Annotated in this window: 65 protein-coding genes, 1 tRNA gene and 1 riboswitch (1 of these 67 running past the window's edge); of the genes, 52 read left to right on the top strand and 14 right to left on the bottom strand. The window is 45.0% G+C overall.

From position 1 onward, the window contains the following. From CGZ90_RS08110 to CGZ90_RS08075, 8 genes are all read left to right on the top strand, one after another. A protein-coding gene (locus tag CGZ90_RS08110; RefSeq protein ID WP_094251888.1) for a replication-relaxation family protein crosses the window boundary here: on the top strand, positions 1–219 show its 3' end. The gene continues 363 nt to the left of window position 1, outside the view; 219 of the gene's 582 nt are visible here — the last part of the coding sequence; the start codon falls outside the window, past its left edge; it ends in the stop codon at positions 217–219. Between the two features lie 16 nt (positions 220–235). Further along, positions 236–748, top strand: coding sequence for a hypothetical protein (locus tag CGZ90_RS08105; RefSeq protein ID WP_094251887.1), 513 nt, complete (start codon positions 236–238; stop codon positions 746–748). Positions 749–1,395: 647 nt separating this feature from the next. Continuing rightward, on the top strand, positions 1,396–1,641 hold the full coding sequence (locus CGZ90_RS08100) for a hypothetical protein (RefSeq protein ID WP_094251886.1): 246 nt from the start codon (positions 1,396–1,398) through the stop codon (positions 1,639–1,641). 139 nt (positions 1,642–1,780) lie between these two features. Continuing rightward, a complete protein-coding gene (locus CGZ90_RS08095) occupies positions 1,781–2,791 on the top strand; it encodes a LacI family DNA-binding transcriptional regulator (RefSeq protein ID WP_094251885.1) in 1,011 nt (336 codons plus the stop codon). Between the two features lie 94 nt (positions 2,792–2,885). Beyond that, the gene (gene fucP, locus CGZ90_RS08090) at positions 2,886–4,229 is read left to right on the top strand and encodes an L-fucose:H+ symporter permease (RefSeq protein ID WP_338032226.1); all 1,344 of its coding nucleotides are present in this window, start codon (positions 2,886–2,888) and stop codon (positions 4,227–4,229) included. Between the two features lie 61 nt (positions 4,230–4,290). After that, positions 4,291–5,304, top strand: a complete 1,014-nt coding sequence (locus CGZ90_RS08085) for an aldose 1-epimerase family protein (protein WP_094251883.1) — start codon at positions 4,291–4,293, stop codon at positions 5,302–5,304. 12 nt (positions 5,305–5,316) lie between these two features. Beyond that, positions 5,317–6,240 carry a ribokinase gene (rbsK, locus tag CGZ90_RS08080; RefSeq protein ID WP_094251882.1) on the top strand — a complete coding sequence of 308 codons (924 nt, stop codon included), beginning with the start codon at positions 5,317–5,319 and terminating at the stop codon, positions 6,238–6,240. A gap of 123 nt (positions 6,241–6,363) precedes the next feature. Continuing rightward, positions 6,364–7,386, top strand: a complete 1,023-nt coding sequence (locus CGZ90_RS08075) for a potassium channel family protein (RefSeq protein WP_094251881.1) — start codon at positions 6,364–6,366, stop codon at positions 7,384–7,386. A 68-nt stretch (positions 7,387–7,454) separates the two neighbouring features. Here CGZ90_RS08075 and deoD read toward each other — a convergent pair whose 3' ends face one another. The 5 genes from deoD to CGZ90_RS08055 form a co-directional block, all read right to left on the bottom strand. Further along, entirely contained in the window at positions 7,455–8,159 is a 705-nt protein-coding gene (gene deoD, locus CGZ90_RS08070; protein WP_094251880.1) for a purine-nucleoside phosphorylase, read from the bottom strand. A 157-nt stretch (positions 8,160–8,316) separates the two neighbouring features. After that, positions 8,317–8,481: a type II toxin-antitoxin system antitoxin gene (locus tag CGZ90_RS20680; protein ID WP_165766808.1), complete on the bottom strand. Its 165-nt coding sequence runs from the start codon at positions 8,479–8,481 to the stop codon at positions 8,317–8,319. 12 nt (positions 8,482–8,493) lie between these two features. After that, on the bottom strand, positions 8,494–9,354 hold the full coding sequence (locus CGZ90_RS08065; protein ID WP_094251879.1) for an SPFH domain-containing protein: 861 nt from the start codon (positions 9,352–9,354) through the stop codon (positions 8,494–8,496). A gap of 94 nt (positions 9,355–9,448) precedes the next feature. Beyond that, complete coding sequence (locus CGZ90_RS08060) at positions 9,449–10,099, bottom strand: alpha/beta hydrolase (protein ID WP_094251878.1); 651 nt, start codon at positions 10,097–10,099, stop codon at positions 9,449–9,451. Next, the gene (locus CGZ90_RS08055; protein WP_094251877.1) at positions 10,086–10,748 is read right to left on the bottom strand and encodes an NUDIX hydrolase; all 663 of its coding nucleotides are present in this window, start codon (positions 10,746–10,748) and stop codon (positions 10,086–10,088) included. Before CGZ90_RS08055 ends, CGZ90_RS08060 begins: the two co-directional genes overlap by 14 nt. A gap of 488 nt (positions 10,749–11,236) precedes the next feature. Here CGZ90_RS08055 and CGZ90_RS08050 point away from each other — a divergent pair, with 488 nt between their 5' ends. The 11 genes from CGZ90_RS08050 (at position 11,237) to CGZ90_RS08000 (ending at position 21,909) form a co-directional block, all read left to right on the top strand. After that, entirely contained in the window at positions 11,237–12,061 is an 825-nt protein-coding gene (locus CGZ90_RS08050) for an MBL fold metallo-hydrolase (RefSeq protein ID WP_094252443.1), read from the top strand. Between the two features lie 63 nt (positions 12,062–12,124). Beyond that, entirely contained in the window at positions 12,125–12,685 is a 561-nt protein-coding gene (locus tag CGZ90_RS08045; protein WP_240515389.1) for a 5-formyltetrahydrofolate cyclo-ligase, read from the top strand. Next, positions 12,685–13,473, top strand: a complete 789-nt coding sequence (locus tag CGZ90_RS08040; RefSeq protein WP_094251875.1) for a DUF92 domain-containing protein — start codon at positions 12,685–12,687, stop codon at positions 13,471–13,473. The genes CGZ90_RS08045 and CGZ90_RS08040 overlap by 1 nt, the downstream gene beginning before the upstream one ends. Before the next feature lie 52 nt (positions 13,474–13,525). Continuing rightward, on the top strand, positions 13,526–13,705 hold the full coding sequence (locus tag CGZ90_RS08035; protein WP_094251874.1) for a hypothetical protein: 180 nt from the start codon (positions 13,526–13,528) through the stop codon (positions 13,703–13,705). Beyond that, complete coding sequence (locus CGZ90_RS08030; RefSeq protein ID WP_165766807.1) at positions 13,698–14,369, top strand: HAD family hydrolase; 672 nt, start codon at positions 13,698–13,700, stop codon at positions 14,367–14,369. Before CGZ90_RS08035 ends, CGZ90_RS08030 begins: the two co-directional genes overlap by 8 nt. 51 nt (positions 14,370–14,420) lie before the next feature. Further along, the gene (locus tag CGZ90_RS08025; protein WP_094251872.1) at positions 14,421–15,470 is read left to right on the top strand and encodes a M42 family metallopeptidase; all 1,050 of its coding nucleotides are present in this window, start codon (positions 14,421–14,423) and stop codon (positions 15,468–15,470) included. Between the two features lie 179 nt (positions 15,471–15,649). Continuing rightward, the gene (locus CGZ90_RS08020) at positions 15,650–17,134 is read left to right on the top strand and encodes a spore germination protein (RefSeq protein ID WP_094251871.1); all 1,485 of its coding nucleotides are present in this window, start codon (positions 15,650–15,652) and stop codon (positions 17,132–17,134) included. A gap of 117 nt (positions 17,135–17,251) precedes the next feature. Then, positions 17,252–17,443: a YqgQ family protein gene (locus tag CGZ90_RS08015; RefSeq protein WP_094251870.1), complete on the top strand. Its 192-nt coding sequence runs from the start codon at positions 17,252–17,254 to the stop codon at positions 17,441–17,443. 19 nt (positions 17,444–17,462) lie between these two features. Further along, a complete protein-coding gene (locus tag CGZ90_RS08010; RefSeq protein WP_094251869.1) occupies positions 17,463–18,428 on the top strand; it encodes an ROK family glucokinase in 966 nt (321 codons plus the stop codon). A gap of 332 nt (positions 18,429–18,760) precedes the next feature. Further along, positions 18,761–20,638 carry an LTA synthase family protein gene (locus CGZ90_RS08005; RefSeq protein ID WP_094251868.1) on the top strand — a complete coding sequence of 626 codons (1,878 nt, stop codon included), beginning with the start codon at positions 18,761–18,763 and terminating at the stop codon, positions 20,636–20,638. 98 nt (positions 20,639–20,736) lie between these two features. Continuing rightward, positions 20,737–21,909, top strand: coding sequence for a M14 family metallopeptidase (locus tag CGZ90_RS08000; RefSeq protein WP_094251867.1), 1,173 nt, complete (start codon positions 20,737–20,739; stop codon positions 21,907–21,909). 64 nt (positions 21,910–21,973) lie between these two features. Here the strand turns inward: CGZ90_RS08000 and CGZ90_RS07995 are convergent, their stop codons facing one another. Then, entirely contained in the window at positions 21,974–22,159 is a 186-nt protein-coding gene (locus CGZ90_RS07995) for a DUF2759 domain-containing protein (RefSeq protein ID WP_094251866.1), read from the bottom strand. Between the two features lie 101 nt (positions 22,160–22,260). Continuing rightward, complete coding sequence (locus CGZ90_RS07990) at positions 22,261–22,713, bottom strand: hypothetical protein (protein ID WP_094251865.1); 453 nt, start codon at positions 22,711–22,713, stop codon at positions 22,261–22,263. A gap of 66 nt (positions 22,714–22,779) precedes the next feature. Here CGZ90_RS07990 and CGZ90_RS07985 point away from each other — a divergent pair, with 66 nt between their 5' ends. Together CGZ90_RS07985 and CGZ90_RS07980 are read left to right on the top strand one after the other, a co-directional pair. Next, positions 22,780–23,409: an MBL fold metallo-hydrolase gene (locus tag CGZ90_RS07985; protein WP_094251864.1), complete on the top strand. Its 630-nt coding sequence runs from the start codon at positions 22,780–22,782 to the stop codon at positions 23,407–23,409. A gap of 1 nt (position 23,410) precedes the next feature. After that, on the top strand, positions 23,411–24,499 hold the full coding sequence (locus tag CGZ90_RS07980) for a class I SAM-dependent methyltransferase (RefSeq protein WP_094251863.1): 1,089 nt from the start codon (positions 23,411–23,413) through the stop codon (positions 24,497–24,499). Positions 24,500–24,593: 94 nt separating this feature from the next. On the opposite strand, the gene CGZ90_RS07975 is transcribed toward CGZ90_RS07980, so the two are convergent. Beyond that, positions 24,594–24,839 carry a DUF2626 domain-containing protein gene (locus CGZ90_RS07975; protein ID WP_094251862.1) on the bottom strand — a complete coding sequence of 82 codons (246 nt, stop codon included), beginning with the start codon at positions 24,837–24,839 and terminating at the stop codon, positions 24,594–24,596. A gap of 225 nt (positions 24,840–25,064) precedes the next feature. On the opposite strand from CGZ90_RS07975, the gene CGZ90_RS07970 reads away from it, so the two are divergent. Next, positions 25,065–25,457, top strand: a complete 393-nt coding sequence (locus CGZ90_RS07970) for a Spx/MgsR family RNA polymerase-binding regulatory protein (RefSeq protein WP_094251861.1) — start codon at positions 25,065–25,067, stop codon at positions 25,455–25,457. Between the two features lie 36 nt (positions 25,458–25,493). Here CGZ90_RS07970 and CGZ90_RS07965 read toward each other — a convergent pair. Further along, positions 25,494–25,568 (bottom strand) — tRNA-Gln (locus CGZ90_RS07965). Positions 25,569–25,683: 115 nt separating this feature from the next. Between CGZ90_RS07965 and comGA the strand changes: the two genes are divergently transcribed. The 9 genes from comGA to CGZ90_RS07920 are packed head-to-tail and all read left to right on the top strand — an operon-like array spanning position 25,684 to position 30,382. After that, positions 25,684–26,751: a competence type IV pilus ATPase ComGA gene (gene comGA, locus CGZ90_RS07960; RefSeq protein ID WP_240515388.1), complete on the top strand. Its 1,068-nt coding sequence runs from the start codon at positions 25,684–25,686 to the stop codon at positions 26,749–26,751. Then, positions 26,748–27,782 carry a competence type IV pilus assembly protein ComGB gene (gene comGB / locus CGZ90_RS07955; protein WP_094251860.1) on the top strand — a complete coding sequence of 345 codons (1,035 nt, stop codon included), beginning with the start codon at positions 26,748–26,750 and terminating at the stop codon, positions 27,780–27,782. The genes comGA and comGB overlap by 4 nt, the downstream gene beginning before the upstream one ends. 10 nt (positions 27,783–27,792) lie before the next feature. Continuing rightward, positions 27,793–28,086 (top strand): competence type IV pilus major pilin ComGC, encoded by a 294-nt coding sequence (comGC, locus tag CGZ90_RS07950; RefSeq protein WP_094251859.1) that lies wholly within the window; start codon positions 27,793–27,795, stop codon positions 28,084–28,086. Beyond that, a complete protein-coding gene (gene comGD / locus CGZ90_RS07945; protein WP_094251858.1) occupies positions 28,083–28,532 on the top strand; it encodes a competence type IV pilus minor pilin ComGD in 450 nt (149 codons plus the stop codon). The genes comGC and comGD overlap by 4 nt, the downstream gene beginning before the upstream one ends. Beyond that, positions 28,516–28,854: a hypothetical protein gene (locus tag CGZ90_RS07940; RefSeq protein WP_094251857.1), complete on the top strand. Its 339-nt coding sequence runs from the start codon at positions 28,516–28,518 to the stop codon at positions 28,852–28,854. Before comGD ends, CGZ90_RS07940 begins: the two co-directional genes overlap by 17 nt. Next, on the top strand, positions 28,818–29,261 hold the full coding sequence (comGF, locus tag CGZ90_RS07935; RefSeq protein WP_094251856.1) for a competence type IV pilus minor pilin ComGF: 444 nt from the start codon (positions 28,818–28,820) through the stop codon (positions 29,259–29,261). Before CGZ90_RS07940 ends, comGF begins: the two co-directional genes overlap by 37 nt. Beyond that, positions 29,258–29,653, top strand: coding sequence for a competence type IV pilus minor pilin ComGG (gene comGG / locus CGZ90_RS07930; protein WP_165766806.1), 396 nt, complete (start codon positions 29,258–29,260; stop codon positions 29,651–29,653). The genes comGF and comGG overlap by 4 nt, the downstream gene beginning before the upstream one ends. Next, on the top strand, positions 29,650–30,165 hold the full coding sequence (locus CGZ90_RS07925) for a shikimate kinase (protein ID WP_094251854.1): 516 nt from the start codon (positions 29,650–29,652) through the stop codon (positions 30,163–30,165). The genes comGG and CGZ90_RS07925 overlap by 4 nt, the downstream gene beginning before the upstream one ends. Before the next feature lie 37 nt (positions 30,166–30,202). Beyond that, positions 30,203–30,382: a YqzE family protein gene (locus tag CGZ90_RS07920; RefSeq protein ID WP_094251853.1), complete on the top strand. Its 180-nt coding sequence runs from the start codon at positions 30,203–30,205 to the stop codon at positions 30,380–30,382. 35 nt (positions 30,383–30,417) lie between these two features. Here the strand turns inward: CGZ90_RS07920 and CGZ90_RS07915 are convergent, their stop codons facing one another. Both CGZ90_RS07915 and CGZ90_RS07910 read right to left on the bottom strand, forming a co-directional pair. Next, a complete protein-coding gene (locus tag CGZ90_RS07915) occupies positions 30,418–31,197 on the bottom strand; it encodes a YqhG family protein (RefSeq protein WP_094251852.1) in 780 nt (259 codons plus the stop codon). Continuing rightward, on the bottom strand, positions 31,166–32,863 hold the full coding sequence (locus tag CGZ90_RS07910; protein WP_094251851.1) for a DEAD/DEAH box helicase: 1,698 nt from the start codon (positions 32,861–32,863) through the stop codon (positions 31,166–31,168). The genes CGZ90_RS07915 and CGZ90_RS07910 overlap by 32 nt, the downstream gene beginning before the upstream one ends. Positions 32,864–33,031: 168 nt before the next feature. Beyond that, a riboswitch (glycine riboswitch) is annotated at positions 33,032–33,119 on the top strand. Between the two features lie 169 nt (positions 33,120–33,288). Between CGZ90_RS07910 and gcvT the strand changes: the two genes are divergently transcribed. From gcvT to CGZ90_RS07890, 4 genes are all read left to right on the top strand, one after another. After that, positions 33,289–34,386 carry a glycine cleavage system aminomethyltransferase GcvT gene (gcvT, locus tag CGZ90_RS07905; protein WP_094251850.1) on the top strand — a complete coding sequence of 366 codons (1,098 nt, stop codon included), beginning with the start codon at positions 33,289–33,291 and terminating at the stop codon, positions 34,384–34,386. A 16-nt stretch (positions 34,387–34,402) separates the two neighbouring features. Then, entirely contained in the window at positions 34,403–35,767 is a 1,365-nt protein-coding gene (gcvPA, locus tag CGZ90_RS07900; RefSeq protein ID WP_094251849.1) for an aminomethyl-transferring glycine dehydrogenase subunit GcvPA, read from the top strand. Next, on the top strand, positions 35,743–37,203 hold the full coding sequence (gcvPB, locus tag CGZ90_RS07895) for an aminomethyl-transferring glycine dehydrogenase subunit GcvPB (RefSeq protein ID WP_094251848.1): 1,461 nt from the start codon (positions 35,743–35,745) through the stop codon (positions 37,201–37,203). The genes gcvPA and gcvPB overlap by 25 nt, the downstream gene beginning before the upstream one ends. A gap of 95 nt (positions 37,204–37,298) precedes the next feature. Beyond that, the gene (locus CGZ90_RS07890) at positions 37,299–37,541 is read left to right on the top strand and encodes a hypothetical protein (RefSeq protein WP_094251847.1); all 243 of its coding nucleotides are present in this window, start codon (positions 37,299–37,301) and stop codon (positions 37,539–37,541) included. A gap of 33 nt (positions 37,542–37,574) precedes the next feature. Here CGZ90_RS07890 and CGZ90_RS07885 read toward each other — a convergent pair whose 3' ends face one another. Then, positions 37,575–37,952, bottom strand: coding sequence for a rhodanese-like domain-containing protein (locus tag CGZ90_RS07885; protein ID WP_094251846.1), 378 nt, complete (start codon positions 37,950–37,952; stop codon positions 37,575–37,577). Between the two features lie 146 nt (positions 37,953–38,098). On the opposite strand from CGZ90_RS07885, the gene CGZ90_RS07880 reads away from it, so the two are divergent. The 5 genes from CGZ90_RS07880 (at position 38,099) to CGZ90_RS07860 (ending at position 44,789) form a co-directional block, all read left to right on the top strand. Further along, positions 38,099–38,935, top strand: coding sequence for a lipoate--protein ligase family protein (locus CGZ90_RS07880; RefSeq protein WP_094252441.1), 837 nt, complete (start codon positions 38,099–38,101; stop codon positions 38,933–38,935). A 325-nt stretch (positions 38,936–39,260) separates the two neighbouring features. Further along, entirely contained in the window at positions 39,261–41,822 is a 2,562-nt protein-coding gene (locus tag CGZ90_RS07875; protein WP_094251845.1) for a vitamin B12-dependent ribonucleotide reductase, read from the top strand. Between the two features lie 135 nt (positions 41,823–41,957). Beyond that, the gene (gene splB, locus CGZ90_RS07870) at positions 41,958–42,971 is read left to right on the top strand and encodes a spore photoproduct lyase (RefSeq protein ID WP_094252440.1); all 1,014 of its coding nucleotides are present in this window, start codon (positions 41,958–41,960) and stop codon (positions 42,969–42,971) included. 99 nt (positions 42,972–43,070) lie between these two features. Continuing rightward, a complete protein-coding gene (gene mntR / locus CGZ90_RS07865) occupies positions 43,071–43,484 on the top strand; it encodes a transcriptional regulator MntR (RefSeq protein WP_094252439.1) in 414 nt (137 codons plus the stop codon). Positions 43,485–43,850: 366 nt separating this feature from the next. Beyond that, on the top strand, positions 43,851–44,789 hold the full coding sequence (locus CGZ90_RS07860) for a patatin-like phospholipase family protein (protein ID WP_094251844.1): 939 nt from the start codon (positions 43,851–43,853) through the stop codon (positions 44,787–44,789). Here CGZ90_RS07860 and CGZ90_RS07855 read toward each other — a convergent pair. Together CGZ90_RS07855 and CGZ90_RS07850 are read right to left on the bottom strand one after the other, a co-directional pair. After that, positions 44,786–45,160: an SA1362 family protein gene (locus tag CGZ90_RS07855; RefSeq protein WP_094251843.1), complete on the bottom strand. Its 375-nt coding sequence runs from the start codon at positions 45,158–45,160 to the stop codon at positions 44,786–44,788. The two genes, CGZ90_RS07860 and CGZ90_RS07855, sit on opposite strands and share 4 nt — an antisense overlap. Before the next feature lie 18 nt (positions 45,161–45,178). After that, the gene (locus CGZ90_RS07850) at positions 45,179–46,114 is read right to left on the bottom strand and encodes a DUF1385 domain-containing protein (protein WP_094251842.1); all 936 of its coding nucleotides are present in this window, start codon (positions 46,112–46,114) and stop codon (positions 45,179–45,181) included. Between the two features lie 240 nt (positions 46,115–46,354). Here CGZ90_RS07850 and CGZ90_RS07845 point away from each other — a divergent pair, with 240 nt between their 5' ends. The 12 genes from CGZ90_RS07845 to CGZ90_RS07790 all read left to right on the top strand — a co-directional run bounded on the left by CGZ90_RS07845 (position 46,355) and on the right by CGZ90_RS07790 (position 54,357). Further along, the gene (locus tag CGZ90_RS07845; RefSeq protein ID WP_094251841.1) at positions 46,355–46,876 is read left to right on the top strand and encodes a YqhR family membrane protein; all 522 of its coding nucleotides are present in this window, start codon (positions 46,355–46,357) and stop codon (positions 46,874–46,876) included. 74 nt (positions 46,877–46,950) lie between these two features. Further along, positions 46,951–47,412 carry a type II 3-dehydroquinate dehydratase gene (gene aroQ, locus CGZ90_RS07840; RefSeq protein WP_094251840.1) on the top strand — a complete coding sequence of 154 codons (462 nt, stop codon included), beginning with the start codon at positions 46,951–46,953 and terminating at the stop codon, positions 47,410–47,412. Next, positions 47,399–48,472, top strand: coding sequence for a M24 family metallopeptidase (locus tag CGZ90_RS07835; protein WP_094251839.1), 1,074 nt, complete (start codon positions 47,399–47,401; stop codon positions 48,470–48,472). Before aroQ ends, CGZ90_RS07835 begins: the two co-directional genes overlap by 14 nt. 26 nt (positions 48,473–48,498) lie before the next feature. Beyond that, positions 48,499–49,056 (top strand): elongation factor P, encoded by a 558-nt coding sequence (efp, locus tag CGZ90_RS07830; protein WP_094251838.1) that lies wholly within the window; start codon positions 48,499–48,501, stop codon positions 49,054–49,056. Between the two features lie 176 nt (positions 49,057–49,232). After that, positions 49,233–50,159 (top strand): stage III sporulation protein AA, encoded by a 927-nt coding sequence (gene spoIIIAA / locus CGZ90_RS07825; protein WP_094251837.1) that lies wholly within the window; start codon positions 49,233–49,235, stop codon positions 50,157–50,159. Beyond that, on the top strand, positions 50,156–50,668 hold the full coding sequence (gene spoIIIAB / locus CGZ90_RS07820; protein WP_094251836.1) for a stage III sporulation protein SpoIIIAB: 513 nt from the start codon (positions 50,156–50,158) through the stop codon (positions 50,666–50,668). The genes spoIIIAA and spoIIIAB overlap by 4 nt, the downstream gene beginning before the upstream one ends. A gap of 16 nt (positions 50,669–50,684) precedes the next feature. Continuing rightward, positions 50,685–50,891, top strand: a complete 207-nt coding sequence (gene spoIIIAC, locus CGZ90_RS07815; protein ID WP_094251835.1) for a stage III sporulation protein AC — start codon at positions 50,685–50,687, stop codon at positions 50,889–50,891. A gap of 12 nt (positions 50,892–50,903) precedes the next feature. Then, on the top strand, positions 50,904–51,290 hold the full coding sequence (gene spoIIIAD / locus CGZ90_RS07810; protein WP_094251834.1) for a stage III sporulation protein AD: 387 nt from the start codon (positions 50,904–50,906) through the stop codon (positions 51,288–51,290). 22 nt (positions 51,291–51,312) lie between these two features. Beyond that, positions 51,313–52,539 carry a stage III sporulation protein AE gene (gene spoIIIAE / locus CGZ90_RS07805; RefSeq protein WP_094251833.1) on the top strand — a complete coding sequence of 409 codons (1,227 nt, stop codon included), beginning with the start codon at positions 51,313–51,315 and terminating at the stop codon, positions 52,537–52,539. Between the two features lie 13 nt (positions 52,540–52,552). Next, a complete protein-coding gene (spoIIIAF, locus tag CGZ90_RS07800) occupies positions 52,553–53,176 on the top strand; it encodes a stage III sporulation protein AF (RefSeq protein WP_094251832.1) in 624 nt (207 codons plus the stop codon). Next, entirely contained in the window at positions 53,125–53,823 is a 699-nt protein-coding gene (spoIIIAG, locus tag CGZ90_RS07795) for a stage III sporulation protein AG (protein WP_094251831.1), read from the top strand. The genes spoIIIAF and spoIIIAG overlap by 52 nt, the downstream gene beginning before the upstream one ends. A gap of 3 nt (positions 53,824–53,826) precedes the next feature. Then, complete coding sequence (locus tag CGZ90_RS07790; RefSeq protein ID WP_094251830.1) at positions 53,827–54,357, top strand: SpoIIIAH-like family protein; 531 nt, start codon at positions 53,827–53,829, stop codon at positions 54,355–54,357. The last annotated feature ends 935 nt before the right edge of the window (positions 54,358–55,292 follow it).

Below are 55,292 nucleotides of genomic sequence, written 5' to 3'. Positions count from 1 at the left end.
TTTCTTGAGGTGGATAACCAGAACACCATGACAGATAACAAAAAGAAAATTGAAAAGTACAGAAAGCTGTTTGAAAGCAGAATGTTTCAAAAGAATAAAGACTTTGGCTACTTCCCTGCTTTACTTTGGGTAACAGGCAACGACTACAGGCAAAAAAAGCTGACAGAGTATTGTTCAGGAATGCCAGGCAACGTGTTCGTTTACGACGACATTAAATAAGAGGAGAGTGAAGAAGATGGCAGCGTTCGGCTTTAGAAAGACAGAGACAATAAGTTTCAGAGATTTTATGAGTGGTGATTATAAGCAAGAGAATAAAAAAGCGACCACAAAATTCAAAGCTGCAGCTGCGGGATCATTAATTCCACTCGCGTTTGCACCAAAAGCGTTTGCAGCCGAACCTGTCAGCCAATGCAGTGAAATTATCTCAGTAGCCTCTCAGCCCATTCCTGCTGGATTTATCACAGACGGCATGCAGAAAGGAGCACATGAAGTTGGAAAAGCGGTAGGAGGGGAAATGCTTGCAGCCATCGGGACTCTGTTCGACCCGTTGATTTCCATCCTAATCAGTATTTCGTTCCCAGTAGCCAGCGCTATGATTCTATGGAAAATTTTCATGTCCTACTTTAGAGACAGCGGGGACACTTGGGAAGGAGTCGGTAAGATCGCGATGACCCACCTGCTGATTCAGATGTCACCAATCTTCTTTAAGATTTTAAAGCAGTTGTCATCAATAGCCATCGGAGCTTAAATGACCACATGACCACACAAATGACCACGCAATAAAATGAAAAAGAATAAAACACAAGAAAAAGGAGGGGCTGCCAAACTATGAAAACCCTGATTTCATAAGGGTTTTCGTGAATAGCGTTAAAAGCTGATAGACAGAAAAATCTTGTCCAATGGTCCACCGTGAAACGAAGTAATTAAGCTAAACCGTCTGAAAGCCCCTATAGGGATTTCAGACGGTTTTTGTTTTTGTAAATATGTTGTTTTTCAAGAAATCAGAGAAGCAGTTGATCTCCGTTTCAGGCGCACGCTTCTCGCTCGTCCCGCAGGATAAGGAAGGCAGCGCAGCAAGACATCGCACGAAGAAAATGCAACCTTCATTTTCGAGGAGTCGGCACCTTTCACTCCGATCAACTTTGTCAATGATGTATTCAAGTTGACTAAGTAAATGATTTTAAGTGACGACAAAACAATTTAATGAATGATAGAATCATCCTTCATGTAAAGGCATTAAAGCTTAACTTGTACCTTAGATGCAACACCGCTGAACTTCCATATAGAACAAAGCATTCAAAAGCAACCTTCATTTAGAAAGAGACTTTTTTAAGAGCACGTCTATTTTCATTTTCCCTTCATATAGTGAGTAATAAAATGAGAGGGGCTGAATAGATGATTTCTTTTGCGGCGTATGCCGTACTATCCGCTTTGATCGCGGCTATTCGCGAAACAGAAAAGATACCGAACCGCTACATCCCGATCACAGCCATCTTTCTTGGCATATTGTATGCATATATTGATGAAAAAGCGCTGAACAGCCAGACATTGCTTCACGGCGTTCAGTATGCACTGTATGCAACAGGATCTGTTGCAGGATTTAAATATTTTACCCAAAAGGCTATGCCGTCAGGGAAGTAGAAACTTTCAGGAGCCTTCCTAGGAGGCTCTTTTTACTATTTTGTAAGCGTATTCAAAAAACGCTTGCTATCTGTTAAAAGGGATGATAGTGTAAAAGCCAAGAATAAAATCTAAACGTTTACATTTTAGGAGCATGGAAATGGAGACAAAACCAAATATTCAAGCTGTTGCCAGACTTGCCAATGTTTCTATCGCGACGGTGTCGCGGGTCATAAACGGCCAGGGAGGTGTCCGGAAGAAAACAGAAGATAGGATTCTCAAGGCTATAGATGAACTTGGGTATATCCGGAATGCGGCGGCAAGAACAATGAAGAAGAAGGAAACAAAGACGGTCGGTGTCATCGTGCCTGATATCAAGAACCCTTTTTTTCCGATCGTGATGGCAGGAATTGAGCAAAAAGCCCGTGAGAAAGGATATTTTACTATTCTCAGCAGCACGAACGAATCACAGGCTATGGAAGAAAACATCGTCAAGAACTTCATCGAGCGGGGTGTAGATGGTGTCATCATCACAACGGCTAATGAGAACAGTGACCATTTAAAGGTGCTTCAGGTGCAGGGGATTCCGATAGTAGCTGTCGACCGCAGTATCAAGCAATTAGAGGCAGACACCGTATTGGTGGATAATGAAAAAGGAACATATGAAGCTGTCAGCCACTTAATTTCTGAAGGCCATGAAAAAATAGCCATCATCTGCGGACCGCTCGAGACAACACCGGCTTACAGGCGGCTGAAAGGATACAAGAGGGCACTGAATGACCACAATATCATGGCAGATGAAAGGTATATTATTAAAGGGAACTTTCAGGAAAGCAGCGGATACAAAGGTACAAGGGACTTGTTTTTATTAGATGAGCGGCCGACTGCTATCTTTTCATCCAATAACTTGATGAGTTTAGGATGCATAAAAGCGATGCAGGATCTGAACTGGAAGCTTGGGAATGAGGTCTCGTTCATCGGGTTCGATGATATCGATATCGCTACATTGGTAAACCCGAAACTGACTGTTGTGTCACGTCCTATGAATCTGCTTGGAGAGCTCGCTTTTCAGCTGCTGCACGAGCGCATGTCGGTCAAAGATGACTTACCGAAGCGAGAGTATATTTTATCGCCAGAATTGAAAATCAGGGATTCTTGCAGGCTGATATGAGTCTGCACTACTGCGTCTAATTATCTAAACGTTTACATTTCTAAATATTCTGAAACTAATTCCGGAAGCGCTTTAATTAAAGGAGATGAAAATTATGAAAAATATTACCCAGCTGCAGGATGGCTATTTAAACAAAACACCTATTTTTCAGTTTATCTTATTATCTTTTCTTTTTCCGTTATGGGCTGCTGCAGCAAGTTTGAATGATATTTTAATCACGCAGTTCAAGCATGTTTTTGAACTGAGTGACTTTGCAAGCGCGCTCGTTCAAAGCGCGTTTTATGGAGGATATTTTCTTATTGCCATTCCTGCTTCGATCGTGATAAGGAAGACAACTTACAAATTCGGCATTATCATTGGTCTCATCTTTTATATTGCAGGGTGCTCATTATTTTTCCCAGCTTCCCATATTGCGACATACACGATGTTCTTGTTCGCTCTTTTTTCAATTGCGATAGGACTTGGTTTTTTAGAAACGGCGGCGAATACGTACAGCTCGATGATCGGGCCGCGGAAGTATTCTATTTTAAGGCTGAACATCAGCCAGACGTTCCACCCGATCGGTGCAATTTCCGGCATTTTGCTAGGAAAGTACCTTGTTTTTCAAGAAGGAGTCAATATCGAGGCGAAGATGGCAAGCATGTCGCCTGATGAAGCGAAAGCATTCGGTCTTGAGATGCTGCAGCATACTTTACAGCCATATAAATACATGATCTTTGTACTAGTAGCAGTTCTGATTTTATTTATCATCACGAAGTTTCCTTCCTGTAAGCCGCTCGACAGCACAGGGGCAAAGGAAAAGCCGCCCGGTGCTCTGGATACACTGAAGCATCTGGCTTCTAATGCACGGTACCGAAAAGGGATCGCAGCACAGTTCCTTTACGTGGGAATGCAGGTCACAATCTGGTCATTCACTATCCGCCTAGCATTGAACTTGGACAGCTCTTTGGACGAACGCACTGCATCCAATTTCATGGTTTACAGCTTTATCGCTTACTTTATAGGGAAATTCATCGCCAACTTCTTGATGACGCGCTATTCGCCGTCTAAAGTTTTGTTCGTCTACTCGATAATCGGAACAATTACACTTCTGTACGTTTCATTTGTACCAAATATCACTGCAGTATATGGAGCGATCGCTATCAGTGTCCTTCTTGGACCATGCTGGCCGACGATTTATGCAGAAACACTTGAAACCGTCAAAGATAAAAAATATACCGAGATGGCCGGAGCGATTCTCGTGATGTCCATCATTGGAGGGGCAGTTATTCCAGCAGTGCATGGAGTTGTGTCGGATATGCTCGGGTCTCTTCAGACAGCGTTTATCGTTCCGGCAGCATGCTTCGTCTATATCGCTTATTACTTTTTCAAAGAGATGAAAACACAGGACAGACAAGTGCATGACGTGCATGGAGCAGTGAATAAAGAAGCATTGTAAAAAAATTGGGCAGGCGGGAAGATTCAGCCTCCTGTCTGCCATTATAAGAAAGGATGTTTACATGACAAGCAGAATACATCTTCAGAGAGAATATTTTCATGAAAATAAAAGAGTGTTTTTTCAAAATGAAGAGTTCACAGTCACCCTGTTTAAATATTCGAGCGGTATTGAAGGGGCGGAGATCAAAAATTCTCGCGGAAGAATGGTCGTTCTCCCATATTATGGTCAGATGGTATGGGATCTTGAGTTTGACGGTGTCGATTTAAAAATGAAAAATATGTTTAAAGAGCCAAAAAAGGCTGATGATATTATCGGCACATACGGGTGTTTTGCTTTCCATTCAGGGCTCGTCAGAAATGGCTGCCCATCTCCGGAAGATGACCACCCGCTTCACGGTGAAATGCCATGCGCACAAATGGATCGTACGTGGCTCGAAGTAACAGATAGAAGCGTTAAAGTATGCGGTTCTTTCGAATATGTAAAAGGGTTCGGCCACCATTACAATGCAAAGCCAACTGCCGCGATGTTCGATTCTGAAACGTACATTGAACTGAATATGGAAGTAGTGAACATGGCTTCCACACAAATGCCGCTGCAATACATGTGCCATACCAATTATGCGTATTTAGAAAATGCTGCATTCAAGCAGAGTATTCCAGAGGGCGCTTTTGTACTTAGGGAATCGATTCCAGAGCATGTAAAACCGACAGATAAATGGCTCGTATTCAACGAGGCATTGAAAACGGGTGGAACAATGCTTGAAAAGCTTGATCAGCCTGAAATGTATGACCCTGAAATCGTCTTTTTCGCAGATAAACTGGATAAGTATGGAGACGAAGCTGAATTTGAGATGATCACGCCTGATGGAACTGTGTTCTTTACTAAATTCGCGACTGCAGAATTTAATTATGCGACAAGATGGATCCTGCACAATCCTGATCAGCAAGTGGGAGCATTTGTCCTGCCGGCTACATGCAGGCCAGAAGGCTTTGTTGCCGCTGAAAAATCTGGGACGCTGATCATGCTTGGAGCAGGAGAGAAAAAATCATTTACTGTCATCACAGGAAAAAAATAAGGAGGAAACAACATGGATATCGCAGTGATCGGATCCAACATGGTGGATCTTATATCCTATATTGATAGAATGCCGAAAGAAGGTGAGACACTTGAAGCACCTGATTTTGAGATCGGCTGCGGCGGGAAAGGAGCTAACCAGGCTGTAGCTGCTGCAAAAATGGGCTCTGATGTCATGATGGTCACGAAGGTAGGCGATGATTTATTTGCAGACAATACGATTCTTAACCTTGAAAAATATGGTATTGATACAGAATTTGCAGTGAATGTCCCTGGAACTTCGAGCGGCGTTGCTCCCATATTCGTTGATCCTGAATCGAAGAACCGCATTTTAATCATTAAAGGCGCAAACAAGCATCTTAAGCCAGAGGATGTAGATCAGGCTTCAGAAAAATTAAAACAATGTTCGAGTATTGTTCTGCAGCTTGAAGTGCCGCTTGAAACCGTGTACCGTTCGATTGAATTTGGAAACGAACACAAGATTCCTGTCATCTTAAACCCGGCACCTGCAACTAAAGATTTAGACTTTGATTATGTCTGCAAGAGCGACTATTTTATCCCAAATGAATCTGAGCTTGAAATCTTGACTGATATGCCTGTTGAAACAGAAGATCAGATCGCCGAAGCGGCCAGGTCCCTTGTTCATAAAGGTGTGAAGAATGTGATTGTGACGATGGGGAGCCGCGGTGTGATGTGGGTGACAAAGGAAAGCATTCAAACCGTTCCTTCACATACAGTAAACGCGGTGGATACGACGGGAGCCGGAGATGCCTTTATCGGCTGCTTCGCGCATTTCCTCGTAAAGGATGGGAACGTGCTGGAGGCTATGAAGATGGCATCAGCTTTTGCGGCATTAAGCGTTACGATGCGCGGAACTCAAACATCTTATCCGCAAGCTTCAGAACTTGAAAATTTTTTGTCATCGAAAATAAAATAAGAACAGCTGGTTAAAAGGAGGTTTCTATTGAAATCTCCTTTTCATTTTTTCTTCAAATATTTCCCTTCTTTCCTTTTTACTCTGTTAAGATGAAGAAAAGTAAAAAGGAGGGGAAAAAGCGACATGTGGTTTGTATTCAGGTTTTGGGCAAGAATTTCGCGTTTGAACTTCGGCGCGATTGTATTGTCAGCACTATCTGTCATCATTTTAAGTTCTATTATCATTTATGCGATTGAACCCGAAACATTTGAGAAGCCGTCAGATGCGGCATGGCTTGTCATGACAACGGTTTACACTGTCGGTTACGGCGACCTTTCGCCAAAAACGTTTGAAGGGCGCATGTTTTTTATGCTGTTCGTCTATCCAATCGGATACGGAACGGTAGCATTATTTGTAGCAAAGCTGTTTGATGTGATCACTTCGTTTAGAAGGCTAAGGGAGGAAGGTAAGTTGAATTTCAAAGGATCAGGGCATTATGTACTGATAGGCTGGTCAAAAAAGACAGAAACAGCGATTGAGGAAATATTAGAAGCAGAGTCTGGTGCGCAAATCGTGCTGATAGATGAAAGAGAGACGGCTCCTCTTCATCACCACAATGTTCATTACATAAAAGGAGATGCATCTGAGGAAGACACACTTCACAGGGCCAATGTACTTCAGTCGCGTTCAGTGTCGATTTTCTCTGATGAAAAGATGGATGCTCTGGCTGCAGACGGAAAGTCATTGCTGATCGCTTCAGCCGTTGAGAGCATGTCCAGCCTCCATAATCAATCTATTTATACGATTGTGGAAATAATGAAAGAGACACATTTAGCCAAATTTAAACACGCCAAAGTGAACGAACCAGTATTGTCCACAGACAGTGTGTCGCGTCTGATGGCACAGGCATTGCTTCATAACGGTTCGAGTGAATTCTTTTATGAGCTGATGAGCAAAAAAGAAGGCGAGAACTTATATGAGGTTACGAGCCGGCCAGAATGGAAGACCTACCGTGAAGCCTTTTTAGCGTTAATGGAAGAAGGGGCGATTCTTGTGTGGGATACACAAAAAAAGGCTGTGAACAACAAGTTGAACGAGACAATCCCTGCCGGATCCCGCCTGTTTGTTATATGTGACAGCACGGTTTATGAGCGGATCAGAAACTGATTTTTATTCGTATAGATGAAAAACCCGCTGTCAGTTGACAGCGGGTTTTTCAGTACAGTAATAGGAGGCTATTGAATAGCAGCTTCCAATGCCATCACAATCATGTCGTTGAAAGTAGTCTGGCGTTCTTCAGCCGTTGTTTCTTCACCGGTGAAAATATGATCGCTCACCGTAAGGATAGAAAGTGCGTTTCGGCCATATTTTGCAGCAAGAGTGTATAATGCTGTTGTTTCCATCTCAACGGCAAGTACGCCGTATTCCCCAAGTTTCTTGACCGGTTCCATGCTTTCACGGTAAAACACATCTGCCGTCAGCACGTTGCCGACACGGACGCTTAATCCTTTTTCAAGACCAGCTTCATAAGCCTTTTTCAAGAGGTCAAAATCAGCACAAGGTGCAAAATCGAATCCAGGGAATGTCAGGTGGTTCATTCGCGAGTCAGTACAAGCGGTCATAGCGATGATCACATCACGGACCTTTACATCTTTCTGAATCGCTCCGCATGTCCCGACACGGATTAAATTTTTAACGCCATACTCGTTCATCAGCTCGTTAACATAGATCGAGATCGATGGCACGCCCATGCCTGTTCCTTGAACTGAAACACGCTTACCTTTATATGTTCCTGTAAAGCCGAGCATTCCACGTACTTCATTGTAGCAAGTTACATCTTCTAAAAATGTTTCTGCAATGTATTTTGCACGCAGCGGGTCACCCGGGAGCAGGATGGTTTCTGCGATGTCTCCTTGTTTTGCATTAATATGTATACTCATTTTCTTGCCGCTGTCTATTCTTCAGACAGACGGCGTTCACCTCCAGCGATTTATTTGAAAAAAGGTTCTCCTATACAATACAACTTCTTACTCAGTATGTAAAAGACCGAACAATAAAATTCATGAAAGAAAGCATCCGAAAAGCCGGATGCTTTCTTTATTCAGGTTTATCTTCCTTCAGCCGGCCTGCTTTTTTTGCCGCTTCTTTTAAGAGTATTTCGATCTGGGCGTTCACACTCCGCAGTTCGTCATCCGCCCATTTTTCAAGAGCTTCATAAAGCTTCGGGTTGATCCGGAGCGGAAAAGCCTTGCGCTTTGACATATCTGCACATCCTTAATGTATGGTCCCGGCATTGATGATCGGCTGGCTTCCTTTTTCAGAAACAAGAGCAACGAGGAGATTATTGACCATCTGCGCCTTTTTCTCTTCATCCAGATCTACAACGCCTTCTTCTGAAAGCTGTTCGATGGCCGACTTTACTAAGCCGACCGCGCCATCAACGATCACTTTACGTGCAGAGAGTACAGCCTGAGCCTGCTGGCGCTGCAGCATGGCTGAAGCGATCTCAGAAGAGTACGCTAAGTGCATGATACGTGCTTCAAGCACCTGCACTCCAGCTACATTAAGGCGTTTCTGCAGGTCATTTGCCAGCTGTTCAGCGATCTCGTCACTGTGCTGCCTCAAGCTCATCGTTTCTTCATCGCCATGAACGTCATATGGGTATTGGCTGGCAATATGGCGGATTCCTGTTTCACTCTGGATGTGAACGAACCTTCCATAGTCTTCTACATCAAATATCGCTTTCGCAGAATCCGAGACTTTATATACGACGACAGCGGCAATCTGTATCGGGTTTCCCTGCAGATCATTTACCTTTAATTTTTCACTCGTAAAGTTAGACACACGCAGAGAAACGTTTTTCTTGAGTGTCAAAGGAACTGTCACCCAGAAGCCTTGATCCCTGATGACTCCGACGTAAGTTCCGAAAAATGTTAGGACCTTTGCGGAATTGGGCGGAACAATCGTTAAGCTAGACAGTATTAAAAGGGCTAATAAACCACATAGAGCAGCAGCTAAGAGGTATACAGGTCCATTCTCAGGTATGTTTAAAACGAAATAAAGACCTGCAGCACCGAGCAACAATGCAGCCAAAGTTCCAAGAAATCCATTCATTTTCCAAACGTTCTTTTCCATTTACATCCCCCTCATATCAAAGTGATATCACATTGATATTATATCATGAAATAAATGGAAAAATGCATCTTTTCAATAAAAAAAGAGCGGAAGTTTACCGCTCTATAGTTTCCCCAATATGCTTAAACAGCTGATTTAAAAGAGTGAGTGATTCTAAGGTTTTTCCAGGATATTCTAGACTGTGGTCGGCTCCTTCAATCAAACGGAATGTAATATGTTCATTGCTTGCCGTCTCATAATACTTCTCAGCGGAATAGTGGCGGTCTTGGCTGCCGATGAGGCACAAACCTTTTTGTGGGCTCTCCTTGATAGCTTGATACACACTTGCGACATTCAGTAGAGGAGTCAGCCATACGGCTTTGGCATCATGAAAGACATCCTTTTTTAATAATGAACTCATAGCGATCGTGCCGATTGATTTGCCGATGAGATAGAAGTTTTCATAGGAACGCTCTTCAAGGACAGAGGCGACAACGATTTCGGAATCGAACTCGATCGCCTTGTCCAGTTCTTCAACACTGAACTCGTCGTATGCTTCATCAAAGTATTGATAATTCACTTGCAGTACATCGTGTCCGTCATTTAAAAACATGCCAGTTGAATAATGAAACAATGGACCTTCTGTTGTATAACCAAGACCAGGAAGCATGATCGCCAGCGTGCTGGCATTTTCGTTCTTAGACAAAAGGGTGTAAGGCACATTCATCTCGTTATAGCCTTTAATTTTGCCTCTAAACGCTTTCATTAAAATTCCTTCTTTCGTTTGTTTTTTTCAGTAGATGCTCTTCCATTTTCTGAAGGACTGAGATGTAGAAGCTAGCATCGTGAGGAGCGAATTCGTTTCTAAGAGCCATTTTGTCAATGCAGATTCTTTTTCCGGCTGCATCAAACATAAATCCTTCAACATGTATCGCAGCAACTCTGTCCAGCCATAAATCATAAAAATCTTGATATTTCGTCTTGACGATTCCAGAGACTTCTTCGTTAGGAAGCAAGAATTCATCCCAAGAAATTGGAAGATCGTACAAGTGAACATGTGCAAATTCGCGGTCGGTAAACCCTGGCCGAACGCAGTTATACGTAAATATCCCTAAATTCACGAGATCATCATAAATCACTGATAGGCCGAGTTCTTCTTTTAATTCCCTGACCCCGTCAGCTGCCGATTCATCAGCGGTCAGATGGCCAGCTGCAGAGATATCCAGAAGCCCGGGAAAATCTTTCTTATTCTCACTGCGAATTTGCAGATAAATGTATGCTGTACCGGCCACTTCTTCCACTAGCCAGCAATGGAAAGCTTCATGCCAGAGACCGAGCTTATGAACATCTTCTCTAGTAGCAGTTCCAATCTGCTTGTGCTGCTCGTCAAATGTCTTTACTACTTCGATTTTCATGCCGCCTCCCAAATTTCACGTATACTCATTCATTCTGTTTTCGTTAACAATTATCCTCCTAAAGTCGTACAACATTTCAGGAGTATGACCGAGGTCAAAAAACAGTTAAAACAGATAGAATAAAAGAAAAGGGCTCTTTTCTAAAAGATTGTTGCTTTTGAACGGTTCGTTTTTTTTTAGGAATTTCAGCGAAGTTGTTACTGAAGTGGAAGCATCAACGCAAAATCCATGTTGAATATTTCGATTTTAGATTCAATTGTTTGGCTGGCACTTTTATCACATGCGCTTACGCGTCTTGAATCCATCATTGAGAAAGTTAATCGGAGTGTAAGGCGCCGACTCCTGCGGGACGAGCGGGAAGGTGAGACCTCTCAATGGCGCGTTGCGACGAGAGGGCTCACCGCCCGCCCCGCGGAAAGCGTGCGCCTGAAACGGAGATTAACCACTTCTCTGAGTCCATAAATTTCAAAAAAGGGGAGATCATCAGCATGAAAAATTTCATTTGTGCGACTTGCGGTGTGCAGTATGAACGAACGGTTACAGCTCCAGACAGATGTATCATTTGTGAAGACGAGAGACAGTACGTTGGACGCGATGGACAGGAATGGACAGATCTCTTGACCATGACAATGAGCGGGAAGTATCAGAATAAAATAATGTCTCATGAAGATGGTTTGTTCAGCATCACGACCACGCCTGAATTCGCTATCGGGCAGTCGGCTTATTTAGTGCAGGTGAATGGGTTCAGCTTGCTTTGGGACTGTATTACATATATCGATGAAGAAACGGTATCAGCACTGAAGGATCTTGGTGGAATTAACGGTATTGCACTGTCGCATCCTCATTATTATTCCTCACAGGCAGAATGGGCAGAAAGGTTTGAGGTACCTCTTTATATCCATGAAGACGACAAAGAGTGGGTGACGAGGGGAAGCAGCCGGATCGTGTTCTGGGGCGGAGAGAAACTGGAGATTGCAGACGGGCTGACTCTCATCCGGCTTGGCGGTCATTTTAAAGGCGGTTCTGTGCTGCACTGGCGCGGCGGTGACAGCGGAGCGGGAATATTGCTCAGCGGAGACATCATTACTGTTGCCGCTGACCGTAAACATGTGAGTTTTATGTACAGCTACCCGAACATGATTCCGCTGCCGGCTGCGACCGTAAAACGCATGGCAGAGAAAATAAAGCCTTATCCGTTTGGCAGGCTATACAATGCATTTTTAAGAATCATTGAAGAAAATGCAGATGAAAGAGTGCAGTGCTCTGCAGAACGGTATATCCAGGCGCTGAACGGAAGCTATTTCAGCACGTGATTTTTTTAGAGTTACTTTTCCTATATACTGTCTTGTATAGAGACAAATAGGGAGGACTGCATCTTGGATAAAAAGGAATGGCGCAGACTAATGAAGCAGAAACTGCAGGCGATGGATCAAGACGAACGGAACCGTGCATCATCAGCTGTTCATCGTGAGCTTTTTGAGTCGCAGATATGGAACCGAGCAAAAAGCATCGCTATTACGGTTTCGCGTGAATTCGAACTGCCGACCAGGCCGGTCATAGAAAGAGCTTGGATCGAAGGGAAAAATGTATCGGTTCCAAAATGTGATCCGATTTCTAGAAGCATGCAATTCCGTTCGATCACATCATTTGATGAACTCGAAATTGTTTATATGGACCTTTGCGAACCAATTGAGTCGCTGACGTATGAAGTGGACAGATCAGAAGTAGACTTGATGTTCGTTCCTGGTCTCGTTTTCAGCCGCGATGGGTACAGGATCGGCTATGGCGGAGGTTATTATGACCGCTATCTAGAACATTTTAAAAATAAAACCGCAGCGATGGCCTTTTCATTTCAAGTCGAGGAATCACTTCCTACAGAACCTTTTGATATACCGGTCGCTGCGATTCTGACAGAGAATGGCTGGATCGAAAGATAATGGCTGTATTCGCAGCTGGGGCAGCGATCGCCTTATTTTGTTTTATTGTTTATCGGTTAAAACTTCTTACAGCTGGAGGATCATCAGCGGCCTTTGTGCTCGGCATCACAGCTTATGCTGCCTTTGACTGGCATGCGCTTGTACTGATCGGAGCTTTCTTCGCCTCATCTGTCATTTGGACAAAGTTCGGAAAACGAAGAAAAATTGCGTCTGAGGTGCTGCGCCACGAATCAGGAGGAAGAACAGCAGGACAGGTTTTGGCAAATGGAGGAGCAGGCCTCGCCGCGGCAGCCGTCCATCTTTTTATGCCTTCGCCTGTATGGCTTGCTGCGTTTGCTGCTTCTTTCGCAGAAGCAGCAGCAGATACGTGGGCTTCTGAACTCGGTTTTTTGTCAAAAGAGAAGCCTTATCATCTTAAGCTGCGCAAAAAAGTAGAGCCTGGCCTTTCAGGGGCGGTATCATGGCTTGGGTCGACTGCATCAGCAGCAGGAGCGATTTGTATTGCAGTGGCAGCTTTTCTGCTTTACAACGAGATCTCTTTGGCAGTTGCTGCGATTATAGCAGCCAGTGCAGTTGCTGGCTGTTTTGCAGACACTATCTTCGGCGCATGGGTTGAACCGGCATGCCAATGCCGCAGATGCGGAATACAAACAGAATCAGAGTTGCATTGCGGTGAGAAGACTGTAACGACTCGAGGTGCTGTGTGGATGACGAATAATATGGTCAATTTTCTTTCTTCTTTTTTCTCAGCATGTCTTGCAGCCGCACTGACAGCTCTGCTGTTATGAATAAATAAACGCAGGATAGCGAAAAGTATGAAAAAGAAAGGGGCATGTACGTATGATTCGTTTTATGATTAAAGTCTTATTTCTTCTTGCAGCTGGCATGAGTTTATATAAGTACCGATACCGGCTGATGAACATGATGCTAGGTGTTCCTGCATTGAGGCGTTTTGCAGTCGGAAGTGCGATGTCATTTCCGGGAGTCCGTTCCAAGGTGATGGATGATATCTTTGAATAATAACACATGCTTTTTCTTCGACCTCGACGACACATTGATTGATTACGAAGCCGCTTTCGAGCAGGCTTCTTTCTTTATTTTTACTCAGATGCATCCTGAATGTGACGTTCGGAAATGGTTCAGGAAGTTTAAATTTTACTGTGATGAATACTGGAAGCTCTTAGAGAACGGAAAAGTCTGCCGCACGTTGTATCAGAAAATGAGATATGAGCAGGCGCTGACCGATCTTGGCTTGGCAGCCGGAAAGGGGGAATCAGAAGTTTTTCACGAAAACCTCGCAAAGGTTATTCCTCGGTTTTGTGTGCCTTTTTCTTGGGTCAGCAAGCTTTTGTCTTATTTTTTTGAAAGAGACATTGCCTGGGGAATCATCAGCAATGGGTTTTCCAGAGTTCAGCGGTCAAAACTGAAAGTCCTCCCTGTAAAAGTGGATGAATCTCTGCTATTTATTTCAGAAGAAACTGGATTCGAGAAGCCTGATATACGTTATTTTCACTTTGTCCAAGAAAAAACGGGTTTCAGCAACTTGGTGTATGTTGGAAATTCTTACGAACAGGATGTTGCTCCCGCAGCAGCAGCCGGCTGGAAAACAATCTGGCTGAACTCTTCTCAGGGCGGTGTTACGGCTGTAACTGCAGAGATGGCAGAAGCCTGCTTTATTATGTGAAATCCTGTATAATGAACGTGGATATATGATGAAATAAAGGGGGAGAAATTGATGTCAGCTATCACAGACGGACAGAAGATAGTGGATCATTTAAAAGAGCTAGTACATATTCCGAGCCCATCAGGTTTTGCCGAAAAAGCGATTACTTTCATGAAGGAATTTTTTGAGAAGAACGGGGTGGCGTATACTGTCACAAACAAAGGTGCGATCATTGCGACCATTAAGGGAAAAAACGACAGCCGCCACCGTATGCTGACTGCTCATGTGGACACTCTCGGCGCGATGGTGAAGGAAGTAAAATCCAGCGGGAGACTGAGCCTTTCAATGATCGGCGGCTATTACTGGAACACTGTGGAAGGAGAATATTGCACGATTCACACCGCTTCGGGCAAAACGATTTCGGGTACCGTTTTGATGCACGAAACAGCAGGTCATGTTTATAAAGGGATGAACGAGCTGAAGCGCGATGAAAAACATATGGAAGTACGGGTTGATGGGGTATTCCGATCAAAAGAGGATGCTCTCAGTGCAGGAATTTCAGTCGGCGATTTCGTCTCATTTTCCCCTCGCTTTGAAGAAACGGAAAATGGTTTCATTAAATCGCGCCATCTTGACGATAAGGCGAGTGTAGCGATTCTTATGCATATTATTGAAAAAGTAAAAGATGAAAACGTCCAGCTGCCTTACACGACCCATTTCCTGATCAGCAATAATGAAGAAATCGGCTATGGCGGGAATTCAAACATTCCAGAGCAGACGGTGGAATACTTAGCAGTTGACATGGGAGCGATCGGAGACGGTCAGGAGACAGACGAATTTACCGTTTCCATCTGTGCGAAAGACTCAAGCGGGCCGTATCATCTTGGACTCCGAAACAAGCTTGTTCAGCTGGCTGAAGAAAACAGCATAAAATACAAAATCGATATTTATCCGTATTATTCTTCAGATGCTTCGGCAGCAATAAAGGCAGGATATGATATCGTTCATGGGCTGATCGGACCGGGCATCGATGCCTCTCACGCATTTGAACGGACTCACCGCACTTCATTGCTGCACACAGCAAACCTGCTGTATGTGTATTTACAGTCAGATATGTCCTAAACCCGCGATACGCGGGTTTTTTTTTTATGGCTTCTTTACAACTGGCAAACAGACATAGGTGTGCTGTATGTGAGCTGTCAAATGAATGCAATATACTAAGTGTCAATATACATAATAAGATTATAGTAAACTTAACGATTGAATCTCATCATGTATGTTTTAATGGTTCTTCGACAAGGATGATAACAGGAGGGATTTGTTTGAGTTATTATCCTAAGAAGAAGCATATGTCACGGTCGTTTGATGAAAACGTCGCATATTTAAAAAAACAGCTTGGAATTGATATTAGTTTTGACTGCCTTTATCTGGATCTGGAATACGCCGGGCGCCGCATGGCGTTTTTTATGATTGACGGATTCGTAAAAGACGATATCCTGCACTATCTTATGAAACTACTTTCGCAGCTTGAGCCGTCTGATCTAGATCCTGATCCGCTCATGAAACTGCTGAAAACACATATACCGTATATAGAGGTCGGAAAGTCAGAAGATTTAAACCAAGGAGTGGACTGGGTGCTGAGCGGCCCGGCGATCCTTCTCGCGGAAGGGGTGGATGCAATCATTTCCATCGACGCGAGAACGTATCCTGTCAGGGGGCCGGAAGAGCCAGACGTGGAGAGGGTAGTGCGCGGAGCTAGAGACGGATTTGTTGAAACGATTATTTTCAACACAGCATTGACGAGAAGAAGAGTGCGTGACAGATCGCTGCGTATGGAATACATGAGCATCGGCCGGCGATCAAAAACGGATGTCTGTGTTTCATACATCGAGGATATTGCCGATCCGCATATCGTGAAAGAAATCAAAGAAGCACTGAAAAGAATTGATACAGACGGGCTGCCGATGGGAGAGAAAACGGTGGAAGAGTTTGTATGCGGACAGCATTGGAACCCCTATCCGCTCGTACGTTACACAGAGAGGCCAGATACGGCTGCAGTCCATCTGTTAGAAGGGCATGTACTCGTTTATGTTGATGGATCCCCAGCCGTCCTGATCACACCGACGACGTTCTGGCATCACCTTCAGCATGCAGAAGAATACAGGCAGAAGCCGGTCGTAGGCGCTTATTTACGGCTTGTACGTTTTCTTGCCGTATGGGTTTCGATTTTCTTGCTCCCACTGTGGTACTTGCTTGCTGTTAATCAAGGGCTTTTGCCTGCTGAGCTTGGGTTCATCGGACCTGAAAAAGACGCGGCGATTCCGCTGCTGATACAATTCATCCTTATTGAACTTGGAATGGATATGCTCCGTATGGCGACCATCCATACGCCGTCAGCCGTTTCAACTGCTCTCGGACTTGTGGCTGCCATTTTAATCGGCTCAGTAGCGGTTGAAGTAGGGATGTTCATAAACGAGGTCATATTGTATATCGCCATTGCTGCGATCGGTACTTTTGCGACGCCAACTTATGAATTGAGTCTAGCGAACCGTATAGTCAGGCTTGTCCTTTTGCTTATAACTGCTCTGCTGGGGGTGCCGGGGTATGTGGCCGGCTCTGCACTGCTCATTATTTTTTTTACAACATTCAAGTCTTTTCATATCCCTTATTTGTGGCCGTTCATCCCGTTCAACTACAGAGCATTGCGCGATGTAATCGTACGTTCGCCGATCCCGCTGAAAAACAGGCGCCCCGTTGTGCTGCACCCTAAAGATCCGGATAGATAATGATGAAAAACAGGATATTTTCCTGTTTTTTTTATTTTGTAAATGCAGATTCAATACTTTTCATAACTTTTGTGCAAAGGCTTGCATTCATTTGTTATAATATGAACGGTGATGACTATGAAAACGTTTTATGATGTACAGCAGCTTCTCAAACGGTTCGGATCATTTATTTATACAGGGCACCGATTAGGGGATCTTGAACTGATGATGGAAGAAGTTAGACAGCTATATAAAGACAGGCTTATTATGGCGGAGGAATTTCAGAAAGCTATGCTTATTCTCCGTGCCGAACAGAACAAATATCAATAATAAGAAGGGGAATACAACAATGGCAGAACAATGGCTAACAGGAATAGATGTCGGCGGTACGACGATAAAAATGGCGTTCGTTTCTATGGACGGCGAGCTTATTCATAAATGGGAGATTCCCACTGATGTATCAGAGGGCGGTCTTCATATCACGAAGCATATCAGCAGTTCATTGCGCCATACGCTGTCAGTGCTTGGACAAGAGGAAAGTGTTCTGAAAGGAATCGGTCTTGGTGCTCCAGGATTTATTGAGATGAAAACAGGGTTCATCCACCATGCCGTAAACATCGGCTGGAAGAACTACCCGCTGAAAGACGAACTCGAAAAAGAAACGGGTCTTCCTGTTACAGTAGAAAATGATGCGAATATGGCTGCGATAGGAGAAATGTGGAAAGGTGCCGGAAACGGTGAAAGCGATCTTTTATGCGTAACCCTAGGAACGGGAGTAGGCGGAGGAATCATCTTAAACGGCCAGATCGTACATGGTGTGAACGGGATGGCTGGAGAAATCGGGCATATCACCTCTATTCCTGAAGGCGGAGCTGCATGCAACTGCGGAAAAACCGGCTGTATCGAGACGATTGCCTCTGCAACGGGGATTTCCCGGATTGCTGCCCTTCATATAGAGAGTAACAAGGATTCCTCTTTATATAAAGTTTGGAACGATACAAAAACGATCACCGCTAAAGATGTAGCAATATCAGCGGCAGACGGGGATGAATTTGCATCAGAAGTGCTCGAGAAAGTTACGTTTCACCTCGGCCTCGTGATCGCTAACCTGTCTAACTCTATCAATCCTGGGATGATCGTGATCGGGGGCGGTGTTTCTAGTGCAGGAGAAACACTGTTAATGCCGCTGCGCCGTCATTTTGAAAAGTTTGCTCTTCCTCGTGTTGCAGAAGGGGCACAGTTTGCCATCGCCACTCTCGGAAATGATGCCGGAGTGATTGGCGGGGCATGGCTTGCTAAACAGAATATGAGATAATGCATGACAGTTAAAAGCCTTCCTGATATTTTTTCAGGAGGCTTTTTTTTTGCTATATAGGAAGAACTTACTAATATGTACAAAACTGAAACTTTTCTATAGCTGAACCGTCTAAAGATTTGGCAGAAACAAGAGAGAATGATAGACAAACACCAAGTGCGGAATTGTCAGAATCTTGAAATAGGCCTTTGGGGTATTGTAATACAGTATGAAACGCTATATTATAACCTTTATGTGAAGCATTGTTAAGATTTTGTTAAGAAGATTTAACAGTGTACGGACGGAATAAAAATAGTTTTGAAATTAAGAAAGCTAGGAGGTAACAGGACGTCATGAAGTTAAAGATTAAACAGTCTTTTTTCGAGTATAGATTCTTTTTTATCGCGAGCGCGTTTTTGTGGTTCAAGACATACTTCATTTATAAAACGGCATTTGAAATACCAATGGACAATGTGATGCAGCAAGTCATTCTTTTCATCAATCCTCTTAGTTCTACGCTGCTGTTTTTAATGTTCAGTCTGTATTTTTCTGGTAAAAACCATAGGCGTATGATCGTACTGATCAGTGCCGTTTCAACGTTTGTCATGTATGCCAATATGGTGTTCTACCGGTTTTTTAATGACTTTATCACGATTCCGGTTCTTTTTCAGACGAGCAATATGGGTGATCTTGGCGACAGCATTTTTTCTTTGATCGAGCCTCTTGACTTGCTTGTCTTCGCAGACATCATCGTTCTTGCTGTATGGATGAACCGCAGGAATTATGCTCCGAAACGGGCATCAAGAAAACAGATCGGCATCACCTTTGCCGCGGCTATCGCGATCTTTATCATCAATGTAGGCATCGCAGAAACAGAAAGGCCGCAGCTGTTGACCCGTTCATTTGACAGGGAGATGCTGATCAAAAATATTGGAACGTACAATTACCATATTTATGATGCGGTTATCCAGTCAAAAGCAAAAGCTCAAAGAGCCTTTGCTGATGGAAGCGAAATAACGGATGTGGAAAACTATGTAAGAGCAAATTACAAAAACCCTGATCCAAAAATGTTCGGAAAAGCAAAAGGCAAAAATGTTTTCTTGATTTCCGTTGAATCGACTCAAAACTTTGTGATAAATGAGACGGTAAACGGAAAAGAAATCACGCCTTTTTTGAACGATCTTATTAGCGACAGCTATTATTTCCCGAACTTTTACCATCAGACAGGGCAGGGGAAAACGTCTGATTCCGAATTCCTGCTCGATAATTCCCTTTATCCGCTTCCAAGCGGGGCGGTGTTCTTCACACACGCTCAGAACCAGTTCAATGCTACACCTGAACTGATCAAGAAGCATGGCTATGAATCTGCGGTGCTTCATGCGAATAACAAAAGCTTCTGGAACCGTGACATCATGTATGATTCTCTTGGTTATGATAAATTCTTTTCATTGAAAGACTATGAAGTCACTCCCGAGAATTCTATCGGGTGGGGGCTGAAAGACAAAGAATTTTTGCAGCAGTCTATCCCGCACATCCAATCAATGAAAAAACCTTTTTACGCCAAGTTCATTACTCTTACGAACCACTTCCCGTTCACTCTGGATGAAGAAGACGAGTACATCCCGGAATGGACATCTGATGATGGCACTGTCAACCGTTATTTCACGACTGTGCGCTACACAGATGAGGCACTAAAGGAATTTTTCGAATCTGTAAAACAAGCGGGTCTTTATAAAGATTCTATCTTTATCCTTTACGGTGACCATTACGGTATCTCTGAAAACCATAATCCTGCCATGTCACAGTTTCTCGGTAAAGAGATCACACCGTTCGAATCCGTCCAGCTCCAAAAAGTGCCGCTGATCATTCATATGCCGGGACAAAAAGGAAAAGTGATGGAAACTGTCGGCGGACAGATAGATCTTAAGCCTACCATTATGCACCTGCTCGGTATTGAAACAAAGAACGATATTCAATTCGGTACCGACTTATTTGCGAAAGGACGCCAGGATTTCGCGGTGCTTCGTGACAGCTCGTTTATCACGAAAGATCACGTGTTTACCGGAAGTGTTTGCTATGATAAAACTACTGGCGAAAAAACAGACAGCAAAGCATGTGAAGCTCTCGGGGAACGCGCGAAAGCAGAGCTTGGTTTTTCCGATAAAATTATCTATGGTGATCTTTTGAGATTTTTTGATAAAAATGTTCATACAGAAAAAATGAAACAATAATCCTTTCAGCCGGAGCTTTTAAAAAAGCTCCGGCTGTTTTTGTCATATACGCTACTCGGACTCATACACTTTTACGAGCAGAGAGGAGGGGGATTTCTGTGAGAGTTCAATCTCGAAAAGGAGATACGATTGGTTATTTCAGCAAGCTGTTTTCAATCCCACCATATATGCTGTCCTTCAAAAAGGTGGAGGAAGAGCTGAAACCTGGCACGATGGTTACAATACCAGGATATGAATCGAAACGGTATCATGCACAAAAAGGGGAAACCCTATTAACGATCAGCGAAAAACTTTCCATTCCCGTAGATATGCTTTATTTGATGAATAACGGTAACAAGAAGCAGGAAGGGAGTATATGGAGCATACCATCCAAAAATCGTAGTCCTCTTTTCAGCGGGAAAAAAGAATACACCTCATTTGAACTAGAAAGAGACTTAAGGCTTCTGTTGGATGCTTATCCGTTTATACGATGTCAAACAATAGGCAGATCTGTACTCAAAAAACCGATTTACATGCTGACTGTCGGTTCGGGACCAAAAAAAGTCCACATCAATGCTTCTTTTCATGCTAATGAATGGATAACTTCGGGAATCTTGATGGATTTTATTCATCAATATGTAACAGCTGCAGTTTTTGATGATGATATAAAAGGGTTCAGTGCTCGTCAGCTGATGAAAGAGGTCACTCTTTATGCGGTGCCGATGGTCGATCCAGACGGCGTGGATCTTGTACTGGAAGGACCACCTGATCATCCTGTATACGGTGCATACGCATTGAAACTGAACCGCGGGAGTCTGGATTTTTCCAACTGGAAAGCAAACATACGCGGTGTCGATCTTAACAATCAGTTTCCGGCATTATGGGAAATTGAGAAGGCGAGAAAGCCACAGCAGCCGTCGCCGCGGGATTATCCAGGCAGCTATCCTTTATCTGAGCCGGAAGCAGCGGCGCTGGCGGCAGCAGCAGATCAATTGGAGTTCGACCGTGTGATCGCTCTTCATACGCAAGGTCAGGAAATCTATTGGGGGTTCGAGGGCAGGGAACCACGGGAGTCAGAAGCCATCGTCAGACGAATGGAGGCAGACAGCGGGTATAAGGCGATACAATATTTGGACAGCTACGCTGGCTATAAAGACTGGTTTATTTATAAACATCGTAAAGCGGGGTTTACAGTTGAACTTGGGTATGGGGTGAATCCTTTGCCTCTCAGTCAGTATGATGATATTTACCGGCAGTCGCTTGGAATATTTCTTGCCTGTATGACGATGTAAAATAAAAACCACCAGTTTCTTTTCGCAAGAAACTGGTGGTTTTTTGTTGGTTTGTTCGTGGGAATCAGTGGCCTGATGAGCCTCCGCCGCCAAGAAAAACGTCTAGAACCGTCATGACTGTAAACCAGCCAAATACGGCAAACGTCAGAAAAGCAAAGCCTGCGGCAAACAGATTCTTAATTTTCAGTGTGCGCAATAACCCAAAAGCAGCCAGGATGGCTACTAAGCCTGTAATAATTGCTAATCCCATTTTTAATGCCCCCTTGCTGTGGAGTGATCCGTTACTATGTAAAAAATATGACTGACACTGTATTATTTTACTTGTTTTAAAAGTATTTGTACAGTAGTCAATTATGAAGAAATGAAGGCGATTACAACCTTGTAGGCATCGGCGGTACGGCAGATAAGTTCTTTATCCGTTATCGTCCCGACATACAGCGTGTCTGTTCCAGGAACTTCTGCTACCTTATGTTCATCAAACTGATACAGGAACATTACAATGCTTTCGGGATCTCCTGACACTACTTTAAACATGACAATGTTTTCTTTCAGGACAGCAAATTTTCCGGAATCAAGCCGAAAGCCGTTATCATAAAAATGTTCTCCAAGGGAGAGGGAATCAAAGACATGAACCTGAAAAAAGAGGTCTTCTTCTAGCGAAAGGCTGTTTTTATGGAGAAAACTGTTAAGACGGACTTCATCGCGGAAGAGAAGAGCATGCTCCGACTGGTCGCAAGCAGCAGCGGTATCGAGCAGATCGAAATTCTCTGCAAAAAAAAGGTCTACACAAAGACAAGTATCCATTCGGTGCCTCCATTTTTTATTTAGTGTAAAATAAAAGCAGAAAGAAAACAATGAAGGAGGCAAACAATGAAATACAGCATGATGACCGTGGGGCCGGTCCAAGAAAATACATATATCTTGTATAACGAAAAAAAGGAAGCATTGATTATAGATCCTGGTGCAGAAGGGAAGAGGATCAATAAAAAGATAGAAGCGCTAGAGCTGAAACCTCTTGCCATCCTGCTTACCCATGCTCATTTTGATCACATTGGAGCAGTTGATGATGTAAGAGAAAAATGGGGTATACCTGTCTACATTCATGAAAACGAAGAAAGCTGGCTGCAGGATATCAAAAGAAATGGATCTTCCTTTTTTCACCAGCACATTCAGGCAAAGCCTGCTGAAAAGATCATCCGCAAAGAAGAAAAACTCGTAATCGGAGGATTCAGCATCGATGTTTTTGAAACACCCGGCCATTCTCCGGGCAGCGTATCTTACTATTTCCGTGGAGAAAATATTGTCTTCAGCGGGGATGCTCTGTTCTCGGGAAGCATCGGCAGAACTGACTTGTACGGCGGCAGCCAGCGCATACTGCTCGAGAGCATCCATAGCCGCCTGATGACACTGCCAGAAGAAACGGTCGTTGCATCTGGACATGGGCCAGTCACAACGATAGGGGACGAAATGGACAGCAACCCGTTTTTAACAGGATTTTAACATGGAGATGCACCCTGTTATTTCTGAGATAATGAGTTCTCCTGACGGCTGCATCTCCTTCGAAAAATATATGGAGCTTTGTCTTTATCATCCAGAGAAAGGCTACTATTCCAGAGCAAAACAAAAAATTGGCAGACAAGGGGACTTTTATACGAGCAGTTCCATCTCTCCTGTATACGGCTATGTATGGTGTGATGTATTCAGGGAGACATTGAACAGCAGCAGACTCCCGGCAAACATTATAGAGGCCGGGGCAGGAAACGGTGACTTTGCGTGCCATGTATTGTCACGATGGATGCAAGAGGATCCTGCCGGGTACAGAGACCTCAATTATTATATCGTGGAGGGCAGTGCCTATCACCGGGAAGAACTGAAGCGGAAGTTAAATGAGCATAAAAACGTGAGTGTGCATGATTCGTTTGATTCGCTCATGAAATGTACAGATAACTTTAAAGGGATCGTCTTTGCAAATGAGCTGCTCGATGCTCTGCCTGTAAAGGTGATCAGAAATAAAAACGGGCTGCTGGAAGAAATGTTTATAAAATTAACAGATGGAGCGCCTGCAGCATGCTGGAAAAACGGTGAAAGCCTTGCTGCTACAACAGCAGGCATGCGGCTTATGCAAAGTGGTGATGGCTGGAAAGGCGAAGTGCCCGTACAGATGGAAAAGTGGCTAAGAAGCTTATATGCTTGGCTTAGAAAAGATTCTGTCGTCTATTTTGCTGATTATGGCTATCACGCAGAAGAATGGCATGCACCGCAGCTGCGCGATGGAAGTATCCGGGGCTACCGCAGCCATCGGCTAGAGACGGATGTTCTTGCTTATCCAGGAGACATGGACTTAACTTCGCATGTAGATTGGGAAACAGTTGTGCATACCGGCAAGCAGGCTGGTATGGAAAATGACGTCCTCATTGGCCAAGGACGGTTTTTGATGGAAAATGGCATACTGCGTTATTTAGCGGAGCATGATGGGAAAAATCCTTTTTCTAAAGAATCAAGAACAAACCGGGCGATCCGTTCTTTCCTTCTTAACAGCGGCCTGGACGAAGGATTTCAAGTTGCAAAGTTTGTTAAGCAGCGATCTTAATATCCATTTCTTATATCGCAAGAGAAAAAGAGCCCTGCTGAATTACAGCAGGGCTCTTTCATCTTATGTATAAGTAAAGCTGATGCAATGAAACTTAGTGTCCGCCTGCACCTGGAGTCATCATGAACGTTGTCCAATAAGTAAAGCCTACGAAAAACACCGTTAAATATGCTCCGAAAATATAAATATACATACGTTCTGATAAATTTAAATAACTGAGTGAAACGAACATGATCGTCTGTCCGAGGAAAAGCAGCGCCATCTCTTCCATGTGGCCGAGATAAGCCATAACGGCGATGATTCCTGTCCAGAATCCAAGCACTTTGTACATTCTTGGCATATGTATCCCTCCTTTGCGTCCGTAAAGCTGTTCCTTTTGTATTATATATGAGTATTCACAAATTTGTAAATGCCATTGTTACGAGTGCAGTTGGCAAAAATGTGTCAAATGAAAGGGTTTTCCCGAAAATATGGGAACTTTTTTCTTCTTATAGGTAAAAATGTTTAGTTTTCCTGATTTTCGGAAATTAAACTATTAGCAGTAGCAAGAAAGGAGAGGCCGGAAGTGGAAGACCAAAAACTGATTTTTTTCACATATCCAAGCTGTACCTCGTGCCGCAAAGCCAAATCATGGCTGAAGAAAAATGATGTGCCTTTTGAGGAGAGGCACCTGTTTAGAGAGACGCCAACTATAGATGAACTCCGTGACATCATGAAGATGACTAAAAACGGTACAGAAGAAATTTTGGCCAAAAGAAGCCGAAGCTACCAGGCACTTAATATGGATATAAATGATTTGACAGTCAACGAACTTCTAGAGCTGCTTCATGAAAATCCTCGTCTTCTGAAACGACCGCTCCTTACTGACGGACGACGCCTTGTTGCAGGGTACAGCCCAGGTGAGTTGTCAAAACTGGCAAAAGGAATAGAAAAAGAACACATTTTCCATGTGTCCTGAAACTCAAGCACTCTTATTCTAGAGTGTTATTTTTTTTGGCTGGGCTAGCTGGATTCGAACCAACGCATGACGGAGTCAAAGTCCGTTGCCTTACCGCTTGGCTATAGCCCACCAATAATAGATAGTATGGTTAGATGAAAAAAAAATATACCTTTTGTTAGACAATTTTTTGCAGGAACAAACAATATCTGCGTCAAATTATCCCCACAGAGAGGAGGAATATATATTGTCCATTGAAACAGTTTGCAATGCTCTGATTGACTCAGCAATGGAACTAAAAGCGTCCGATATTCACTTTGTCCCGAAAAAACAAGAAGGACTTATCCAATTTAGGGTAGATGACCGGTTGATTGAGGTAAAAAGGTATCCTTATCCTTTTTTTCGGCGGATGCTGTCACATTTTAAGTTTAAAGCTCGGATGGATGTAGGCGAAGTGCGGCGGCCACAGAGCGGTGCAATGGATTTGAATTCCTTTTTTGGCACGGTTCATCTGCGGCTCTCGGCTATACCCTCTGCTTATCATGAATCACTTGTTATCCGGATTCTACCGCAAAACGATTTTTTCTCCATGAATGAACTCTCCTTATTTTCCAGCCAAATAAACATCCTCTCTCGCCTGATCAAACGTGCAAGCGGTCTGATATTGTTCACAGGACCCACCGGATCAGGAAAAACCACTATGCTTTACTCGCTTCTTCACCACTTGCAGCACCAGATGAACCGCCAGATCGTGACGCTGGAAGACCCAGTAGAAAGGAAAGTGGAAACATTTCTTCAAATGGAAATCAACGAAAAGGCTGGTGTAACGTATGGCGAAGGCTTTAAATCTATTTTAAGGCACGATCCGGATGTGATCATGATAGGAGAGATCAGGGACAGCAGTACTGCGGAACTGGTTGTAAATGCGAGCCTGTCTGGCCATCTTGTGCTCTCTACGCTTCATGCGTCTGACTGCTGCGGAGCCCTCATGAGACTGAAGGAATTTGGGATCGGGGATGCAGAATTGAAGCAGACGTTGCTTGCGGTTGCCTCACAAAGGCTTGTTTCCCTCGTATGCCCATATTGTGAAGAACAATGTTCCGGTTTTTGCTTTAAACGAAGAAAGAATAGGCGGGCAGGTGTTTACGAAATTTTATCAGGCTTTGAACTTGAAAAATGCTGGAGGGCGATCTCCAATAATGAACAGCTTCTATCGGGAGCTTTTCGACGGCTTCCGTTTTATTTGCGCCATGGGAATGCGATGGGGTTTATTCAAGATGAAAGCTACGTAAGGTGGACGGGGGCTGCGAGATGACTGGCAAGCGAAGCTGGAGCCGCCAAGAACAAGGTGAGTTTTTGCTAAAGCTAGGTCAGCTTACATCTACAGGCTACCCTCTCATAAGGGCGATCGAATTAATACAGCATCGATATAAAGATAAACAGAAACGATCGATTTTAAGAATGATGGAACAGCTGAAAGATGGATATGCAGTTCATATTGTCTTATCCAACAGCAAATTTCCGCAAGACGTTTTAGCCATCATAGAATTCTCGAATTCAAACGGGAACCTTTCAGCAGCCTTGCTGAACAGCGGGAATCTAATGCTTAAAAAATCTCACTTTCAAAAACGGTTCGCTTCCGTTATGCGCTACCCTCTGCTTCTTCTGTTCCTTACATTTTGGATTGCTTTCATTTTTGTGAAATTCATCTTTCCGCAGTTTCAGACACTTTACGCCTCCTTACAGCTTCAAATGCCCTTTATGACCAGAATGGCATTGTCGTTCCTTCTGTATTTGCCATATGTTTTTATTTTTACTGCTGCAGCAGCTGTCATCGTGACGGCGGCCTCTCTGTATTTTAAGAAAAAAATGACAGCGACAGAAAAAATTATGATCCTGCTGAAGATTCCTATACTCAAAAAATTGCTCCCATTGTATACCACACATTACTTTTGCCTGCAGATCGGCGAACTGCTGAAAAACGGGTTCTCACTTGCCGATGCCCTTTTTAGGATGGAGGGGAGCGGGTATATGCATTTTTATTCTGAAGAAGCCGGCCGGCTCCGCTGGGCGCTCACGGAAGGTATTCCGTTATATCAAGCTGTTGAAGGACTTGGTTATTTTACAGAGGAGATGCCGCTTCTAATCAAACATTCCCAAGACTGCGGCACTTTAGGCGACGACCTGGCCGCGTATGGTGAATGGCTTTTTGAAGCTTTGGAAGAAAGGTGTACATGTATCATACAAAAGATCCAGCCTTTATTGTTCGCTGCAATTGGTGCGGCGGTATTATTTTTGTTTGCTGCTATGTTTTACCCTGTGCTTAAAATTATGGAAGCCATTTAGGAGGCTGTATATGAAAAATGAAAAAGGATTTACGCTGATTGAGATGATGATCGTGCTGCTTATCATTTCAGTGCTTATGCTGATCGCGATTCCGAGCATAACAAAAAACAATGAAGTATCAAGAAAGCTTGGCTGCGAAGCAACGATTGACCTTCTGCAAGGGCAGGTAGGTGCGTACGAAGCTGAGAACAATGCGACTCCTACTTTGCAGGATCTATTGGATGATGATTACGTTGATACGATCACGTGTCCGGATGGAACAGGATTGGTTCTCACCAGCGGAGTAGTAGAGAAAGCTCCATGAAACGGATAAGAATGCAAGCGGGAGAGGACGGATTTACGTTAGCAGAGGTGATGATCGTTCTCCTTGCTCTGTCTTTATTAACAGGTGCTGGCTGGTATTCATTTCAATCGTTTCATAAGAGCGTTCAGACAAAAGCTTTTCTGAAGTCATTAAAAAAAGATCTTTATTTCACCCAGCAGACTGCAGCAGTAAATGAATCTTTTGTTACCTTTGTCTTTCATCAAGATCATACTTATAGTGTTCGCATGGGTGCAGCAAAAGTTTACAAAAAAGTAGTCTATCCAGAGTTTATCACTGTAGAGCCGATCACGATGCCGCTCAGCATCGTTTATAATCCGAGGGGAAACATCAGTCAGGGAGGGATGCTGATGATCCGCGCAGGGAAAAAAAGGTTTCACCTTGTGTTCCAGATCGGGAAGGGCAGGTTTTATGTTGAAGAACGATAGAGGCTACCTGATGATGGAAGCCATATCATCGCTTCTTCTGCTTTCTTGCATCGCTGCAGCTGGACTTCCTGCTCTGAATCTATTGTACGAGGAGGCCGAGACAACGCGGGAGCTAAGGCAAAGCATTGAAGTGCTGGAAAATGTACTTTTAATGGAGATAACCGAAGAATCTGAGCCTGTCAAACTAAATGGAACAGAATTCATAGTGGAGCGGGATACACTCAGTAACGGCTTTACCGAAGTGTGTGTCCGTTTTTCAGGTTCAAATGGCAGGGAGTATAAAAAATGCGGATTAAAGCACGATGGAATGAAAAAGGGATAACTTTGATTGAGCTGATCATCTCGCTTGCCATAATTTTAGCTATTGCGGCCCTAGTGCCGCTGCTAATCAAAGCAATAACTTTTGCAGGGAAAGAAAGTAAGGGAACGACTATTGAAGAGACGGAGATGTTTTTTACCGATATCGGAAAGGAAATACGAGCTGCAAAGGAAGTAGTGGTATCACAGCAACAGCTCGTATTAAAAGCGAAGAATGGCGATATTCTCGTGTTTTCTTTTTATCAAGGGCGGATAAGGAAACAGGTTAACGGGACCGGTCACGAAATATGGCTCCAAAACACCGCTTCATTTACAGCAGAAAATAACGGAAGATGGATTATCCTGAAAATTGTAGATTTTGCGGGAAAAAAGGCGGAACGTTCTTACTTGCCGCTGCAATGGGGAATATGAAAAAGACGGATGAGAGAGGCTTTGTCTATCCGGTTATCTTAATCATCTGTTTCGGACTTTTTTACACCATAATGTCAGCATCTGAAATGATGGTATCAGAAAGAAAGTTTCTTCAGCAGGAGGGAAGTGTTAAAGAAGACGGCACTCTTCTAATGGCTGGCGCCCGTTACGCGGTCTTCCATATTAATAGTGACAAAGAATACGTTTATCCAGCCGAACTTCAGTTTCATCATGATAATCGTTCTGTGGTGTGCTATATTGATACCACCGACAGCTTGACGTTTCATGTGATCCTCGAAACATCAAGCAGCAGCGGGAGAAAGAAAAAAGCAGCCTTCTTTTATTTGAAGGAATCAAATAACATTACAGATTGGACAGAAGAAAAAGGATGAAAACGATATATTTAACAGGATTTATGGGAAGCGGAAAATCGTCAGCAGGCACGATTCTCTCAAGACTGCTCGGTGTCCCGTATTATGATATGGATTCAGAGATTGAAGTGCAGACCGGAAAGAACATCTCTTCGATTTTTGCTGAAGAGGGTGAGCGTGCGTTTCGAGAACTTGAAACAGAAATGCTGAAGAAAATGCCGGAATATGACTGTGTAGTCATTACAGGAGGAGGGCTTCCTGTTTCTGAAGCGAACAGAAACTATATGAAGAACACAGGGTATGTGGTTTATTTAAAAACAAGCTTTGGACACATTCTTTCCAGACTTGACAGTAAAGAAGAGAGAGAGAAGCGGCCTGTGCTCAGCCAAAAAAGCGAAGAAGATATCCGGCAGCTGCTTGAACAAAGAGTCCAATACTATGAGGACTGCGATGTTTTTGTACTAACGGACAAGAAAAGCCCTCATGACGTAGCGGAAGAGATTTTGAGCACTCTCCGTTTAAACATGACTTAATCCGGTCATCATAGTTGTAAAACGAGGTGATCTGCAGATGGCTTCAGGAGACGAGCTTGTTAAAGTCGTAACGAAAAAAATCGTACAGTATATGGATGAGCCGGCAACGACAAGAAGAGAGCGGAGGATGCAGCGCAAACAGGAAAAACAGCCTGTGTCTGTCGAACTTTTTGGCATTTTACCGATGGCGCTGAAGTATTTCTTCAAACGAAAATAAATCCCCGGCAGTTATGCCGGGGGTTTATTTATGTTCTACTGAAGATAAAACAAGCCGCCATTGATGATTTCGACCGATACAGCAGGATCATACTGAGTTTTCAGTGCTTCTTTTTCAACATGATAGGATTCCGGTTTATCGCTTTCGCCTTCATAAAAGCTCTCCAATAAATCTTCATCCTCTTTCCAGCGCAGCCGGGCGTCGGCCGCCCAGCTGTGGTCGTCCTGTTCAATGTATTCTGTGATCACATTCTCGATCCTTTTTATGCCGGATACAGGCTTGATAAGAGGAGAAAGTGTATAGCAAAAATCAGGGATGCGCTTTGTGAGCAGCAGTGTCTTGAGCCTGTCGTGAAACTGGCTTTGTATTTCTCCGTTAATCAAATGCAGCCCGTATGATAGAATCATGTCCTTCTTGCGATCGCACCGGTAAGAAACTTTAACGTTCAGACAGAGCCAAGGGCTGAGCGGGATATGATGTGCGCCTTGACGGGGAACACTCTCGTACATTCTGATAAAAGATGCCAGCTTTTTTGCTGACGAGAAAATCTGGTGCAGTCGGGGAGAGCCGAAATGAATAAACTCTCCTTTCCCGTCTGGAGGATGCTGCTGTCCTGTAACGAGCGTGAGTGCCATCGGGTTCGGCGGAGCGCCGGTTTTTTCTTGATAGTGCCAATAGAACGGTCTGTTCATGAGCACTTTATCAAGTTCAATCGTTAGCTGAACCTTCATGTAACTGAAGTTTTTCTCTACCATCTCGCATTCGTTCGCGATAAAATACCGTTCAAGAAAGCGATGAATCTCGTGCTGCTGCATGCTCTTCCCACCCTTTCCGCTGAATGCCGCCTTCAAGGTTGATGAGAGAAGCGAGATTGTCCATCTTCAGCCTGATCTCGCCTTCGCTCTCTGAACTTGCCAAAATATCTGAAATATAGTTTTCTATATTTTTCATTTCAAACTTTGTCAGAATTTCATCAAGTTCCCCGATCACACTTTCGAACAAATTAATCTTGTTATAAAGAAGGTTCAGGATATGCTCTTCAATGGTATTCTCCGTTGCAAAGTTATAGATATAAACATCCCCTTGCTGGCCGATACGGTGTACACGGCCGATTCTCTGTTCGATCCTCATCGGATTCCATGGGAGGTCATAGTTGATGATGTTTTGGCAGAACTGCAGGTTGATCCCTTCACCGCCGGCTTCTGTCGCGATAAGAACCTGTGCGTGGTTCTTAAATAAATGGGTCATCCAGTCTTTTTTGCTCCTTTTAAAGCCTCCCCGGAACGGAACAGAAGAGATGCCGTTCTGCTGAAGAAACCATTGCAGATAAAGCTGTGTTGCCCGGTATTCTGTAAAAATGATCACCTTAGAATCAATGGACTGGATCAGCTCCAGTGCTTTCATCGCCTTCGAATTCTGAGTGACGAGTTCCACCTTTTTCATCTGTGATGCGATCAGCTGCTGTGCATACGGACTATTCTCAAGTTTCTGCAGCATGTTGCGGAGAGTGATGAAAGCCGCTTCTCTTGAACTGCAAACTTCACGCAGCAGCGTAAGAACAGCGAACTTGCTGCGCTGGAAATAAGGTTCGCTCTTTAGCTCGCTGATGCTGTCGTATAAATTGCGTTCACTTTCAGAGAGCTGAATGGGTATAGTTTTGACGATTCGTTTCGGCCACTTCAGACCTGTTTCTTCTCGGCGGTTGCGAACCATCACTTTGTTGACGAGCTGCTTCAGTTTTTCTTCGTTTTTAAGCGAATGGCGGTCATTTCGGAAGTCTTTATCAAAGTTTTCCTGGTTCCCAAGGTGTCCCGGTTTTAACAGAGTGACAAGGTTGAAGATTTCTTCCACTCGGTTTTGAACAGGAGTGGCTGTCAGGAGCAGGCAGAACTTTTTTTTCAGAAGCTGCACAAATTCATAGTTTTTTGTTCTCTTATTCTTTAGTTTATGCGCCTCATCAATGACGACGATGTCATAATCCTGGTTCAGAACTATATCACGGTGCGGGCTGCGCTTCGCCGTATCTATGCTTGAGACGACCACTTCGCACTGCTCCCAAACATAAGATTTTCTTTGGGCGACGGCAGGAATAAAAAATTTCTGGTTCAGTTCCTGTTCCCACTGTATGACAAGGGAAGCAGGCACTAAGATCAGCACCTTTTTTGCCAGGCCCCGAATCATATATTCTTTTAGAATCAAGCCAGCCTCAATTGTTTTTCCGAGCCCTACTTCATCTGCTAAGATCGCTTTTCCGTTCATTTCTTCTATTACGGTTTTAGCGACATTAAGCTGATGAGGCAGGAATGTCATATGAGGAAGGTGGTTTGGAGACTGGAGACCTAAAAAGTCTGGAGAACAAGTATGGCTCTCTGCTTCGAGTGCCAGATTATATAGCTCCCAGTTCGCCCATGGGCCGTCGTCTTCTATTCTTTTTAAAAATTCGTCATGCCAGTCTCTTTGAAACTGAATGGGAGTATTCATAGGCGGCAGGAATTCCTTTCCTTATATGATAAGAGGTAATCTGCGTCAGCAATGCACAAACAAAGCCACAAAAGGCATTGCCTTATAAAAGATAAAAATGATAGGATAATAATGTACCAACCAAATTAATTCTAGTATGGACGTTCTGGAATAATTACATACCCGCGAATGAAAGCAGGAGGAGAGATCGCCGGACGGCGACGCCGAAGGAGCAAGCGGAAGTGAAACTCTCAGGCAAAAAGACTCTTGTTTGACGCATCTCTGGAGAGCGCTCTATTTTATGAGCCACCAACGAAGAAACTCGTATTTTGAGAAACTTACCGGTTGCAGGACAGAGGATACCCCGATTAACGGGATTCCTCTGTCCTTTTTTACGTCCGAAATGGTTAGAAAATTTGCGCTAGCTTGAAAGGGAGGAATATTCAATGACGGTATTACAGCGGACTTCGCTCTTTGACCTATACAAGTCGTATGGCGGAAAAGTGATCGATTTCGGAGGATGGGAGCTGCCTGTGCAGTTTTCAAGCATTAAAGAAGAACACGAAGCAGTAAGAACACGTGCTGGTTTATTTGACGTTTCCCACATGGGAGAGTTTGAAGTGAAAGGGCCGGAAGCTTTGTCTTTCTTGCAGCTCACGATGACAAACGATGTTTCTAAACTATCAGATGGACAAGCTCAATACACGGCAATGTGCTATGAAGACGGCGGGACAGTCGATGATCTACTGATTTATCGCCGTGCCGAGAACGATTACTTGCTCGTTGTAAACGCTTCTAACATTGAAAAGGATTTTGACTGGCTGAAATCTCATGTAACAGAAGGCGTGGAATTGATTAACATCTCCGATCATATCGGCCAGCTGGCGCTTCAGGGACCGCTGTCAGAAAAGGTGCTGCAAAAGCTGACAGATACAGACCTTTCAAAGATCGGATTCTTCCGTTTTGAAGAAAATGTAGACTTGAACGGGCTGAGTGCTCTTGTATCCCGTACAGGCTACACAGGCGAAGACGGCTTTGAGATCTATCTTGACGAAAAGGATGCGCCTGAACTGTGGGCAAAAATTCTCGAAGCAGGAGAGCCTGAAGGAATCCTTCCATGCGGCCTCGGGGCACGTGATACACTCCGTTTTGAAGCCCGTCTTGCTCTTTACGGACAGGAGCTTACAAAAGATATAACGCCGATTGAAGCCGGAATCGGTTTTGTTGTCAAAACAGATAAAGAAACTCCGTTTATCGGACAGGAAGTTCTTGCCCGCCAGAAAGCAGAAGGCGCGCCGCGTAAGCTTGTCGGCATCGAGATGATCGATAAGGGCATTCCGCGCAGTCATTACGAAGTGCTGAAAAACGGTGAGAAAATCGGGGAAGTTACGACAGGAACACAGTCTCCTACATTGAAAAAGAATCTGGGCCTTGCGCTCATAGAGACTGAATATGCCGAGCTTGGCACTGAGGTAGAAGTTCAGATCCGCCAGAAAACATTAAAAGCGGTCGTCGTAAAGGCGCCGTTTTATAAAAAAGGCTAACGGAGGGGAAAACATCATGACATTTCGTTATCTTCCAATGACAGATCAAGATAAGAAAGCGATGCTTGAAGCCATCGGTATTGAAACGACGGAGGAGCTTTTTCAGGATATTCCTGAGAAAGTAAGGTTCAGAGGAAGACTTCAGATTGAAGAGGCACTGTCTGAGCCGGAACTTTTGAAAGAAATGGGAAGGCTTGCTGCAAAAAACGTTAACACGAAGGAATATTCGTCATTTCTAGGCGCAGGAGTATATGACCACTATACGTCGTCAGTCGTTAACCATATGCTGCTCCGTTCAGAATTCTATACGGCCTATACGCCTTATCAGCCGGAAATCTCGCAAGGAGAACTTCAGGCAATCTTTGAATTTCAAAGCATGATCTGCGAGCTTACCGGAATGGATGTAGCGAACTCTTCCATGTATGATGGAGGAACTTCATTGGCTGAAGCGGCATTGCTGTCAGCAGCCCAGACGAAACGCAAAAAAATAATCGTTTCGAAATCCGTTCATCCGGAATCTCGTGATGTACTGAAAACGTACGCGTACGGTCAGAACTTTGAGGTGGTAGAAGTGGATACCGAAAACGGTCTTACCTCTCTATCTGCATTGAAAGAAGCTGTAGACGGAGAAACAGCATGTGTGCTCGTTCAATATCCTAACTTTTTTGGACAGATCGAGCCGCTGAAAGAGATCGAGAGTATCACACATGATGCTAAGGCGATGTTTGTCGTTTCCTCGAATCCTCTAGCACTTGGGGCGCTTACTCCGCCGGGCAAATTTGGTGCGGATATCGTTGTCGGCGATGCGCAGCCGTTCGGCATCGCGCAAGGATTCGGCGGACCGCACTGCGGATATTTTGCTGTATCATCAAAGCTTATGAGAAAAGTACCTGGCAGATTAGTCGGACAGACAGTCGATGAGAACGGCAAACGCGGATTCGTTCTCACACTGCAGGCTCGCGAGCAGCACATCCGCCGTGACAAGGCAACGAGCAACATCTGCTCTAACCAGGCATTAAACGCACTTGCTGCTTCGATCGCGATGACTACTCTTGGCAAACAAGGTGTAAAAGAAGTAGCGATGCAAAACATTCAAAAGGCGCACTATGCGAAAAAAGTATTGCAGGAAAAAGGTTTGAAAACAGCATTTGACGGCCCATTCTTCAATGAGTTTGTGGTGGAGCTTGCCGTGCCGGTAAAAGATGCAAAGCAAAAGCTGCTTGAAGAAGGCATCATCGGAGGTTATGACCTCGGTCTTTCTTATCCTGAACTTTCCGGTCATATGCTGATTGCCGTAACCGAAATGAGAACAAAAGCAGAGATCGACAGGCTAGCAAATGTATTGGAGGGACTTTCATGCGCACAGAACATCAGCCGTTAATTTTTGAACTATCCACAGAAGGCCGAGTCGGATACAGCATCCCGTCACTTGATGTGCCGGAAATTCCGGTCGAGACGCTATTGCCGTCAGAATACCTCCGTCAAGAAGCGGCGGAACTGCCTGAAGTGTCAGAGCTGCAGATCGTCCGTCACTATACAGCCCTGTCAAACCGAAACCACGGTGTAGATTCAGGCTTCTACCCTTTAGGTTCTTGCACGATGAAATACAATCCGAAGATCAATGAAGATGTAGCACGTTTTCCTGGTTTCTCTTCCATCCACCCGCTGCAGGATGAAGAAACTGTGCAAGGCGCGATGGAGATGATGTACCGCTTGCAGACGTCTCTTGCTGAGATCACAGGGATGGACGAAGTGACGCTTCAGCCGGCAGCAGGGGCACACGGTGAATGGACAGGTCTTATGATGATCCGCGCATACCATGAAGCAAACGGTGATTTTAACCGGACGAAAGTGATCGTTCCCGATTCTGCACATGGAACGAACCCAGCATCCGCTACAGTCGCAGGTTTTGATTCGATCACGGTAAAATCAGATGAGCGCGGCCTCGTAGACCTTGAGGACTTAAAGCGCGTCGTCGGACCAGACACGGCAGCTCTTATGCTCACGAATCCTAACACGCTTGGGCTTTTTGAAGAAAACATTCTCGAGATGGCCGCGATCATTCACGAAGCCGGCGGAAAGCTCTATTATGACGGAGCGAACGCCAACGCGATCCTTGGATTCGCACGACCTGGCGACATGGGCTTCGATGTGGTCCATCTTAACCTGCATAAAACTTTCACAGGACCGCACGGCGGCGGCGGGCCAGGTTCCGGCCCTGTCGGGGTCAAGAAGGATCTGATCCCATTTTTGCCGAAACCTGTCCTGATTAAAGAAGACGATGTATACCGCTTTGAATATAACCGTCCTCAATCCATCGGACGAGTCAAGCCTTATTATGGAAACTTCGGGATCAATGTCCGCGCGTTCACTTACATCATGACGATGGGACCGGATGGACTTCACCAGGTTTCTGAAAACGCGGTACTGAACGCGAACTATATCATGCGCAAGCTCGAGCCTTATTTTGAGCTGCCGTACAAACAGCATTGCAAGCACGAGTTCGTTCTTTCTGGCAGCCGTCAGAAAAAACTCGGCGTGCGCACGCTCGATATGGCGAAGCGTCTGCTTGATTTTGGCTATCATCCGCCAACGATTTACTTCCCGCTCAGCGTAGAAGAGGCGATCATGATCGAGCCAACAGAAACAGAATCAAAAGAAACATTGGATGAGTTTATCGAAAAGATGATCCAGATCGCGAAAGAAGCTGAAGAAACACCTGAAATCGTGCAGGAAGCACCTCATACGACAGTCGTTAAACGGTTGGATGAAGCGACCGCTGCACGAAAGCCGATCCTCCGTTACCAAAAAGCATAAGTTTTCAGCTCCCTATATAAAGGGAGCTGTTTTATTAGTGATAGATTCATAATTTGGCAAAGATAGAATACTCCTTTTATAAAGGAGGGAAATTAATGCTGTTTGAATATATGGATGCAACGGAAAAAGACCATTACTGCAGGCTGGAAAGATTGCTTTATGCTGGAAAAGCGAAAGACGATCACGTATTGACGGATGTGAGGGACAAGCTGCTGATGACCGTAAAAGAGAGAGTCATTCATAATTTGTCATGGATGAAAGTGAAGGAAGAGATAGACGAAGCAGCGAAGAGGGAGAGTTTGCTGACAGAGTGGGAAAATAAAGAGAATAGAGAATAAAACAAAAAAGAAGGCTTTATCAGCCTTCTTTTTTTAAGCTTTCTTGACTTTACCTGTCCACTTTTTAAATCCGCCTTGCAGATGATGCAGACCGCTGTACTTTTTCTTGCGCAGGAACTGGGCCGCGCGTACACTGCGGAATCCGCTTTCGCAGTAGAGATAGACAGGCTGGTCGCTGCGAACCTCGCCGATGCGCTGGCGCAGCTGAGAAAGCGGGATATTTCTTGCTCCAAGGATATGACCGTTCTTAAACTCATCGGGTTCGCGCACATCGATCAGCTGAGCTTTTCTGTATCCAGCTTTAAACTCTTCTTCGTTCAGCGTCTTTAAATACTTTTTCTGTGACAAGGCCTTAAAAGTGACAAACGCTACTAAAGCGGCGGCGATTGCCGCCAAAATAATCCATTCCATGCATTCTGCTCCTTTAAACAAATCTATCTTTCATTATAGCGGGACAGCCGGCACTTTTCAAAAGAAAAGTTCAGCTGCAGTTTCCTTTGACACTTGCTCTCTCTTTGTTAAACTAGGGAGGATTGCAAAGCATGGGGGAGAACAGAATGGAAAAAGAAAAATGGCTGTTTGTCGACTCTGGGAATTGTGACCCGGCATTTAACATGGCGATGGATGAAGCGCTCTTAAACTGGCACAGCGAGGGAAAGATTCCGCCCGTTATCAGATTTTACGGCTGGAACCCGGCAACACTCTCCATCGGTTATTTTCAAAAAGTAGAAAAGGAAATTGATATGGATGCTGTGAAAAAGCATCAGCTCGGATTTGTCCGCCGGCCGACCGGAGGCAGAGGTGTGCTTCATGATCAGGAGCTGACCTACAGTGTTATTGTTTCAGAAGAACACCCAGATATGCCTGCTTCTGTTACAGAAGCGTACCGTGTCATCTCAGAGGGCATCAAAGATGGATTCAATTTTCTTGGGCTGGAAACATACTTTGCCATTCCTCGGACAGAAGAAGAAAAAGAAGGGCTTAAAAATCCTCGTTCAGCGGTTTGTTTCGATGCGCCTTCATGGTACGAGCTTGTCGTAGAAGGGCGTAAAGTAGCAGGAAGCGCCCAGACAAGGCAGAAGGGCGTGATCCTGCAGCATGGATCGATTCTGCTTGAGATCGATGAGGACAAGCTGTTTGATGTGTTCAAGTATCCGAGTGACCGTGTACGCGAAAGGATGCAGCAGAACTTCCGCAAAAAAGCGGTAGCCGTGAATGCCCTCCGAAAAGAGCCGGTAACGATAGATGAAGCGAAGACAGCGTTCAAGGCAGGGTTTGAGAAAGGGCTCAACATCGAACTCGTGCCGTACGAGCTATCACCTGAACAGTTAGGTGAAGTTAATAAACTTGCCGAAAATCGGTACCGTAATGACGAATGGACATTTAAACGATAAGACCTGGACCTATTAGGTTCTGGTTTTTTCTTTTTCTGAATCACCAGAAAAAGAGTCAAGTACAAAATATTTTTTTGGTAAAAAGAAGGAGAATTTGTGAAATAGCGAGATTATTGACCTGAGGACACATCCAATTTTTACAAACTCTAAATTCAGCCGAATGGCAGAATAAACGTGTCTTTTATTCTCATTTCCTTTGTTTTTCAATCGTTTTGTGCGGTTTTCATTTTTGACAATTTTTTTTCTTTGACAAGGCGTTTACCTATATATAGTATAAGGGTAGATAATTTGCATACTAGATATAGGAATATAGAGGAGGAAACGTATGGATTTACTAGTAAAGGAAAAGAAGGGGATTTGCGTGGAATCTCTGAACAAGGATATCGAACTGTTTCCGCAGGTGCATCCTGTCACTTCAGATATGAAGACAACGCATAAAGGTGTATCCAAGCTCGTCATGCTCGATCGCTACAGCTTTAAGGATACAGAAAAAAAGACATTGAAGGATGGAGATTTTGTTGTCCTGACGGTCAAAGAAGATCCGAAGTTTCCAGCACGAGGCCTTGGCTATATCCAAAGCATCAACTGGGATGATAAAACAGCGGTCGTTTTAGTAGAGGATGAGTTCAAGGGAGTGCTGGACAAGCCGGAAGAAGCGGAGTCAGGATTGATCACCCGGTCGCTGGATGTGATGGACAAGCCGCTCGAAGTGTATTACGAGCAGATCGCCAAACGTAATGCGACTGGCCTCGCATCAGTAGAAACGACACCGGAAAAGCAGCAAGAGTCGTTCGAGAAGTTTTATAAAGAGCTTTCCGAGATGAACTTTGTTCCAGCCGGGCGTGTACTGTACGGTGCAGGCGCACAGACAGATGTAACGTACTTTAACTGTTATGTGATGCCGTATGTGAAGGATTCGCGCGAAGGCATATCTGACCACCGCAAGCAAGTGATGGAAATCATGAGCCGCGGCGGCGGGGTGGGGACGAACGGTTCGACGCTAAGGCCGAAAAATGCACTTGCACGAGGCGTGAACGGAAAATCATCCGGGTCGGTTTCCTGGCTCGATGATATCGCGAAGCTGACGCACCTGGTTGAGCAGGGCGGAAGCCGCAGAGGCGCGCAAATGATCATGCTGGCGGATTGGCACCCTGACATCATTGATTTCATTATTTCTAAAATGCAGAATCCAAGAATCCTCCGGTATCTGATCGAGAATACCGAAGATGAAAAGATCAAACAGGTGGCAAAGGACAAGCTGAAGTTCACTCCGCTTACACCGACAGAGCGCGCTCTCTACGAGGGCATCCTGCGCTATAAGGATTTCCCGGGAATGGGCGGCTTCGACAATGATGTCGTGAAAGAAGCGGAAAGAATGCTGAGAGACGGTGGAACGTACACCGTGCACAACTCGGAGTTTCTGACTGGAGCTAATATTTCTGTCACGATTACAAAAGAGTTCATGGAAGCTGTCGAACAAGACGGCGACTACCATTTACGTTTTCCGAGCGTGGAAACATACACACCGGAAGAGATGGAAGCTTATAACAGTGAGTGGCATGAAGTCGGCGATGTTCGCGAGTGGGAAGAAAAAGGGTACGGCATCCGTGTCTATAAACGCATCAAGGCACGCGAGCTGTGGAACTTGATCAACATCTGCGCCACTTATTCCGCTGAACCGGGAATCTTCTTTATCGACAACGCAAACGACATGACAAACGCTAAAGCTTATGGACAGAAAGTTGTTGCGACAAATCCATGCGGTGAACAGCCTCTTGCACCATATAGTGTGTGCAACCTTGCTGCTGTAAACCTTGGAAACATGGCAGACAAAGAGAACAAGACCGTTGATTTTGAAAAGCTGAAACAGACCGTTGAGACTGGCGTACGCATGCAGGATAACGTAATCGATGCGACACCGTATTTCCTTGAACCAAACCGTGTGCAGGCACTAGGTGAACGCCGCGTCGGACTTGGCGTGATGGGGCTTCACGATCTGCTTATCTATTGTGAGACCGTGTACGGATCAGAGGAAGGCAATCAGCTTGTTGACGAAATCTTCGAGACAATTGCCGTGACGGCATACCGGACGTCAATCGAGCTAGCTAAAGAAAAAGGAAGCTTTCCTTTCCTTGTAGGTGCAGATGAGAATGAAACGATGAAGCTTCGCAGCCGGTTCACAGAGACAGGGTACATGAAAAAGATGCCGGATGATGTGCTTGAAGGCATTAAGGAATACGGTATCCGCAACTCTCACTTACTGACTGTCGCACCTACTGGATCTACAGGGACGATGGTCGGAGTCTCCACTGGACTAGAACCTTATTTCTCTTTCTCTTACTTCCGCAGCGGCCGACTCGGAAAATTTATCGAGGTGAAAGCCGATATCGTCAAAGAATATTTGGACCGCACACCAGAAGCAAAAGAAGACGAACTGCCGGACTGGTTCGTTTCTGCGATGGAGCTTTCGCCTGAGGCGCATGCAGACACACAATGCGTCATCCAGCGCTGGGTGGACAGTTCGATTTCGAAAACCGTAAACGCGCCTAAAGGCTATAACGTCGATCAAGTGCAAAAGGTGTACGAGCGATTGTATAGAGGAGGCGCAAAAGGCGGAACAGTCTATGTTGATGGAAGCCGCGACGCACAGGTGCTCACGCTTAAAGCTGAAGAAACATTCGAGCAGACGGAGATCGATCTTGGCATTGAGGAAGCGAAGCAAAAGATCGTGCTCGTTGATACGATCACTGACCTTCGATCCACAGATGTGACAGTCGGCAACGAAGTCGGCAACACATGCCCGGTCTGCCGCAAAGGCAAGATCAAAGAGATCGGCGGATGCAACACCTGTACGAACTGCAACACGCAGTTGAAATGCGGACTTTAAATTTCATATTAATACCTTAGCAGGAAAGGAGCGGACCGCCGCACCTTTCCTGTTTCTTTTTATAAAGTTGAGCATACTAACCACATTAAAGAATGTTAGGGAGTGTATGTGTTGGCGAAAGAAAACAAACCATTCATGCCGCAGCTCGTGTACTTTGAACCAAGGGCTTTGGAGTATCCGCTCGGCAAAGAACTTTTTGAAAAGTTCAGCCAAATGGAAGTCGAGATCAGAGAGACTACCTCTCACAATCAAATCAGAGACCTTCCTGGGGACAACGATTTTCAGAAATACCGCACGGCAAAATCAACGCTCGTTGTCGGTATCCGCAAAACCCTGAAGTTTGATTCCTCAAAGCCTTCAGCTGAGTATGCGATCCCGCTCGCAACCGGGTGTATGGGACATTGCCACTACTGCTACTTGCAGACAACGCTCGGCAGCAAACCTTATTTGCGTACATATGTAAATCTTGAAGATATTTTCGGACAGGCTGAAAAATACATGTACGAGCGCGCTCCGGAAATCACTCGCTTTGAAGCATCGTGTACGTCTGATATCGTCGGAATCGACCACCTGACACATTCTCTGAAAAAAGCGGTCGAGTTTTTCGGACAAAGCGAACACGGTCTGCTCCGCTTCACGACGAAATATCACCATGTAGATCATCTTCTGGATGCGGCGCATAACGGACATACCCGTTTCCGGTTCAGCGTGAACTCTCATTATGTGATCAAAAACTTTGAACTTGGCACGAGTCCTCTTGAAAAAAGGATCGAAGCCGCCATCAAGGTTGCGGAGGCTGGGTATCCGCTCGGATTTATCGTGGCTCCGCTATATCTGCATAAAGACTGGGAAGCGGGCTATCGTGAGCTATTTGAGATCCTTGAATCAAGCATACCTAAGCATCTGACAGAGAACATGACGTTTGAGCTCATACAGCACCGTTTTACGAAACCTGCTAAAAAAGTCATCGAAAAAAATTATCCGAAATCGAAGCTTGAGATGAACGAAGAAGAACGCAAATACAAATGGGGACGCTATGGTATCGGAAAATATGTATATCAGGACGACCAGGCGACGAGACTGCGTGAGACGGTTGAAGAGTACATCGAGACCATGTTCCCTAAAGCAAAGGTAGAGTATTTTACGTAAGCAGACAGACAGGCTTTCTTGTCACCCGCGGGTTTCTATAGTAAAATTCAAAATAGACTAAGAAGGCCGGGAGTGAACATTTTGCCGCCAACGCCGAGCATGGAAGATTATATTGAACGCATCTACGCGCTGATTGAAGAAAAGGGATATGCAAGAGTTTCAGACCTTGCGGAAAACCTCGAAGTTCATCCCTCCTCTGTGACGAAAATGATTCAGAAGCTGGATAAAGGGAAATACGTCGTTTATGAAAAATACCGCGGATTTGTACTGACACCTAACGGAAAAAAACTAGGTAAACGCCTCGTTTACCGTCACGAACTGCTTGAAGGATTCTTGAAAGTAATCGGAGTAGATGAAGAAAACATCTATCAAGATGTAGAAGGCATCGAGCATCATCTGAGCTGGAACGCGATCGACCGCGTCGGCGACCTTGTACAGTTCTTTGAGGAAAACCCGGAAGCTGTAAAGGAACTCCGGAACATACAGCAAAAAAACGAACAGGAGCAATCATAGCTATAAGCTATGGTTGTTTTTTTTATGGTGAGCGGCTATAGCCTGCAAATTACTTCATTGGTTTTGTTCTTCCGGTGCTGCTGCAGCTGTGCACCTGCGATTACTCGGTGCAACTCGCAGATAAAATGAAAGTATTGCTCGTCACTCCGCTCCTCAGAACTTCACCGCCTCGAACTTCTTAACTCTAGCCGCTCACCGAAATATGCTGCTATAGCCTGCGAATTCCTTCGTTGGTCTTGTTCTTCCGGTGCTCATACGTTCACCGCCGCGAAATCCCTTGGCTGATAGCTGAGAATAGCTGATGGATTTCCTTTGTCATAAGGACATCCATCCCTGGATTAGGATAGTAGGGGAGGAGATCGGAACATGATAATAGATGGTGTTTTTTCAGGCGGAGGAATAAAAGCACTTGCGCTGATCGGTGCCCTTGAAGCTGCCGAGAAGAGGGGACTTATCTTTGAACGGGTGGCGGGAACGAGCGCAGGTGCGCTTCTTGCGGCTCTAGCAAAAGCCGGGTACCGGGCGGATGAAATGAAGCAGATCGTTGATAGTGCGGATTTCAGACTTTTTCTGGACAGCAAAAAAACGTGGCTGCCAGTTCCGTTCATGAACTGGATCAAACTGTATTGGAAGCTTGGACTTTATAAGGGTGATTATCTGGAGAGGTGGATTGGCGGGCTGCTTGCAGCGAAGGGCATCGTGACGTTCAGTGATTTACCTCCGGGTACACTGAAAATCATCGCTTCAGACATTTCGCGCGGCAGGCTCGTTGTGCTTCCTGATGATCTCGAAGAATACGGCATCCTGCCTGAACGTTTTTCTGTTGCTAGAGCGGTCAGGATGAGCTGCAGTCTTCCCTATTTTTTTTATCCGATTTCGCTTTATAACCGGCTTGGCCAAAAAAGCTATATTGTAGACGGAGGAGTCCTGAGCAACTTTCCAATCTGGCTGTTTCAGCGCAAAGACCGGACCTCGGTCAGGCCAGTCCTTGGATTCCAGCTTAGCTCTAACTTTGACCACATGCCTCAGCATAACATTAAAAACGCGGCAGTTCTTTTTAAAGCGCTGTTCGAGACGATGATGCAGGCGCATGATAACCGTCATATTGATAAGCAGGATGCTCAGAACATCATCTTCATGCCTGTCAAGCAAGTGTCGGTCGTCGATTTTCAGCTGCCGCAGGAGGCTAAGCAGGAACTGTATGATTATGGAGCGGAAAGGGCAGAAGAGTTTTTGAGCCGGTGGGTTGCTGGAGGAAGACCGCCTTATCCGAATTGGGCACAAAGAAACCGGGCAAAAGCTTAAAAGCTTGCCCGGTTTTTCTTTTTATTCTTTTTTCCTTCGATAACTGTCAGGTTATGTTCTTTTTTACGCTTCTTGCTGCTTGATGTTTTAGGTTTGGAACTGAGCAGGGAAGGCTTTTTGGCGGGAGCCGGCTGGCTGCCGTAACGCTTTTTAGACTGCCGCACCGCTTTTTGGTACTTTCCGCTGTCGGGTGAATTCATACCCGGTGAAAAACGTTTAAACAGAAAATATAGGACCGCAATGATTCCAGCGGTTATGAGCAGCGTGGTGAACAGTTCTTGAGGTGAAGATATGAGCTTATACAAGAACCCTACAACGGCCAGTAAAATGATTCCCCAAAGCACAGGATGGATTTTTCGTCGATTCTGCAACAGGTTCACCTCCTATTATTAGACGATCTGACTTTCCTCTTCCTTGTCATAAGCTGCATCCCGTTTTAGCAGTTCTTGAAAAGAAGCAATGGCTACCTCGATTTGCCTGTCCTCGGGTTCTTTAGTGGTAAGAAGCTGAAGCCACAGTCCGGGATAGCCTAGATATTTTAAGAGCGGCAGTTCTCTTGCTTTGTTCGTCAGCTGCAGTACTTCAAATGAAACGCCCAGTACGACCGGGATCAATGCAATTCGGTAAAGCACTCGCTGCCAAAGGGGATCGGACGGAACGAGCAGGTAGATGAACACTCCTACAAGTACAGTGAAAAGAATAAAACTGCTGCCGCATCTGTAGTGGAGGCGTGTCTGTTTTCTGACGTTCTCAACTGTCAGTGCTTCATTTGCTTCAAAAGTGCTTATCACCTTGTGCTCCGCACCGTGGTACTGAAACACCTGCCTGATCGCGGGTGTGAAAGAAACAATATAAATGTACGATAAGAGCAAGATGAATTTGAAAAAACCTTCCAGCAGATTGGTGCCTAGATGGCTGTCAACGGCAAAACGGAACAGCTCAGCCAGGAAAACCGGTACCAATGTGAAGATGAATTTTCCAAAAAGGAACGATAAGACACCGACTACGGCGAGGCTGAGATAAAAGGTGCCCTTAGATGGCTTTTCTTCCACTTTCAGTTCTTCGCCTGGATCCACGCCGTAACGTTCAGCAGAAAAATTCAGATGTTTAGTGCCGTTTGCGCTAGCTTCAATGATGGCAGCAAAGCCCCTGATAAATGGGATCTTTTTTAATCTGCCAAGCAGGCGGTTTGACTGTTTCTTAACTTCGAAGAATTCGAGGCTGCCGTCATTTCGCCTGACGGCTGTCACGGCTGTATGCTTGCCTGCGAACATTACCCCTTCAAGGACCGCTTGACCTCCATATACTTGCTGTTTATTACTCATAGTTACCCCCAGGTGATTGATATAAGAGCATTTTCTGATCGGCCTGATCTCAGCAAGCTCGAAAGGCTCTTTTGCAGTTGTTATATATATTGTACAGCAAACATCCACAATCCTCTAGGAAGCACTATTTAATTGTATTTTTCCCATTTTATACAGATATTACACAGAATATTAGTAGATGAAGTAACAATATGAAAGAAACAGAGTGAATGTGGATATGCTTTTAATGGAGGTGTCGTAATGGACCAAAATAAACTAGAACAAAACAAAAGAGAAGAGCCGGTGTCTTTTGCCGGACGTGTGGCGGGAGTAGGATTTTTCGGAGGGCTTCTCTGGCCTCTGTTGGGTTATATGGCATACTATTTAAATTTTACAAAGGTAGGGCCAGCACTCATACTTGCACCATGGGCGTTTGGAGATTGGAAAAACGGATGGCTCGGACAAGTGATTGGGATCATCGCGATCGCTTTGCTGTCTATAGCTGTAGCTTTTGCTTATCGATACACCCTTGCGAGAATGAAAGGCATGATTCCGGCCATTCTGTTTGGAGCAGCACTATGGGGTCTAGTCTTTTTTATCCTGCGGCCGATGTTTCCGGACCTCGAGCCTGTCAGTAAGCTTGGGATCAATACAATCTCAACAACACTTTGTCTGTATATCCTTTATGGATTGTTCATCGGCTATTCGATTTCCTTTGAATACCAGGAGCGGACAAGCCAGCAGAACGAGAACGCGGCTGAATCTGGCGGGCAAAGTACCTAACTATTCAAACAATATCCGCTGTGATAGAATGTTTCTTGAAACATTCTATTTTTTTTTTGAAAAAGGGGATACATATGCAGACGACGATCGCTGTAATAAACGGTCCCAACCTGAACAGGCTTGGGCTTAGGGAACCGCACATATATGGCAAAGGGACACTTTCTGGCCTGGAAGGCAATCTGAAAAAGATGGAAAGTGAGATGGATGTGAGGCTTTATTTTGGCCAGTCCAATCATGAGGGGGATTTGATCGACTGGATCCATGAAGCCGCTTCCAAAGCCGATGGTATCGTGCTGAACGCAGGAGCCTTCACACATTATAGTTATGCAATACGCGATGCGATTGCAAGTGTGGATATCCCGGTAATCGAAGTACATATTTCAAATGTTTTTGCTAGAGAGTCTTTCAGAGAGAAATCCGTTATCGCTCCTGTTGTGAAGGGCCATATCTCAGGACTCGGTCTAGAAGGCTATGAACTGGCTGTACGTGCTCTTTACGCAATAAAAAACAGGGGGAATGAAGATGAACAGAGTTGAACGGGCAAGGGAACTCTTTCGTGATTACGGGGTTGACGGCCTGCTTGTCACCTCTAAAACAAACCGTTATTATTTAAGCGGGTTTTCAGGAAGTTCTGGCAATCTTGTCATCTCAGAAAAAGAAGCACTGCTTGTCACTGATTTCCGCTATGTCGACCAAGCCAGCGAACAGGCGAAGGACTTTCAAATCGTTGAGCATACTTCGCCGATTACGGAAGAAGCTGCCAAAGCTGCTCACTCTGCGGGGATTAAAAAGCTTGGATTTGAACAAGATGCACTTACGTATGCCTTGCATAAAACGTATGAAAAGGCTTTGGAAGGTACTGAGGTTGAACTTGTGCCAGTAAGCGGGCTGGTCGAAAAATTACGCTTGATAAAGGATACTTCAGAGATTAAGATGATAAAGGACGCCGCGGGAATAGCCGATGCGGCATTTGCCCATATTACACGATTCATCAAGCCAGGAATGAAAGAAATTGAGGTTTCTAATGAGCTTGAATTCTTTATGAGAAAAAGCGGTGCCTCTTCTTCATCATTTGATATTATCGTCGCTTCTGGATGGCGTTCAGCGCTGCCTCATGGTGTCGCCTCAGAGAAGGTGATCGAGACAGGTGAATTCGTGACACTTGATTTTGGGGCATATTATAAAGGGTATGTGTCAGATCTGACGAGAACGGTCGCAATAGGTGATGTATCTGATGAACTGAAGAACATTTATCAGACCGTATTAGATGCTCAGATGAAAGGAATGGCGGGAATTAAACCGGGTATAACGGGCAAGGAAGCAGATGCCCTGACGCGCGATCATATCGCAGCTAAAGGGTACGGCAAGTATTTCGGCCATTCTACCGGACATGGAATCGGTCTTGAAGTGCATGAAGGTCCTGCGCTCTCGGTTAAAAGTGATACTGTCCTTGAGCCGGGCATGATCGTTACTGTCGAGCCTGGAATTTATGTATCAGGACTTGGCGGTGTCCGGATTGAAGACGACGCACTCATCACACAAAACGGCAATGAATCCCTGACACACTCTGATAAGTCATTGATAGTAATAGGGTAATAGAACAGAAACAGGAGGAAATGAACATGATTTCAGTAAACGATTTTAAGACAGGTTTGACAATTGAAGTAGATAACGGTATTTGGCAGGTTCTTGAGTTTCAGCACGTTAAACCAGGAAAAGGCGCTGCGTTCGTACGCTCTAAGCTTCGCAACCTTCGTACAGGCGGCATTCAGGAAAAGACGTTCCGAGGCGGAGAGAAAGTAGCGAAAGCGCACATCGAGAACCGCCGTATGCAGTATTTGTATAATTCCGGGGACACGTATACGTTTATGGACACAGAATCATACGAGCAGATCGAACTCTCTGCAGCACAGATCGAGTATGAGCTAAAGTTCTTGCTTGAAAATATGAACGTACAGATCATGACTTATCAAGGGGAAACGATCGGGGTAGAGCTTCCGAACACAGTTGAACTTGAAGTTACAGAAACAGAGCCAGGCATTAAAGGAGATACATCTTCTGGCGGGTCAAAAACTGCCGTACTTGAAACTGGCCTTTCTGTTCAAGTTCCTTTCTTCATTAACCAGGGAGACAAGCTGGTTATCGATACAAGAAACGGGGATTACGTTTCCCGAGCATAATCTTCAATTTGGCACCTCAAGCAGCATGCTGCTTGAGGTGTTTTTTTGTTAGAACTCCTCCGCAGAGATACAGCCGTATCACCTCCCTTACAGCATTTCAATGAGCCCCAGCTTGTCATATTCCACCGATTACAGCCATAACTTAGAATACAAATCTCTTTTTAGGAGAATCCGTTATGGAAGAAATCAAGGCAGTACTGCCAGATACAGTATTGAATATCCTGAAGCTGGTTCCAGACCACACACAACAATTTATAGAAGAAATCAGGCTGAGAATCGGACAGCCTGCTGAGTTTATTATCGATGGGAAACCGTATTATCCGGACCTTTATCATTCTTTTTCTTCAGAAGAAGGTGTCACACTTTTAAGCAGGATCAGCCGCCATTCTCTCTATGCCCTTGAAGAAGAACTGAAAAGAGGATATATCACAATCAGCGGCGGGCACCGCATTGGTATAGCTGGAAGGGTGATCACAGAAAAAGGTTCAGTTAAAGCGGTCCGCGACATCAGCTCCTACAATATTAGAGTTGCCAGAGAAAAAATCGGGATAGCAGGCGAAATCTCCCGTTTCCTCTATCAAGGAAAGTGGCTGAATACATTGATCATCGGCCCTCCCCAGACAGGAAAAACAACCATACTGAGAGATCTGGCACGAGTGATAAGCGCAGGGTGGCCGAAGCATAGCATCCCTCCTTCAAAAATAGGCATTGTGGACGAGCGGTCTGAAATTGCAGGCTGTGTCAAAGGTGTACCTCAGCATCAATTTGGCAGGAGGGTCGATGTGCTGGATGCATGTCCCAAGGCAGAAGGAATTATGATGCTAATCCGCTCTATGAGCCCAGAGGTTATCATCGCTGACGAGATCGGCAGAAAAGAAGACAGCGAGGCGATCTATGAAGCGGTCAACGCTGGTGTTCAGATGATCTTCTCTGCACATGGCCGGTCGATCCAAGAGGTAATGAGACGGCCTGCGATGCTTCAGCTATCTTCTGAACCTGTATTTCAGCGATATGTTATTTTATCGAGAAATAACGGTCCAGGTACGGTTGAAGGAGTGTATGGACATGACCGGACCCGCCTGGCGATGGGGCTGATGGCATGAGCTGGACGGGTGCATTATTCGTCATTATCGCTACGACTGTTTTTGGGTTTGACCGGGCAGCCAGGATAAGGAACAGGCTGAAACAGCTGAGACACATCAAAGTCTGTCTTCAGTCGCTTGAGGCAGAGATTGTATATGCCTTGATGCCGCTCGATGATGCATTTTATCACTTATCAGGACAGACGGACGGGGCACTTTCGCGTTTTTTTCTCTCACTCTCACAAAAGATGAAGCAAGGCGACAAAAGTGCCGGCGAGATCTGGCAGGAAGAAGTGGAAGCTCTTGCAGACGAATCTGATCTGGAAAAAAAGGAAACAGAGATTCTTCATCAATTTGGCTTGTCGCTCGGCCGTCATGACAGAGATAACCAGCAGCGCCAGATACAGCTGGCTCTTGCGCACTTAGGAAGAGAAGAGCAAGAAGCGAGGGACCTTCAGGAACGGTATGAAAAAATGTACAAGAGCGTTGGTTTTCTGGCAGGAGTACTGATCGTGATTCTTTTACTGTGAAAGGAGGTTTGTTGTGATGGGATTTGAAGTGAATATCGTATTTCAGATAGCGGGGCTGGGAATAGTCGTTGCCATGCTTCATACCGTTCTTAAAATGATTGGGAAGGAAGATTACGCCCATTGGGTTACACTTCTTGGTTTTATTTTCGCTCTTCTCCTTGTCGTGTCGATGCTTGATGATCTTTTTCAAAAGGTTAAGGGCGTCTTCTGGTTTCAGAATTAGGAGGTGGGGCGGTTGGAGATCATCCAAATTGTAGGCTTCGGGTTTATCGCCACATTCCTAGCAATCGTCTTGAAAGAACAAAAAGCCAACTTCGCGTTTATTCTAACCTTGGCGGCAGGCATCATTATATTTATCTTTCTTATCGACCGGATCGGCCAGATTTTATCCATGCTGCAGAAGCTTGCGGACAATGCGGGATTGAATATGGTATACGTCGGAACGATCATGAAGATCATCGGCATTGCTTATATTGCAGAATTTGGTGCGCATATCATCCGGGACGCTGGACAGGCAGCGATTGCCGCTAAAGTAGAACTGGCAGGAAAAGTCCTGATTCTTGTGATGGCTATACCGATCATGACGGTCATTATTGAAACGGTTATTGCTCTCATCCCTTGAGTGATCGATTGCTTAGAGGTGTATGCACGACAGAATAAAAAGGAGGCTGGTTAAAACGGGACAGGCGTCTTTCCGCACATTCATATTATTTGCAGTGCTTTTTAATATTCTCTGCCTATTTAAACCGGCCCCTGTCTCTGCTGAAGGGCAGGCATCTCCGGTCCAGTCGATCGCGGACAGCCAGATTGAGAGTTTAGGGATAGATGAAATAAAAGAGTATTGGGAGAAGGTCGCAAGCGAATACGGGGGCTTTTTGCCTGAAAGCCAAAAGGGAAGCTTCATGGAATTTGTAAAAGGAGAAAAAAATTTCGATTTGAAGCAATGGGCTGGTGGCTTTGTAAGGTATATGTTTCATGAGCTGTTTGTTCACACTAAACTTCTTGGCACACTTATTCTCCTGACTGTTTTCAGCATGCTCCTGCAGACGATGCAGAACGCGTTTAATCAGCCTGCAGTTTCCAAAGCAGCATACGGAGTCATCTACCTTGTGCTCGTGATACTTGCGCTGAATTCCTTTCATGTAGCCATGACCTATGCACAAGAAACAATCGATGAAATGATGGGCTTTATGATCGCCCTTCTCCCTCTTCTTCTGGCACTGATGGCAAGCGTCGGCAGCATCGCTGCTGCAGCTTTCTTCCATCCTGTAATCGTTTTCCTCGTCAGCACGTCAGGGCTGCTCGTGAAAAACTTTGTTCTTCCTCTGCTTTTTCTGTCCGCACTGCTGAGCATCGTGTCCACCATGTCCGAGCATCATAAAGTCTCCCAGCTCGCCTCGCTTCTAAGAAAAGTGGCCGCGGGAACTCTCGCCTTATTTTTCACCGTGTTTCTGACAGTTATGAGTGTTCAAGGAGCGGCAACCGCAGTAACCGACGGTGTTACTATAAAAGCTGCCAAATTCGTGACAGGAAACTTTATTCCGGTAGTGGGACGCATGTTTACCGATGCAGCCGATACGGTCATGAGTGCTTCTGTTCTTCTGAAAAATACGGTCGGGATCGTAGGCATGGCCATGCTCTTGATCATGGCGGCTTTTCCGGCGATCAAAGTACTGGCGTTAGCATTCATTTACAGTCTGGCTGCCGCCATTCTTCAGCCGCTCGGGGGCGGATCAATCATCGAGTGTCTAAGCATTATCGGTAAAAGTGTCCTTTATATTTTTGCTTCGCTCGCAACGGTATGTATCATGTTTTTCCTTGCGGTCACATTGATCGTGGCTGCAGGAAACATTACCTTGATGGTCAGATAGGAGGGCGGTCAAAATGGAGCTGCTCACTGGTTGGGTATCCAACATCATTCTTCTAATCTTGCTGGCCGGAATCATCGAAATGCTACTTCCAGACAGTTCGTTTCAGAAATATATACGGCTTGTGATCGGACTGCTTTTGATACTGGCCATGTTAACGCCGCTTCTGCAGATTATGAAAACAGACATGAATTCTGTGCTTGCTGCGATGAATCTCGCAGATGAAAAAAAAGAAGAAAAAATAAAAAACTCGATCGAGAACAAGAAAACAGAAATACAAGCCTCTCAAGCTGCATATATATTAGAGCAAATGGCTGTCCCATTAAAAAATAAGGTGAAAGAGGAGTTGAAGTCGTCATATGGTCTAACGATTACGAGCCTGCGGCTGCAAGCCAATCCGAAAAAAGATGGCCGTCCGTTCAGTTATGAGGATATCACGGCGGCTAGAGTCGTTTTAGGAAAGGCGGATGGACAGACAGCGATTGAAGGTGTGGAGGAAGTGAACATCACGGTTTCAGGCAGTGCCAAGGATCAAGGGAGCGATGACGGCTTTCTGCCTCAAGAACTCGCATCCTGGCTGGCCGGCCAATGGCAGATGGAAAAAAAGCAAATCATACTCATCGAGGAAGGAGGGGAATAGCGATCAAGCATAAGCCGCACTCTCTCAGCCGTCTGGCAGATTTACTGAAAGGCGGCAAATTAAAAGGAAGCAAGCAAAAATACATGCTGTTGCTGTTTGTTCTCGGAGTTGTCCTTCTTGCTGGGAATAAGATGCTATCCCCTCCAAAGGTTCCATCTCAAACGGCCATGGCAGAAGGTGAAGTGCAGAATTCCCAGCCTGTGTTCAAACAGGCAAAAAAACTGACGCCAAAAAACATACAAGAGTTTGAGAATCGGTATAAAGAAGACCTGAAGGAGATCCTCGAACAAATCCGAGGTGTCGGCAGCGTGAGTGTGATGGTTGAGCTTGACACTTCTGAAACAAGACATTTTATCACGGATGAAGGCATACAAGAGCAGACCACTGTCGAGAAGGATCCTAAAGGCGGCGAGCGTACAATTTCAGACAAGAAAACAGACAGCAAAACCGTCATTATACGAAACGGCAGCAATGAAGAACCGATTATCGTGACAACGGAGAAACCGAGAGTAAGAGGGGTCATCGTTGTCGCGGAAGGAGCCGGCAGCCTGAAAACAAAAGCCGTCATTATAGATGCTGTCACAAAAGTATTTGATATCGGCAGCAACCGTGTCTCGGTCCTGCCCAAAAACGCTAAGGGGGAATAATCCATGTTATTAAAAAAGCAAACTGTATGGCTATTAACGATGCTGAGCCTTATTATCGTCCTGTCTGTCTATTACATTACAGCACCAGGAGGAACGGACAGCACAGCGTTCCTGGATAATGGCAAAAAGGAAGCAGAAAAGAAGAACGCAGCAGTATCAGGAACTGAGGACGCTGATATGTTCACGGCACTTCGTTTACAGCGTGATGAGCACCGTGATGAGATGAGTGAAGAGTACACAGCTGTCGTCGCTTCGCCAACAGCAAGCGCGGAAATTCAGGCGGAAGCGTGGGCAAAGATCTCAGAGCTGCAGTCATTGGGCATGAAGGAAGCGACTCTTGAGACGCTGATTAAAGCGATGGGGTTTGATGATGCACTTGTTAACACGATGGAAAGAGAAGTAAGAGTAATCGTAAAAGCTGATAAAAAGCTATCCAAAAAGCAGGTTGTTTCCATTATGGGCAAGGCGAGGGAACACCTTGGAAAGGACAAGACAGTTGCGGTTGAATTCCAAACAGCAACAGCGAAAAAATAAAGCTGGGATTCTTGATGGATCTGAAAAAGTCATTAAAAATCACAAGTTTGGTGCGGTGATTTCCGCTCCAGGGTGCTGAGCTTTCCGCGGGGCGTGCGGTGAGCCCCTTTGCCGCTACGCGCCCTAAAGGGTCTCACCTTCCCGCTCGTCCCGCAGGACAAGGAAGGGTACGGCAGTGTTATATCGCACGAAGAAAATGTGCAGTTCATTTTCGAGGAGTCTCGCACCCTTCCGCTCCAATCACTACATGTTTTCATCACAAATTATAAAAACCTCAAGAGGGTCATGCCAACTCGTAAATTAGAAGCGGTATGACCGTTTCTACATTATGTAACAACATTCAATTGTTTTCATTCTTTATATGCATGCATCTTAATGAATTGTTAAAAAACAAGGCTTCGCATGAATCACTCATGCGAAGCCTTGTTTTGTGAATATAATGTGTAAGCAGTTTCGGCATGATTGCCTCTAATTAATCTTACGTCGGGTGTTTCCTCGTTCTTTCACTACATACGCCAGTTCATCTTTAATCCATCTATAAGAAAGTTGATTGGAGTGTAAGGTGCCGACTCCTCGAAAATGAAATTCGCATTTTCTTCGTGCGATGTCTTGCTACGTTGCCTTCCTTATCCTGCGGGACAAGCAGGAAGGGGAGACCACTCAATGGCGCATAGCGGCGAGGGGGCTCACCTGTCCAGCATAAACGGCTAGCCCCTCGAGGTCAAAAGGGCAAGTGTCCAATAAGTCAGAGACCGACTTACCGGCCCCTTTCCCTTTTGCTTGTCGGGGCTGAACGAGCCGTTTCTGCTTTTCGCCACGCCCCGCGGAAAGCGTGCGCCTGAAACGGAGATCAACGACTTCTCTGAATTCTGTCAATCTCTTATGTGACAGGGGAGCTTTACATTCTTTATTTAAGCACCGTGATAAGTTGTTGA

It is taken from the genome of Fictibacillus aquaticus, from assembly GCF_002245695.1.
GTDB lineage: Bacteria > Bacillota > Bacilli > Bacillales > Fictibacillaceae > Fictibacillus > Fictibacillus aquaticus.
Note: the sequence above shows the minus strand (reverse complement) of the source record. Positions and strands in the feature narration are given on the sequence as shown.

Excerpts from the sequence above, each read along its gene's own strand:
- splB (WP_094252440.1), top strand. The coding sequence starts at position 41,958 with ATGCCGCAGCTCGTGTACTTTGAACCAAGGGCTTTGGAGTATCCGCTC.
- CGZ90_RS08020 (WP_094251871.1), top strand. The coding sequence starts at position 15,650 with ATGATAACAGGAGGGATTTGTTTGAGTTATTATCCTAAGAAGAAGCAT.
- comGC (WP_094251859.1), top strand. The coding sequence starts at position 27,793 with ATGAAAAATGAAAAAGGATTTACGCTGATTGAGATGATGATCGTGCTG.
- CGZ90_RS07915 (WP_094251852.1), bottom strand. The coding sequence starts at position 31,197 with ATGCAGCAGCACGAGATTCATCGCTTTCTTGAACGGTATTTTATCGCG.
- CGZ90_RS07875 (WP_094251845.1), top strand. The coding sequence starts at position 39,261 with ATGGATTTACTAGTAAAGGAAAAGAAGGGGATTTGCGTGGAATCTCTG.
- CGZ90_RS08015 (WP_094251870.1), top strand. The coding sequence starts at position 17,252 with ATGAAAACGTTTTATGATGTACAGCAGCTTCTCAAACGGTTCGGATCA.
- CGZ90_RS08105 (WP_094251887.1), top strand. The coding sequence starts at position 236 with ATGGCAGCGTTCGGCTTTAGAAAGACAGAGACAATAAGTTTCAGAGAT.
- CGZ90_RS08100 (WP_094251886.1), top strand. The coding sequence starts at position 1,396 with ATGATTTCTTTTGCGGCGTATGCCGTACTATCCGCTTTGATCGCGGCT.
- CGZ90_RS08065 (WP_094251879.1), bottom strand. The coding sequence starts at position 9,354 with ATGGAAAAGAACGTTTGGAAAATGAATGGATTTCTTGGAACTTTGGCT.
- spoIIIAF (WP_094251832.1), top strand. The coding sequence starts at position 52,553 with ATGGAGCTGCTCACTGGTTGGGTATCCAACATCATTCTTCTAATCTTG.
- CGZ90_RS07985 (WP_094251864.1), top strand. The coding sequence starts at position 22,780 with ATGAAATACAGCATGATGACCGTGGGGCCGGTCCAAGAAAATACATAT.
- comGF (WP_094251856.1), top strand. The coding sequence starts at position 28,818 with ATGCGGATTAAAGCACGATGGAATGAAAAAGGGATAACTTTGATTGAG.
- CGZ90_RS08005 (WP_094251868.1), top strand. The coding sequence starts at position 18,761 with ATGAAGTTAAAGATTAAACAGTCTTTTTTCGAGTATAGATTCTTTTTT.
- comGB (WP_094251860.1), top strand. The coding sequence starts at position 26,748 with ATGACTGGCAAGCGAAGCTGGAGCCGCCAAGAACAAGGTGAGTTTTTG.
- efp (WP_094251838.1), top strand. The coding sequence starts at position 48,499 with ATGATTTCAGTAAACGATTTTAAGACAGGTTTGACAATTGAAGTAGAT.
- CGZ90_RS08025 (WP_094251872.1), top strand. The coding sequence starts at position 14,421 with ATGTCAGCTATCACAGACGGACAGAAGATAGTGGATCATTTAAAAGAG.
- CGZ90_RS08050 (WP_094252443.1), top strand. The coding sequence starts at position 11,237 with ATGAAAAATTTCATTTGTGCGACTTGCGGTGTGCAGTATGAACGAACG.
- CGZ90_RS08040 (WP_094251875.1), top strand. The coding sequence starts at position 12,685 with ATGGCTGTATTCGCAGCTGGGGCAGCGATCGCCTTATTTTGTTTTATT.
- gcvT (WP_094251850.1), top strand. The coding sequence starts at position 33,289 with ATGACGGTATTACAGCGGACTTCGCTCTTTGACCTATACAAGTCGTAT.
- CGZ90_RS07975 (WP_094251862.1), bottom strand. The coding sequence starts at position 24,839 with ATGCCAAGAATGTACAAAGTGCTTGGATTCTGGACAGGAATCATCGCC.
- spoIIIAC (WP_094251835.1), top strand. The coding sequence starts at position 50,685 with ATGGGATTTGAAGTGAATATCGTATTTCAGATAGCGGGGCTGGGAATA.
- CGZ90_RS08055 (WP_094251877.1), bottom strand. The coding sequence starts at position 10,748 with ATGAAAATCGAAGTAGTAAAGACATTTGACGAGCAGCACAAGCAGATT.
- spoIIIAA (WP_094251837.1), top strand. The coding sequence starts at position 49,233 with ATGGAAGAAATCAAGGCAGTACTGCCAGATACAGTATTGAATATCCTG.
- spoIIIAB (WP_094251836.1), top strand. The coding sequence starts at position 50,156 with ATGAGCTGGACGGGTGCATTATTCGTCATTATCGCTACGACTGTTTTT.
- spoIIIAG (WP_094251831.1), top strand. The coding sequence starts at position 53,125 with ATGGCAGATGGAAAAAAAGCAAATCATACTCATCGAGGAAGGAGGGGA.
- CGZ90_RS07850 (WP_094251842.1), bottom strand. The coding sequence starts at position 46,114 with ATGAGTAATAAACAGCAAGTATATGGAGGTCAAGCGGTCCTTGAAGGG.
- CGZ90_RS20680 (WP_165766808.1), bottom strand. The coding sequence starts at position 8,481 with ATGTCAAAGCGCAAGGCTTTTCCGCTCCGGATCAACCCGAAGCTTTAT.
- CGZ90_RS07910 (WP_094251851.1), bottom strand. The coding sequence starts at position 32,863 with ATGAATACTCCCATTCAGTTTCAAAGAGACTGGCATGACGAATTTTTA.
- CGZ90_RS08035 (WP_094251874.1), top strand. The coding sequence starts at position 13,526 with ATGATTCGTTTTATGATTAAAGTCTTATTTCTTCTTGCAGCTGGCATG.
- CGZ90_RS08095 (WP_094251885.1), top strand. The coding sequence starts at position 1,781 with ATGGAGACAAAACCAAATATTCAAGCTGTTGCCAGACTTGCCAATGTT.
- CGZ90_RS07980 (WP_094251863.1), top strand. The coding sequence starts at position 23,411 with ATGGAGATGCACCCTGTTATTTCTGAGATAATGAGTTCTCCTGACGGC.
- comGD (WP_094251858.1), top strand. The coding sequence starts at position 28,083 with ATGAAACGGATAAGAATGCAAGCGGGAGAGGACGGATTTACGTTAGCA.
- CGZ90_RS07845 (WP_094251841.1), top strand. The coding sequence starts at position 46,355 with ATGGACCAAAATAAACTAGAACAAAACAAAAGAGAAGAGCCGGTGTCT.
- CGZ90_RS07925 (WP_094251854.1), top strand. The coding sequence starts at position 29,650 with ATGAAAACGATATATTTAACAGGATTTATGGGAAGCGGAAAATCGTCA.
- CGZ90_RS07995 (WP_094251866.1), bottom strand. The coding sequence starts at position 22,159 with ATGGGATTAGCAATTATTACAGGCTTAGTAGCCATCCTGGCTGCTTTT.
- CGZ90_RS07920 (WP_094251853.1), top strand. The coding sequence starts at position 30,203 with ATGGCTTCAGGAGACGAGCTTGTTAAAGTCGTAACGAAAAAAATCGTA.
- CGZ90_RS07890 (WP_094251847.1), top strand. The coding sequence starts at position 37,299 with ATGCTGTTTGAATATATGGATGCAACGGAAAAAGACCATTACTGCAGG.
- CGZ90_RS07860 (WP_094251844.1), top strand. The coding sequence starts at position 43,851 with ATGATAATAGATGGTGTTTTTTCAGGCGGAGGAATAAAAGCACTTGCG.
- mntR (WP_094252439.1), top strand. The coding sequence starts at position 43,071 with ATGGAAGATTATATTGAACGCATCTACGCGCTGATTGAAGAAAAGGGA.
- spoIIIAE (WP_094251833.1), top strand. The coding sequence starts at position 51,313 with ATGCACGACAGAATAAAAAGGAGGCTGGTTAAAACGGGACAGGCGTCT.
- CGZ90_RS07790 (WP_094251830.1), top strand. The coding sequence starts at position 53,827 with ATGTTATTAAAAAAGCAAACTGTATGGCTATTAACGATGCTGAGCCTT.
- CGZ90_RS08060 (WP_094251878.1), bottom strand. The coding sequence starts at position 10,099 with ATGAAAGCGTTTAGAGGCAAAATTAAAGGCTATAACGAGATGAATGTG.
- CGZ90_RS08075 (WP_094251881.1), top strand. The coding sequence starts at position 6,364 with ATGTGGTTTGTATTCAGGTTTTGGGCAAGAATTTCGCGTTTGAACTTC.
- fucP (WP_338032226.1), top strand. The coding sequence starts at position 2,886 with ATGAAAAATATTACCCAGCTGCAGGATGGCTATTTAAACAAAACACCT.
- aroQ (WP_094251840.1), top strand. The coding sequence starts at position 46,951 with ATGCAGACGACGATCGCTGTAATAAACGGTCCCAACCTGAACAGGCTT.
- CGZ90_RS07835 (WP_094251839.1), top strand. The coding sequence starts at position 47,399 with ATGAACAGAGTTGAACGGGCAAGGGAACTCTTTCGTGATTACGGGGTT.
- CGZ90_RS07990 (WP_094251865.1), bottom strand. The coding sequence starts at position 22,713 with ATGGATACTTGTCTTTGTGTAGACCTTTTTTTTGCAGAGAATTTCGAT.
- comGG (WP_165766806.1), top strand. The coding sequence starts at position 29,258 with ATGAAAAAGACGGATGAGAGAGGCTTTGTCTATCCGGTTATCTTAATC.
- CGZ90_RS07940 (WP_094251857.1), top strand. The coding sequence starts at position 28,516 with ATGTTGAAGAACGATAGAGGCTACCTGATGATGGAAGCCATATCATCG.
- deoD (WP_094251880.1), bottom strand. The coding sequence starts at position 8,159 with ATGAGTATACATATTAATGCAAAACAAGGAGACATCGCAGAAACCATC.
- CGZ90_RS07880 (WP_094252441.1), top strand. The coding sequence starts at position 38,099 with ATGGAAAAAGAAAAATGGCTGTTTGTCGACTCTGGGAATTGTGACCCG.
- gcvPA (WP_094251849.1), top strand. The coding sequence starts at position 34,403 with ATGACATTTCGTTATCTTCCAATGACAGATCAAGATAAGAAAGCGATG.
- rbsK (WP_094251882.1), top strand. The coding sequence starts at position 5,317 with ATGGATATCGCAGTGATCGGATCCAACATGGTGGATCTTATATCCTAT.
- CGZ90_RS07885 (WP_094251846.1), bottom strand. The coding sequence starts at position 37,952 with ATGGAATGGATTATTTTGGCGGCAATCGCCGCCGCTTTAGTAGCGTTT.
- CGZ90_RS08085 (WP_094251883.1), top strand. The coding sequence starts at position 4,291 with ATGACAAGCAGAATACATCTTCAGAGAGAATATTTTCATGAAAATAAA.
- CGZ90_RS08010 (WP_094251869.1), top strand. The coding sequence starts at position 17,463 with ATGGCAGAACAATGGCTAACAGGAATAGATGTCGGCGGTACGACGATA.
- gcvPB (WP_094251848.1), top strand. The coding sequence starts at position 35,743 with ATGCGCACAGAACATCAGCCGTTAATTTTTGAACTATCCACAGAAGGC.